A 57,500-nucleotide genomic window follows, 5' to 3' on the forward strand; every position below is an offset into this window, starting at 1 on the left:
GACGACTCCGGGCCGCGTCGGCCGGCATGGCGACCGGTCTCCTCGTCACCGGTCTGCTCGTGGCGCCCGCTCAGGCGCGCTCCCGCACCGACACCAGTACGGGCCCCGAAGCGCCGATCGGCACGGCCGCCCGGACGGTGGGCGACGCCCGCTTCGAACCTGGCCCCTGCCCGAAGACGCCGGAACCGATCGAGGCGCTCGAAGGGGCCCGCTGCGGAACGCTCACCGTGCCCGAGAACCGCGCCGAGCCGGGCGGCCGGACGATCAGACTCGGTGTCGCGATCGTGCCCGCCAAGGCCGACAAGCCCAAGCCCGACCCCATCGTGTGGCTCGCGGGCGGACCCGGCGACGACGCCGTGGGCGAGGCGAAGATGGCGATCGACGGCGGCCTGAACCGCGACCGTGACGTCGTCTTCATGTCCCAGCGCGGTACGTACTCGGCCGACCCGACGCTCCTGTGTCCCAACATCGACGAGTTCAACGCACGCGCCGTGGGCCTCGTCCACGACGCCCCGTCCACCGAACGCCTGCACGTCGCCGCCACGAAGGCCTGCCGCGACCGACTGGCGGCCCGCGGGCTCGACCTCGGCGCCTACAACGACACCGAGAGCGCCGCCGACTACGAGGACCTGCGCGCCGCGCTGGGCGTCAAGCAGTGGAACCTGTACGGGATCTCCTACGGCACCCACCTCGCGCTGGTCTACATGCGCCTGCACCCCGAGGGGCTCCGCTCGGTGGGCATCGACGGCATCCTGCCGCCCTCCAGGGCCGGCTCGGCGGCGACGTGGAGCAGCGCCCGGCAGGGATTCGACGGCCTGTTCAAGGCCTGCGCGGACCAGCCGGCGTGCAACAAGCGCTATCCGAACCTGTCGGCCACCTTCGACCGGCTCGTCCGCCAACTCGAAGCCAAGCCGGTCACCACCACCGTCACGCTCCCCGGCAACGACAAGCCGGTGAAGGTCGTACTCGACGGCGGAGCCCTCGTGAACTGGATGACCTCCGCCACCCACGTCGCGCCCCAGGTACCCCGCGCCCTCGACGAACTGGCGCACGGCAAGCCGCAGCGGATCGCCCAGCAGTGGGCGGGCGGCAAGCTCAGCCCCCAGGCCGTCGGAAGGATCGCGCACGGGCTCGTCTACGGCGTCTTCTGCAGCGAGTGGACGCCGTACGAGAGCCAGGCCGAAGCACTCAAGGGCGGGCAGGACGCCTTCCCGTCGTTCCCCCGCTCGGTACAGGCCCAGGCTCCGCAGCTGACCTCCCTCCGTCCGGACTGCGCCGTCTGGAACGTCCCCGCGGCCCCGCCCTCCATCCGGGACGCCACGCGCGGCGACATCCCGACCCTCGCCCTGTCGGGCGGCTTCGACTCCCAGACCGGGGCGGACAACGGGCCGTACGTCGCCCGTACGCTGGGCAAGGCCAAGGTCGTCACGGTCCCGTACGAGCCGCACGTGGTGTTCGCCACCTCGAAGTGCGCCCAGGAGATCACCGTCTCGTTCTTCGACGACCCGGCCGCGCCGAAGACCGCATGCCTGAGCAGCCTCAAGCCACCGCAGTTCGAGATCGGGCCCTGACCGCGGCGAAACCCGCCCGGCCGGTTGACCGGGTTGACCGGGTTGACCGGGGGCCCACTGGGCCGGGGCGGCGCGGGGAGCGATGATGCGGGGGACTGCCGCGCCGCACCCCGGAGGTCCCATGAACCAGCCGACGCCGATACGCCCCGCCGGGCTCCCCGCCGAGTTCCCCGGCGGCAGGGCCCTGTTCCGGCTCGATCCCGCCGTCTCCCACCTGAACCACGGGTCGTTCGGCGCCGTGCCGGTCCCCGTACAGGAGGCCCAGGCCGCCTTGCGCGAGGAGGCGCACGCCGATCCCGACGCCTTCTTCATCGACGCCCCCGACCGGATCGCCGGAGCGCGGGCCCGCGTCGCCCGGCACCTCGGCGCCGACCCCGACGGCATCGCCTTCATCGCCAACGCCACCGAGGGCGCCAACCTCGCGCTCGACGCCGTCCCCTTCGCCGACGGCGACGAGATCCTGGTCACCGACCACGGATACGGCACCGTCGTCGCGGCCGCCGCCCGCCGCGCCCCGATCACCACCGTCGCCCTGGATCCGTACCTGCCCGACGAGGACGCCGTACGCGAGACCGTGCTGGCCGCGCTGACGCCCCGTACCAGGGCGGTGGTGCTCGACCACATCAGCTCGCCCACCGCCCGGCTCATCGCCTCGCCCCGGCTGCTCGCCGACCTCGCCACCCGCGGGATCGCCACCCTCGTGGACGGGGCGCACGCCCCCGGCATGGTCGCGGACCCGCTCGTCGGAGGCGCCGACTTCTGGTTCGGCAACCTGCACAAATGGGGGTACGCCCCCTCCGGCAGCGCAGTCCTCGCCGTCGCCCCCGCCCACCGCGGCCGGGTCCGGGCACTGGTCCCCTCCTGGGAGGACGCGCACGGGTTCCCCCGCTCCGTCGAGAACCGGGCCACCGCCGACTACACCGGCTGGCTCGCCGCCCCCGAGGGCCTGGACCTCCTCGACCGGCTCGACGCCGCGAAGGTACGGGCCCACAACGCCGCCCTCGCCGCCCACGGCGCGGCCCTGCTCGCCGAGATCCCCGGGCTCACCCCGCTCCCGTACACCGAGGGGCTCGCCATGCGCGCCCTGCGGCTGCCGGCCGGCACCGCCGAGACCCAGGAGGGCGCGAGGGCCCTGCGCGAGCGGATCGCGGCGGATCTGGGCATCCGGGTGCTGGTCTGGGCGTGGCCGGGCGGCGGCGGCATCCGCGTCTGCGGGCAGGTCTACAACCGTCCCGAGGAGTACGAACGCCTCGCTGCCGGGCTCCCGGCCCTGCTGGGCCGAGCGGGCTCGGGCCGTGTCTAGCGGCGCCGGAGCAGGTACGTGTCCATGATCCAGCCCTTGCGGGCGCGGGCCTCGGTCCGGAGCTCCTCGATCCGGCCGGCGACCTCCGCCAGCTTCCCCGAGACCAGGATCTCGTCCGGGGTGCCGACGTAGGCCCCCCAGTAGATGAAGAGGTCCTGGTCGAGGTGGGCCGTGAAGGCGTGCCGCGCGTCCAGCATCACCACCACGTCGTCCACGTCCTGCGGCCAGCCCTCGGCCAGCCGCCGCCCGGTGGTGATCTGGACCGGCCGGCCCACCCGGTTCAGGTTGGTCCGGTGCCGGGCCAGCAGCGCGGAGATGCTGCTGATGCCCGGCACGACCTCGTGCTCGAACGCCACCCGGCCCCGCTCCAGCACCTCGTCGAGGATGGCGAGGGTGGAGTCGTACAGCGAGGGGTCGCCCCAGACCAGGAACGCGCCGGTCTCGCCGTCCGCCAGATCCTCGGCGACGAACCGCTCGAAGATCTCGGCCCGCGCGCTGCGCCAGCCGTCCACGGTCGGGGCGTACGCGGCCGGGGTCCGGTCCCGGTCCGGGTCGCGGCCCTCCACCAGCCGGTGGCCGGGGCGGGCGTGCGCGTCGAGCATCGCGCGCCGCAGCCCGGTCAGATCCGCCTTCTCCTCGCCCTTCTCCAGGATGAGGAATGCGTCCGCCGCGCCGATCGCCTTGACCGCCTGGAGGGTCAGGTGGTCCGGGTCGCCCGCGCCTATGCCGATCACTGAGAACTTCTTCACGCCGCTATTCTGCCCGTCATGCGTGCCGCCCTGTTCGTCACCTGCGTCAACGACGCGCTGTACCCGCGCACCGGCATCGCCGTCGTGCGCCTGCTGGAGCGGCTCGGCGTCGGCGTGGACTTCCCGGCGGCCCAGAGCTGCTGCGGGCAGCCGCAGTACAACACCGGCTACCGGCGCGAGAGCGAACCGCTGCTGCGGCGCACCGCCGAGGCCTTCGCGGGACACCCGTACGTGGTCACGCCGTCGGGTTCCTGCGCGGCGATGGTCCGTACCCACTACCCGCGCATCGGCCGGCAGGCGGAGCAGGAGGGGCGGGGCTCCGAGCTGGCGGCGCTGGCCGAGGACCTCGTACCGCGCGTCCACGAGCTGACCGAGTTCCTGGTGGACGTCCTGGGGGTGACCGACGTGGGCGCGTACTTCCCGCACACCGTCACCTACCACCCCTCGTGCCACGGCCTGCGGGGGCTCGGGCTGGGGGACCGCCCGCGGCGGCTGCTCGCCGCGGTGAAGGGCCTGGACCTGGTCGAGCTGCCCGGCGCCGAGGAGTGCTGCGGCTTCGGCGGCACCTTCGCGCTGAAGAACCCGGACGTGTCGGCGGCCATGGGCACCGACAAGATCGGCAACGCGGCCGGGACGGGCGCGGACGTGCTCTGCGGGGCGGACAACTCCTGCCTGGCCCACCTCGACGGGATCCTGCGCCGCCGGGGAGACGCGATGCGGGCCCTGCACCTCGCCGAGATCCTGGCCTCGACGGAGGAGGAACCGCTGAGATGACGGGCACGTTCATGGGGATGCCGGCCTTCCCGGACGCGGCGCGCGAGGCCGTCGGAGACCGGGTGCTGCGCGCCAACCTCCGCCGCGCCACCCACACGATCCGCGACAGACGGGCCCGGGCCGTCGCCGAGCTGGCCGACTGGGACCGGCTGCGCGCGGCGGGCAAGGCCGTCAAGGACCACACCCTGGGCCACCTCGACCGCTACCTGCTCCAACTGGAGGAGTCGGTGACGGCGGCGGGCGGTACCGTCCACTGGGCCGTCGACGCGGACGAGGCCAACCGGATCGTCACCGGGCTGGTGCTGGCCACCGGCGAGCGCGAGGTGGTCAAGGTCAAGTCCATGGCCACCCAGGAGATCGGCCTCAACGAGGCCCTCGAAGCCGCCGGGATCGCCGCGTACGAGACGGACCTGGCCGAGCTCATCGTCCAGCTCGGCCACGACCGGCCCTCCCACATCCTGGTCCCGGCCATCCACCGCAACCGGGCCGAGATCCGGGACGTCTTCGCGGCGGAGATGGGCCACTGGGGCCGCCCCGCCCCGGACGGGCTCGGCGACGACCCGCGCGAGCTCGCCGAGGCCGCCCGCCTCCACCTGCGCGAGAAGTTCCTGCGCGCCAAGGTCGGGGTCTCCGGAGCCAACTTCATGGTCGCCGAGACGGGCACGATGGTCGTCTTCGAGTCCGAGGGCAACGGCCGCATGTGCCTGACGCTGCCCGAAACCCTGATCTCGGTGGTGGGCATCGAGAAGGTGGTCCCCACCTTCCGGGACCTGGAGATCTTCCTCCAGACGCTGCCGCGCTCCTCCACGGCCGAGCGCATGAACCCGTACACGACGATGTGGACCGGCACCACCGACGGCGACGGCCCCTCCGCCTTCCACCTCGTCCTGCTCGACAACGGCCGCACCGACACCCTCGCCGACCCGGTCGGCCGCCAGGCCCTGCGCTGCATCCGCTGCTCCGCCTGCCTCAACGTCTGCCCGGTCTACGAACGCGCCGGCGGCCACGCGTACGGCTCCGTCTACCCTGGTCCGATCGGCGCCATCCTCAGCCCCCAACTGCGGGGCACCGGCAGCGAGATCGACGCGTCGCTGCCGTACGCGTCCACCCTGTGCGGGGCCTGCTACGAGGTCTGCCCGGTCGCCATCGACATCCCGGAGGTCCTGGTCCACCTGCGCGAGAGGGTGGCCCAGGGCGGCCCGGTGACCCGCGAGGGCATCCGCGTACGGATCCTGCCGGCCCGGGGGCACGCGGCCGAGCGGGCCGCGATGCGGGCCGCCCGGCTGCTCCTGGACCGCCCGGGCGCGCTGCGCGCGGGGGAGCGGCTGCTGGCCCGGGCCCGGCGGCTGCGGCCGCGCCGGCTGCCGGGGCCCGGGCGGGCGTGGACGGACAGCCGGGAGCTGCCGGAGCTCCCGGCGGAGTCGTTCCGGGACTGGTGGGCGCGGGAGCGGGGAGCAGGGGGAGGGACGGCATGAGCAGCAGGGACCGCATCCTGGGCCGGATCCGCCGCGCGACGGCGGACGGCGCCCCCGACCCGGCCGTCCCCAGGGACTACCTCCGGGTCCACGGCGCCCGTACCCCGGCCGCGAAGGCCGACCTCCTCGCCGCGAACCTCGCGGAGTACCGCGCGAAGGTGCACCGCACGGACGGCGCGGGGATCGCCCCGCTCCTCGCGCGGCTGCTGGCCGAGCGCGGCGCCCGGACGGTCCTCGTCCCGCCCGGCCTGCCTGCGTACTGGCTGTCGGCGGCGGACCCGGTCCGCGTCCACGACCGCGCGGAGTCGACCCCGTACGAACTGGACGCGGTGGACGGCGTGGTGACCGGCTGCGCCCTGGCGATCGCCGAGACCGGCACGATCGTCCTCGACGGCGGCCCCGGGCAGGGCCGGCGCCGCATCACCCTGATCCCGGACCACCACATCTGCGTGGTCCGGGTCCCGGACCAGGTGGTGGACTCGGTCCCGCAGGCCCTGCCCCTGCTGGACCCGACGCGGCCGCTGACCTGGATCTCCGGCCCCTCCGCCACCAGCGACATCGAACTCGACCGGGTGGAGGGTGTGCACGGCCCGCGCACCCTGGAGGTGGTCCTGCTGACCGGACCAGCAGAATGAGTGCCATGCCCGCATACATCGCGCTCACCGCCCTCGTCGTCCACGACTACGACGAGGCAATCGACTTCTACACCCGCGCCCTCGGCTTCAACCTCGTCGAGGACACCGCGCGCCCGGACGGCTCCCGCTGGGTCGTGGTCCGCCCGGAGGGCGCCACGGAGGCGGCGCTGCTGCTGGCCCGCGCCAAGGACGAGGCCCAGAGCTCCCGCGTCGGCGACCAGACGGGCGGCCGGGTCGGCTTCTTCCTGTACACCGACGACTTCGCCCGGGACCACACCCGGATGACGGCGGAGGGCGTCCGCTTCCTGGAGGAGCCGCGCCACGAGGCGTACGGCTCGGTGGCGGTCTTCGAGGACCTCTACGGCAACCGCTGGGACCTCCTCGAGCCCGCGTAGGCCCTGTCCGGACCGGTTGCCCCCTGCCTCAGGCGGGGTCCTGCCGGTCCGGCCGATACGCGAGTTGCGGAGCCTGGGCCGCCGCGTCGACCGCCGGCCCCTCGTCCACCCGCAGGGCCAACTCCCGGGCCCAGCGGACCAGCCCGGGTACGTCGATCCCGTACGGACCCCCGCCCCGGGCGGAGGCCGTCTCCGGCCCGGCCAGAGCCAGTGCTTCGGCGCCCCGGCGCAGCAGGCGGGCCCCGCCGACGGCGTTCCCGCGCGCGGCGTGCGTGAGCCCGACCGCCAGCTGCGCGAGGGCCCGCCACAGCGGGGCCTCGGCCTCGGGACCGGACTTCCAGGCGTCCTCGAACACCTCGTGCGCATGGAACGGCATCCCGGCGTCCAGCAGCCGCTGCGCCTCGGCCACCGTCTCGGCAGGCGTCCGTACGACCCCCTCGGGCTGCCGCTGCACGCCCGGCTCCCCGTACGCCAGCGGCCGCCCCAGCCCGTCCCGGGGCCGCGCGCTGCGCGCCCGCCCCTCACCGTCCCGATCCCGTGCGTTCACCCCGCCATCCTCCATGCCACCGGAAACCCGTGCATGCGCACCCCTCTACGTGGGGTAATGTTCTGCATGTGCCGCCGGGACGGGGGAAACCCCAGCTCAACGGCACAACGGGACGTGGCGCAGCTTGGTAGCGCACTTGACTGGGGGTCAAGGGGTCGCAGGTTCAAATCCTGTCGTCCCGACCATGCGATATGCAGGTCGGAGGTCGTTCTCTCACTGATGAGAGGACGGCCTTTCGTGCGTCCGGAGCCATGGTGGTCGCCATGTGGTCGCACGTCCGGCAGGTGGGGCTCCGTCCAGGACCGGACGCGGGCCCCGGCCGCCGCCGAGGCGGCCCCGCAGCCCGTATGGCGGCTGCTGTCCGCCCGCGCGGTGCTCCGGCCGGGCGTATCGGATGTCGCAACGCTGTTTGGCCGTTGTTCCGGCGGACGGTAACCCGGTTCCAGGGTGGCGACGGCTGTGGGGCGACGTGCGCGTGACGCTCCTCTTCCCGGGCCGAGGCGGATACCGGCGGGCGGTTCGGGGGCGCGGTTCACTGCCGTCCCGGGGAGGGGTGCGGCACGCGGTCTCGTACGAGTCCGCCCCCGAACAGGCCTCGGGCGGCTGGAAATGGCCTACACGGAAGCGGCATTCCACCTAAATCGCCCGGCAAAATCGATCCATCTAGCACCTTTCAGGCCTAGAAGTCCTGTTTCCGCCCCAATGGCCTGTCGCGTCCGCTGTTGTCACTCTGCGCCACCGTAATGTCACCGGCACAAGCCGGTATGGACGTGTTCACCTGCGGGGGTTGTTCCCATGGCACTGACGGTTGACGAACTGCGCGCGCACTTCCCCACCGAGGCGTCAGGCCTCTTCGAACTCGACACCAGCAGGCTGGGCTGGCACGAGGAGTCGACCACCTTCGAGCATCTACCCGAAGGCCAGCTGGTCCTGACCGGGGCCACCGCCGACCCGTCCGCGCTGACCGTTACCGGCAGCGTCACCCTGTCCGGCGAGAAGATGCCGGCCACCGCCCGGTTCACCGCCGCCGGCGGTACGGTCACCGGCCTCGTCTTCGAGGCCACCCCCGCCACATGGCTGATCCAGACGTCCGTGGCGCGGGTCGACCTCACCGAACTCGCCCCGCGCGGACGCGGGCTGCGCGTCCTCCTCGCCGCCGGCCCTGACGGTGCGCAGGCCGGGCAGTGCCCGTCGCCCGGCCCCTGGGCGGCCTTCCACCTCGGCAGCGCCGTCGAGAAGTCCGTCGAGTTCCGCGCGGAGCTCCGCAAGGACTCCATCGGCGCGGCCCAGGCCGTGGAGGGCCAGCGGCCCTTGGTGGCCCCGCTCCTGGAAGCACTCGGCGAGCACGGCGTCGAGCTGCCCGGCCCGCTCGTCGACTGGCTGGAGGAAGTCCGGCTGCACCAGCACCCCATGGGCAAGACCGACAACATGATGGTCACCGCCGTCGCCCCCATCGACCAGGGCACCGGCCCGGAACCCGTCGAGGTGCTGCTGCTGCGCACCACCGTGCTCGGGCATCTGAACGCCGAGGGGAAACCCAAGGCCACCACGGTTGCCCTGGTCCGGGTCCGCACCGACTGGGACGCGTCCGGGCTGCCGCTGGTCGGACCCATGATCGGCTCCGGCCTGCTGTCCCTGCCGGCCTTCCAGATCATCTACGTCTCCGTCGCCCTGTCCGGCGAGGACGCGCGGAAGATCAACCAGGTCATCACCGAGTACAACCTCGGTCCGCTCCAGCAGCTTCCGGCGGCCAACGAGGCGGCAGGGGTACCCCTGACCAAGGGCCCCAACGCAGCCGTGTACCTCTCGGTCCTGGGCACCCCCGCCCCCGCGGCGGTGATCACCATCCCGCCCAAGGACGATTCGGCGGACGAGAGCGAGAAGCGCAAGCGGAAGCTCCAGTACACCTTCGACATCGACAAGACCCTCGGGCCGGTCCACCTCGAGCGGATCGTCCTCACCTACGACCTCAAGAAGGGCCTGCTGGTCTCGTTCGAAGGCAGCGCCACCGTCGGCTCGCTGGTCTGGGACGTCGCCGGGCTCGGCTTCTACGTCGGCATGAGCGGCGGCTTCCCGCTCCTGCCCTTCCTGCACGGCATGACCATCGAGGCCACTGCCGCGAGCGGCCTGATCGCCATCAGCGGCGGCCTGCTCAACCGTGAACCCGAGGACCCCGCCCTCGACTTCGAACTCGCCGGACTGCTCCTGGTCCGGGCGATGGCGGTGGAGATCGGCGCCCAGGCCGTCTGGGCGCGCAGCACCGAGGGCTGGCACTCGGTCTTCCTCTACGGCGAGGCGTCCCTGGCCGGCGGAGCCGCCCTGTTCGGCCCGCCGCCGTTCACCGTCACCGGATTCTCCGTCGGATTCGGCGTCAACAGCTCCTTCAAGAAGGTCCCCACCGGCACCGAGATCGCCGAATTCCCCTTGGTGGCACGGCTGGACGCGGCGCAGGCGCTGCCTGGAATGCCGGCCCCCGAGCCTTACACGCCCGAGGACGCCCTGAAGGCCCTGACCGGCCCCACGGGCTGGATCCGCCCCGACCTTGGCAGCCACTGGATCGCCGCCGGAGTGAAGTTCACCAGTTTCGGCTTCATCGACACCAAGGCCCTGGCGGTGATCGAGCTCGGCGACTCGGTGAAGGTGATGCTGCTGGGCCGCACCTCGGTGACCCTGCCCCGCACCGCCAATCCCGCCGCCCGCGTCATCGCCAAGGTCAACATCGGGCTGAGCCTGGCCTACGTCTCCGACGAGCACCGGCTCTCGATGGACGTCGCCCTGCTCCCCGGCAGCTACGTGCTCGACCCGTCCATCGTGCTGACCGGCGGCCTCGCCGTGTACGCGTGGACCGGCGGCGCCAGGGCCGGGGACTTCGTCGTCAGCCTCGGCGGCTACCACCCCGACTACAACGTCCCCGAGCACTACCCGCGCCCGCAGCGCCTCGGGTTCGTCTGGTCCCCGGCCTCCGACATCACCGTGCGCGCCGAGGCGTATGCGGCGGTCACCCCGAGGGCCCTCATGTTCGGTGGCCGGCTGGCCGCCGTCTACGACAAGGGAATCCTGTCGGCCTGGTTCACGGCCCACCTCGACGTGCTGGTCCAGTGGAAGCCCTTCTACATGGACGTCTCCCTCGGGATCAGCATCGGCGTGGCCGCCACCGTCAAGGTGGCGTTCATCAAGGTGCGCATCTCCGTCGAGGTCGGTGTGGGCCTGCACCTGTGGCTGCCGCCCTTCGGCGGCCGGGCCACGGTCAAACTCTGGTTCATCTCCTTCAGCTTCGGCTTCGGCTCGGCCCGGGACCACACCCCGAGCGTGGACTGGCCCGAGTTCCGCACCCAGATCCCCGCGCCCGTCAGGGTCATCCCCAACGAGGGGCTGCTCGCCGACGTCGACGAGGCGGAGGCCGCCGTCCGGGCCGCCGCCAAGGACCCGGTGCTCGTCTCCTGCGCCGGTTTCAGCTTCACCACCGAGGCCGGGATCCCCGCCTCCCACATCTACGTCAACGACGTCCTGTGGAAGGAGTCGCAGCACGGCCCGATCGACATCCGCCCGATGCGCCGCACCGGTGTCCGTTCCGAACACCGTGTCGCCATCACCAAGGACGGCACGCCCTTCGACCCCGGCGCCCACTTCTGGACGCTCACCGAGGTCACCGCTGCCGTCGCCCCCGGCCTGTGGGGCGAACCGCTGGCCAAGCCCTGCGACGCCCTCAAGGGCGAGCACCTGCTCGAAGGACGGTTCACCGGCCTCAAGGTCACCCTGCCCGCCCCCGACTACGACACCGACACCGGAACGGTCACCTCCGACGCCCTGGCGTACGAAGGCCTCCCGGACGGGGACATGCCGCTGCGGGCCGCGGCACCCGACGGGCCGCAGCCGGCGCTGGACCCGGACAGCATCGCCCTCATCGAACGCACCGTCGCGGACCCGGACGTGGCCGAGCGGCGCGGCAGCGTGCTCGACGCCCTGGCCCGGTTCGGCGCGGGCGTCGGCGCGGACGTCGACAGCCCCCTCACCGGCTACGCCGGGCTGGCCGGACGCAGCCTCACCACCCCGCCCCTGACCACCACCGCGACGAGGTGACCGCCACCGTGCCCACCCTGCCCAGCGAGCCCGCGCTCCGCGTCAACTTCCTCGACCACCTGATCCCCCGGGCCACCCCGGGCACGTACCGCGTCCAGGTGCACCACACGCTCACCGACGCCGACGGGGAGCTCGACGCCTCGGACCGCCTGCCCACCACCGAGGAGACCTTCGAGATCCGGGCCGCCCGGTTCGTCCTCGCCCGGACGACCGTGCACGCGCTCTACCCGGCCCCCGCCAGCCGGTCCTCGTACGGCCGGACCCTGCCGCACATCACGTTCAACCGGCCCACTCTGCCCTGGGAACGCAACCAGGCGGGCACCCGGAGCGGCCCCGAGGCCCGGCCGCCGTGGCTGGCCCTGCTGCTCTTCGGTGCCGGCGAGCTGCCCGACGACCCCGGTGCGACCGGCGCGACCGTTCTGCGCACCGTGGATGAGCTCCGTCACCCGGCCGAACCCGGCGTCGTCGGGCCGGTCCTGCCCGACGGCAGCGTCTCCGACTCCGAGGCGGCCGGAAAGTGCGCCACCATCGACGTGCCGGCCGAGCTCTTCACCGCCGTCGCCCCGCACGACGACGAGATGTACTACCTGGCGCACGTCCGCAAGGTCGCAGCGGCGGGGGCGGCCCGCGCGGACGGCGAAGTGCTCGCCCCCGGCGAGTACGGGGTCATCACCGCCAACCGGTTCCCCCGCACACCCGGGGAGTACGTCGTCCACCTCGTCTCCTTCGAAGGCTTCGAGGGCCGGCTGTCGGGCACCCTGCCGCCCGGCACCACCGCGGTCCGGCTGGCCTCCCTGCACCACTGGACCTTCACCAGCAGCGACGGCCCCGCCTCCGACCCCGGCGCCCTGCTCCAGAACCTCGTCGGGCCGGACGACCCGGACGATCCGGACCCGGAGCGCCTGGCCATGCGGCTCCCCGCCGACCCCCCGCACGGCGCGGACCCCGTCGAGCGCGCCGTGTACGAGCGTCTGCGGCTCGGGTACGTCGCGGTCCCGCACCGCCTGCTGTCCGGGGAACTGACCTGCGCGTGGTACCGCGGCCCGGGCACCCCCGTCACCGCCCCCGACCTGCCCGACGGCCGACCGGACGGTCCGCACACCACCGCCGACCACGCCCTCGTCTACGACCCGGAGCACGGGCTCTTCGACGTGAGCTACGCCGCCGCCTGGACCCTGGGCAGGACCATCGGCCTGGCCGACCCCGACTACACCACCGCGGTCACCCGGGCCCGCCGCGAACTCGCCAACCAGGCCGCCGCCCTGATGTCCGGCGCGCGGGCGGTACAGGACGGCCCGGCCGCCCTGGGTCCGCTGCGCGAGCTGGCCTCCGCCGATTTCCGCCGCACCCTCGCCGACGGCCTGAAGGGCGCGCAGCTCCCGGACGGCGAGGGCCGCCGGGCCCCCGCCCCGGCGCGTACCAGGAGCGGGATGCGGGCGCTGCTGGGCGAGGAACGCAATGCGGCGGTGCTGCGTGCCACCGCCGACCGCAACGCGGACGCCATCGCCGCCTGGCAGGCCCGCCTCGGCCTGCTCCACGGACTCCCGTTCCACCACCTCGTACCCGACCCGCGCATGCTCCCGCCCGAATCCCTGCGCATGTTCCGCATCGACGCGGCCTGGATCGAAGCCCTCGTCGCCGGGGCCGCCGACGTGGCGGTCCACACCTCCATCGACGCGCAGCTCGCCCCGGAACTGAACCGGGCCGCCCGCCGGAAGTCCACCGCTCCCGCGGCCGGGGCCGGGATGCTCCTCCGCTCCGCGCTGGTCACCGCCTGGCCGGACATCGTCATCACGGCCTGCCTGGGCGGGCGCGAACTGACCGAACTGCGCAGGGCCATGCCCGGCCCCGGGACCATGATGGTGCTCTGGGACGGCGTCCCCGACACGGTCGTCCTGCGCGAACCCGGCCAGGGCATCCACTACGGGATCGACGCGGGAGACCGCATCAGCCTGCGCGACCTCACGCCGGGCCCCGGCCTCGGCGAACCCCTGGAGACCTTCTACCCGGCCGACGGGGAGGGAACGGTCACCGAACTCCACCTCCGTCCGGGCCCCGAGGACGGACCGGCCGTGCTGCGGCTGTTCGGCGACGGCGGACTGGTCCCGCCGCTGGCCCGGGAGTTCGGGCTGGCCGACCTCGACCCGGGGCAACTCGCCATCGAGCTCGTCAACGCACCCCTGGAGCAGGAAATCACCAGCCCCGCCGCCGACCCCGCCAGGACGGAGACCCTCCGATGAGCACCACCGACCTTGTCGTCCCCGTCCAGGTGCACGCCCTCGTCGTCAACCGGCTCACCCGCACCGCGGAGACCTTCAACCGCTGGACCCCGAACTTCACCGCCATGACCGACGAAGGGGCGGGCGCCGAACCGCCCCCCGGCGTCGGCCTCGAAACGCTGGGCCCGGACAGTGAAGGCGTCTACGTCCACTGGCAGTTGCCCGAACCGCTGACCGACGGCCACGTCGACCAGGCCACCGGCGACACCACGTTCCCCTACGCCCCCGACCGCTGGCTGGTGGTCCGCTACGCCACCGCTCCAGGAGCCGCGGCGCCCTCCGTCGCCGGCTGGATCGTCCACAGCGACTACCTGGAGAGCCGTCCTGTCGAGGACGCCGACGGCAACCCGGTGGAGGGCACCAACCCCTACCCACCCCGGGTCGCGGCCCGGCGAACCGCTGGGCATGACCTTCCTGGGCCGCCGCCACACCCTGTCCGAGGGGCCGTGGACCGAACCGCCAGCCCAGCCGCCGCACCTGACCGCGGCCGGACCGGGACTGCCCGGGTTCGCGGCCTACCAGCCGTACAACAAGGACGTCTTCTCCCTCCACGACACCCTCCAGGACCTGAAGGGCGAACTCGACAACTACCCGCCCGACGCCGCCCTCAGCTACCTCGTCGTCGGCTGGTACGGGAACAACCCCGAGTTCCTCGGTGCCGCCGCGGACATCCCCGGCCTGCTGCCCCCGGAGGCCGACGGGGTCGCGGACCTGCTGGCCGCCCTCGGCTGGGCCGCCCCCGAGGGCACCGAGGCCGGCCTGCACACCACCCTCTACCACGGCACCGCGCTCGGCATCCCCTGGCAGCGCGAGGGCGCCACCCCGCCCTCGTGCAAGCCCAGCAACATCGAACTGAGCGAGATGCTCACCCTCGGCAGCAGCACCGCCGAGGCCATGGGCCGGCTGGCGGCCCGCCAGACCCGCTCCGCGCGCACCGGGGACCTCGTCCGCTCCCTCTTCCACGGCACCCTGGAGACGCTCGACACCGGGGACGGGGAGCTGGACCTCGACACCATCACCCACCACTCCTGGTTCTCCGGTTCGAGCGGCGGACACCTCTGGCGGATCTCCCCGCGGCCCGTCGACGGCGACGTACCGGCACCGCCGCGGCCCGCCGAACCGGACTGGCTGGCCGCGCTCAACCGCACCCAGCGGCAGTACGACGGCCTCACCCCGACCCTGCTGCGGCAGCGCGAGCGCCTGTGGAACATCTGGTGGCTGCGCAACAAGCCCGTCCCGCCCTTCACCCCCGGGCGCCCCGACGGCTTCGATGCCCGGGCCGACGCGGAACTCGATCCCGACCGGGCCGGCAGTCTCGCCGCCCGCGTCCGCGCACTCCTGGCCGAACAGGACGCCCTCGCCGCCGAACTGCCCACCGGCGGCACGCCCGAGGAGCTCCAGGCGGCCATCGACGCCTACGCCTGCGCGCACGGCCTCGCCCCCGAGTACGTGCTCGAACGCACGGCGCGCGAGTCCTACTACCGCCCGGCCGACCCGGTGGTGCTGATCAGGAACACCGGCGCCACCCAGCCGCTGACCCGCGACACTCCGCTGCCCTGCCGCGTCCCCGACGCACTGCTCACCCGGATCAAGGCCGACGGGCAGTGGATCGACCGGCCCACCGCGCCGCCGGAGCCCGACCTCACCGGCCTCCCCCCGGCCTGCGCCACGCTGCTGGCAGAGTTCGCCCTGCTCGACCAGGTCGCCCGGTCCGGGCACCTCCCCTCCGCCCTGGCCGATCCGGACGGCACCGCCGGCCCCGTCCCCGAGTACACCGCACCGTGGCGCCAGCCCTGGCTGCCGATGCACATGGAGTTCGAGCTCCGCTACTGCCCCACCCCCTACCAGACCGGTGACGACACCCACTGGTCCTTCAACGGGCACCGCTACGAATGGTCCGGCGACGGCGCCCAGCCCGGGGGCGGCGAGGGCGACCTGCGCTGGCTCACCTTCAAGAACCGGGCCTTCCTCACCCCGACCGCCCCGTACGTACTGGCCCACCAGATCGACCGCTATCTGGAGACCTACTCCGACGCCCCCGCCGAGGGCCTCCTCGCGCTGAAGGACGAACTCGGCGACCCCGCTCTGCTCTCCCAGCGGCTCGACGGCTTCCACGACTGGCTGCTCCAGCAGGACGGCGCCGCCCGCACGACCGTGCACGTCCCCGCCGACACCGCCGGACTCGTCGGCGACGTCCAACGGGTGCCCGACCCGGGCCCGGTCGAACCCCCGCCCGGGGACCCCGGCAGCCCCTACCAGCCCGTGCGGGCCGGCCAGTTCTTCTTCCACGACCTGCGGATCGTCGACCGCTTCGGCCGGAGCTTCGACATCGTCAACCATCAGAACCAGGAGGGGGTCGAGCTCACGCTCGGCGACAGCGTCACACCCGACGCCATGCTCGACGACGACCTGATCGGCAGCCCCAGGTTCGTCCAGCTCGGCCCCCGGCTGCTCCAAGGAGCCCGGCTGCGCCTGGAGACGGTGCGCGCGACCGACTGGCGCCGGCCTTCGCCCATGGCCCAGGCCGACACGGCGGCGAACCCCCTGGCCGGCTGGGTCCTGCTCAACCACCTCGACCAGACGCTCATCGTGCACGCCCCCGACGGACAGGCCCTGGGGGAGGTCCGCATCGTCAGGAACACGGCCGGCCAGGACGACACCGTCTGGCTCCCGCTGCCCGGCTCCCCGCACCCCGACCCGCAGACGGACTCCTTCGCCGCCGTCCTGCCCCACCTGGCCGGCTTCCTGCGGCCCCTGCTGGACAAGCCCGCGACCGCGTTCGCCGGGCTGCTCGACACCATCGACGCCGCACTGGACACCATCTCCGATTCGGCCGCCCAGGACGACGGCTCGCCCCTGCGGCTGCTGGGGCGCCCGCTCGCCCTGGTCCGCGCCGACCTGGGCATCGAACTCGAAGGCCCGCTGGTCGGCAGTCCGGGCTGGGACGCCGTACTGGAGGAGCCCGCGGAGGAGTACGACACGTACCGCTGGGCCGTCCGGCTGGGCAGCGAACGCCTGCTCGGCGACGGGCTCGTCGGCTACTTCAGCGGAGCCTCCGGACCCGGCCAGGACACCTCGTACGAGGTCTTCCACACGATCCTGGGAGTGGGGGGCGGGGACGGCTACGTCGAGCCCATCGCCGAAGGCCGGGGCCTGGCCCTCCCCGCCCGCACCCCCGACCAGCCGGTGAAACACCACTTGACGCTGCTGATGGACCCGTACGCACCGGTGCACGCGACCACGGACATCCTTCCGGTGACCCGGGTCGCACTCCCCGACGACCTCGTCTCCGACGCGCTGCGGCGCATCCGCGCCACCTTTCGCCTGGGCCCGCTGCTCGCCCCCGAGCGACCCGCCGGCCCCGACGGGAATCCGGTCGGCGGAGTGGTCCTGCCCCAGCCCGCCTCGTGGCACGGCGCGTGGTCCTGGGCCGAACCCCGGGGCGCGGAAACGCAGTGGGCCGAGCTGGCGATCGTGCCGGCCGACGCGTCGGCGCACCCGGGTGATCCAGCGCCCCACGCCCGGTACGGCTACCTCGTACTCGACGCGACCGAAACCTCCTGAAACGCCCTGCCGGGAAGGGAAGACCCATGAGCATCCAGATGGTCAACTCCACCAACCTGCTCCCGTACGAGCCGTCCACCGACCCGAACCCCCTCCGGGTGAGCTCGCCGGAGGAGACGGAGTACGGCTCCATCAACATCAACGTCGGCGGCGGCATCACCACCCCCGCCTGGTGCAACAAGATCACCGTGCGGGTTCCGCTGGGTTCCGGCGCGGGACACCTCACCGACAACGGCGCGGCCATCAGGACCGGGGCCAGCACCGGCTGGACCCCGTCCGCCCCCAACGTGGTCGGCGGCTTCGCCGTGATCACCTTCAGCCCGGCCCGCGCGGTCCAGTTCACCGGACAGATCGTGTCCTTGACGCTGTCCAACATCGAGATCAACCGGGCACCCGGCCAGGTCTCGATCGAGATCGTGGAGAACTCCTCCCCGACGAACGGGAACTTCACCGACAAGAACGCCGCCGTCGAAGTGGACAAGTTCCCCGCCGGGTTCGTGTTCCGGAACTTCGCACCGGAGAAGATCATGGTGGAGAACGGTGAGGCGGCCGTCCTGCGCTGGGAGGGCTCGGATGCGAAGTACACGATGTACTGGGGGGACGCACCCGCCGGAGTACCGCTCGACAAGGAGCGCACCTGGACGACGCCCGTCGGGCTCACCACCGTCACCGGCTTCATGCTCCGCGCCGAGGTGTCGGAGGGGGGCACCACGCTGACGCACACCCTGACCACCGCGGTGACCGTACGCGTGCCCGACCTGGTGGTGCGGAACCTGACCGTCCAGGGGCCCGCGGTCTTCTCCGAGGCGGTCAGCCTCAACAATGCGGCCAAGGACCTCACCGTCGCCGGCAGCATCCGGGGCGCGGGCAGCAACCCGCTGCGGGTGAGTCAGCCCGCCGGGCTCAAGGTCGACGCGAAGGCCGAGGTGGCCGGTACCTTCTCGGTCGGCGGCGCGAGTACGTTCAACGACAATGTCACCGTAGCCGGGTCGCAGAACACCACCCTCACCGTGCTGGGCTCGGTGCGGGGCTCGGGGTCGAACCCGCTGCGGGTGAGCCAGCCCGCCGGGCTCAAGGTCGACGCCGCACTGTCGGTGGCCGGGACCGCCACACTCGCCGGCGCGACCACGCTGAGCGGGGCGACCACCTTGTCCGGCACCACCGTCTTCACCGGGGTGACCGAACTCTTCAAGCGCGCGCAGATCCGGTTCTGGAACCGGGGGCAGGCCCCGGGCTCCGGCAACAAGTTCACCTCCACCGCGCAGACCGACGGCATCCTGACCTGCTCGGTCAAGCAGTTCGACGCCACCAGCATGGAGAAGAACATCGGATACAAGGCCAACCTCACCCTGATCGTCGCGGGCCGCTACCACTACTGCGCGGCCCCGATGCTCCGTCAGGCCGGGGGCGGATCCGAGTACAACCTCACGGTTCCGGTCCGCAAGGGCGAACAGATCCAGGCCTGGCTGACGGTGGACGGAAGCTGCTGGTGGGAGAACGTGGCCCTGGCGCTCGCCTGGTCGGCGGCGGGCAAGCAGGCCGACCTCATGACCGTCTCCGGCGAAGCGCCCTACCTGCTGGACGACTCGGAGGAGGGCATGGCCGAATACCTGAGGCTGCTCGCCGAGGACGCCGCGCTCCCGATCGACGCCAAGCCGGAGGAGAGCGCCGAGGCACCGGTGTTGTGAGGGGGTGAGCCAGTGAGACCTGGCCCGGCGGACCGTGCTTGAGCGTTGGGTGCGGCCTCGTTCGACCGCTCATGCCGGGTGGGTTCGGCGGTGCGTGCGCCGTGGGCCGACGGCGTTTCCGGGTGATGTCGACGGCGGCCGTGGGGCTGCCCGGCACGAAGAAGGGCTGAGACCAGGGAGCCTGCGGGGCGTGCACGGTCCTGGTGGACGACCGCCGGGTGAACTCCTGCCTCACGTCCGTCGTCATGCACGACGGCGCGCGCGTCACCACGATCGAGGGACTCGCGCGCGGCGGCCGACTGCACCCCCTCCAGCAGGCGTTCACCGACACCGAGGACCCCTTGGCGGATCCCATCGGGGTCAAGGGGCTGGGGGAGATCACCATCGTGGGAGTCCCGGCCGCCATCGGGAACTCGGTGTTCAACGCCACCGGCAAGCGTCTGACGGACCTGCCCGTCAGACTGGAGGCGCTGCTCTTGCGGCGTCCCCGGGGGATGAGGACGAGCGGCTGCCGCAGGTAGCTCAGGCCATGCTCCGACTGGGGCGGGATCCGGCCGTTTCGCTGAGGGCGGCTCGCGGTCTCGGGCGGGGCTCAGAGGCGGGTTCGGGCTGTGGTGGCGCGGGGCTCGGGGTGGGTGCGGGCGGGGTGGTGCACCTGCGGGTTTCGGCCATATTTCGGGGCGTCAACCTCCCAGCCCCGTCCGGATCATGACCTGCTGTCAAGAGCGGTGCACATAGACGCTAAGATTCCGGGCCGTTGTCATATGATCATTCGCTTTCGATCGTTTGAGGGTTCTGATGGTTCGCGTGGGATCGTCGCCCGGAAGTCCAGGGCCCACCTCACCCGTCGTTTGGGCGCTGCCCGCCCTGCTGACCGCCGCCGTCGCGGCGTTCGCCGTGGTGCAGGTGTCCGCACCTGCCCGCACCCCCGTCGCCTGGGTGGGAGCCGTGGCCTTCGTGGCCGTTGCCCTCTCCTGCGGTGAGGCCGTCCGGCGCGGCAAGGCGGTCGCCGCGCTGCGGGCGACGGTCGCCGCGCAGGAGGCGGCCCTGCGGCGGCAGCAGGCCGAGACCGTACGACTCGCACAGGAGCTGCTCCCCGATGTCGTGGAACGGCTGCGCAAGGGCGAGTTCCCCGAGGAAGTGCTCGCCTCCCTGGAGGAGCTCGACACCTACGGGCCCGGCCTGACACAGGAGTTCAGGGCGGCGCACCAGGCCGTCCTGCGCTCGGTGCTCGACGCCGTCGTCGCCGAGGAGGACCTGCGCGACTCCGCGCAGCGCGCCTTCGTCAACATCGCCCGCCGCGTTCAGGCCATCGTGCACCAACAGGCCCAGGAACTGCGGGAGATGGAGGACCGGCACGGCCGCAGCCCCAAGGTCTTCGGTGACCTGCTGCGGCTCGACCACGGCACGGCCCTCATCGGCCGCCTCGCCGACTCCATCGCCGTGCTCGGCGGGGCCCGGCCCGGCCGCCAGTGGAGCAAGGCCGTCCCGCTGTACAGCGTGCTGCGCGGCGCCATGTCGCGGATCATCGACTACCAGCGCGTGGAACTGCACTCCGTCTCGCAGGTCGCCGTCGTCGGCCCCGCCGTCGAACCGCTCATCCACGCGCTCGCCGAGCTGCTGGACAACGCGACCCGCTACTCCCCGCCGCAGACCAGGGTCCACCTGACCGCCGTCGACGTGAACTCGGGCATCGCCGTCGAGATCGAGGACGGCGGCGTGAGCATGAGCGAGGAGGCCCGCAAGCGGGCCGAGCGCATGCTCCGCCAGGCCCAGCAGGGCATCGACCTCACCGACCTCGGGGAGACCCCGCGCCTGGGCCTCGCCGTGGTCGGCCGGCTCGCGCAGGCGTACGACTTCCAGGTCTCGCTGCGCGCGTCGGCGTACGGCGGCGTACGCGCCGTGCTGATCATCCCGCAGGCGCTCATCACCACGGCCGCCGCCGCGACCGGAGTCGCCCACGGCATCGGCACCGCCTCGGGCCCCCGTGCCGCCCTGCCGCCCGCCGCCGGCGCGACCACCGCCGAGCCCGGGACCACCGCTGCGTACGGGGCCCCGGACGTACGGCCGGAGCCGCCGCGCCCGGTCACCGGACCCCGGACGCCGGCCGCACCCGACGAGGTACCCGCCGTGACCGAGCGGACCCCGGGCGGCCTGCCGCAGCGCCGCCGCAAGACCCGCGCCGTGGCACCCGAGGCGCCCGCGGCAGCGGGCGGTGCCGGCACGGGCACCGGAGACCGGATCGTGGCGGCGGCCGAGGCGGCCGCCGACCGCGCCGGGCACGGGTACGCGCAGGAGACCGGCTACGCGCAGGAGACCGACTACGCGTACGGATCCGGACGCGCGCCCGATCCCGCGCCGGACCCGCAGCCCGAGGTACAGCCCGGGATGTGGCTGGCCGCCTTCCAGGGCGGCCTGTCGGGGGACAGCCAGACCGCCGCGGCCCGGAGCGGCGCAGCAAGCCAGAACACGGATGCCTCGCCGGCCTCGGCGAGCAAGGGGGAACAGCCATGAGCCAGCAGCAGACCAACATGGACTGGATGCTCAAGGATCTGGCCGAGGGCGTCCCGCAGACCCGCCACGTCATCGTCCTGTCCGCGGACGGCCTGCGCATGGCGCAGTACGGGGCGGAGACGGACACCGCGGACCGGCTCGCCGCCGCCTGCGCCGGACTGCAGAGCCTCGCCGGCGCCGTCGCCACCGAACTCCCGGGCAGCAGAGGGCGGATGCGGCTCGTCGTCATCGAGATGGACGGCGGCTTCTTCTACCTCATGGCGGCCGGGGCCGGCGCCTTCCTCGCGGTACTGGCCGACGAAGGCGTCGACGCCGGTCTGATGGGCCAGCGGATGCGCGACCTCGTCGCCCGGATCGGAGAACACCTGAGCAGCCCGCCGCGCCGCGACGGGCAGCCGGCGTGAGCAACCCGGGCGGGGACTGGGAGGACGGCACTCCCGAGCGGCTGTACGTGATCACCGGCGGCCGGAGCGGCGATTTAGACCCCGGCCACCTCGACCTCGTCACGCTGATCATCGCCAGGTCGGGGCCCAGGCCCGGGATGCAGCCGGAGCACGCGGCGATCATGCGGCTGTGCCAGTCGCCGCTCTCGCTGGCCGAGATCTCCGCGTATCTCGGCCTGCCGGTGAGCGTGGTCACCGTACTCCTCGGTGACCTGCTCGCCGCCAACCTCGTGCTCTCCCGCCCACCCGTCGCCCCCGCCAAACTCCCGGACCTGGCACTGATTGAGGCAGTCATCGATGGACTTCGAAAGCTCTGACCGGGCCACCGCGCCCCGGCGCGAGGACGCGCTGCCGGCCACGGCCGCCGCCGCAGTCAAGGTGGTGATCGTGGGCGGCTTCGGGGTCGGTAAGACGACCCTGGTCGGCTCGGTCAGCGAGATCCGGCCGCTCACCACCGAGGAGACGATGACCCAGGCCGGGGTCGGCGTCGACGACACGGCGGGCGTGGAGCGCAAGACCTCCACCACCGTGGCCATGGACTTCGGCCGCATCAGCATCAACGAGGAGCTGGTGCTGTACCTGTTCGGCACCCCCGGCCAGGAGCGCTTCTGGTTCCTGTGGCGCGGCCTGTTCGAGGGCGCGCTCGGCGCGGTGGTCCTGGTCGACACCCGCAGGCTGGAGGTCAGCTTCGACGTGATCGGCCGGCTGGAGGAGCGCGGGGTGCCGTTCGTGGTCGCCGTCAACTCCTTCCCCGACGCGCCCGAGCACCCCCTGGAGGAGCTGCGCACCGCCCTCGACCTGCCCGCGTCGGTACCGCTCGTCTTCTGTGACGCCCGCCGGCGCGAGTCCAGCCGCGACGTCCTGATGACGCTGATGCGCTACCTGCACTCCCTCGCCGCGACCCCGGAGGCATCGTGAGCACCACCCCCACCCACCAGCCGGGTCCGGCCGCCCCGCCCCCCGGCTGCCCCGCCCACCGGCGCGGTTCGCCCGCGACCCCCGCCACTGGCGGGACACGCGGGAGGGGAACGCGCCGCCGGACCATCCGCTGACGCCGATGACCGAGTGGCGGCCGGCGCGCCACCTGGTCGAGGCGTCGAGCACGAGCGGCTGCGCGCGGGCGATCACCGAGTCGCCGGAGCGCTTCGACCGCCGCGGTGTGCGCCGGTACGTGAAGCGCTTCGCCGACCGGCTGATCGACGCCTTCGCCCAGTCCGGGAAGGCCGGGGTCGATCCAGGTGATGGACCGCTCTTTCGGGCTCGGCCGCCTTGGGGTGGATCGGCCCCGCCCGGAAGGAACATCAGCAGCCGTGACTCCAGGGCGTGGTCGTGCCAGATGTGGAACAACTCCCCGTTCCAGGCCATGGACTGCACCCAGAACTCGGCGACCCGGTCGGTGAGGTACTCGGTGAGGGTGCCCAGGCGCGTCTTGTAGCAGCCGTCGATGAACTCGGTCCACTCGGGCCGGCAGAGCCGGATCTCTCGTTGGCGTACGCGGCGTCGTACTTCCGGCCGGCCGTGCAGACGTGCACGTCGGCCGGGGGGTCACGCGGTCGCCGACGCCGGCCTGGCGGGGGGTGTACGCGCCCCGACTGCGGGCCGCGTGCTCGACGATGGCTTCCTGGGACTCCACGATGCGGCGCTTGAGCACGCGCCGGGAGACGGTGGTGTTCGGCGTCGCGCCCGGGCCGAGAGGCCCATGTGGAAGTGGACCCTGGGCGATGATCGGCAAAAGTCGGCAGGCACTCGGGTGATGAGCAGGTTGCGCGGAATACATGCCGCAGCGTCAGGCGGAATGCGGGTCAGGCGTCGCCGAGGGCGGCGACGATCTCGGCGGTCGAGCTGACCTTGCCGATGCGCGGGAAGATCTTGCCGAACGAGTGGGCGTGGGACGCGGAGTCGGTGTCGGCGGTGGCGTCCTCGGCGAAGACCAGCGAGTAGCTGTGCTCCCAGGCCGTGCGGGCGGTGGACTCGACGCCGACGCTGGTGGAGATTCCGGCCAGGACGATCCGGTGGATGCCGCGGCGGCGCAGCTGGAGGTCGAGTTCGGTCCCGGTGAAGGCGCCCCAGTGGCGCTTGGTCACCACGACGTCGCCGAGGGCGGCGAGCCCGGCCGGGATCTGCGAGAACGCGGCGGGCGGGGCGGCGGCCGGGCCCGGGCGGTCCACGTCGGCGGTGGGCAGGTCGCCACCGTCGGGGGACCAGGCGACCCTGACCAGCACCACGGGCAGCCTGCGGGCGCGGAACGCCTCGGCGAGCAGGATGCCGTTCGCGAGGACCTCGGCGGCGGGCCGGGTGGTCGGCAGGGCCAGGATGCCCTGCTGGAGGTCGATCAGGACCAGGGCGGTGCCCTCGTCGAGGGTCAGGGGCGAGCGGTCGGTGCGGTCGGCTGCGGCGGTCATCCAGGCTCCTGCGGTCGTTCCGGGCGTTCCGGGCGTTCCGGGTCACGCACATGTAACCCGGCGGCGCCCCACCGGCCCGGCCTCCCCGACCCGGCGGGCGTGGCGGCGACAGGGCCGCCCGGACGCCCGACCGCGTCCGCTCAGGCGCCCGGTGCGGGCTCCGGCAGGCGCCGGGCCAGGGCCCAGGCCAGCAGGGGGAGGGCGGCGAGGGGGAGCAGGGCCGTCCGTACGGAGGTGGCGTCCGCGAGGGCGCCGATGACGGGGCTCGCCAGCCCGCCGACGCTGACCGTCAGGCCGAGGGTGACCCCGCCGGCCGTCCCCATGCGGGTCGGCAGGTAGTCCTGGCCCAGCGTGACCTGGAGCGAGAACGGCACGTACAGGGCGGCGGCCGCCAGCGCCGCGCAGACGTACACCAGGGGGAGGGGCAGGCACAGCACGCCCGCGACGGCGGGAGCGGCCGCCGCGTACGCCCGGCTGACGGTGGCGGTCCGGCCCCATCGGGCGGCCAGCCGGCCGCCCAGCAGGGTGCCGCCCGCGCTGCCCGCGAACAGGGCGAACAGCGCCACCGCCCCGGCGGTCTCACCGCCGCCGCGCTCACGCACGTACAGGGCGATGAACGTGCTCAGCCCGATGAACGCGACGGACCGGACGACCACCACGAGCGAGAGCCGCAGGAACGCCCGCCGGTCCTCGGGCCCGGGCGTCCTGGCGGACGGCGCCGCCGCCGGTCCGCCCGCCCCGTCCCGCGCCGGCCGGGGGAGGTTCAGTACGACGCCCAGCGCGGCCGGGAGGGCCAGCAGCCACCAGCCCGCCGGTCCGGGCACCGACAGGGCCAGGGCGACGAGCAACGGCGCACACGCGAAGCCGATGTTGCCGCCGAGCGCGAACCAGCTCATCGCCGTGTGCCCGGGGCCGCCCGCGGCGGTGCGGACCAGCCGCGCGGCCGCCGGGTGGTAGGCGGCCACACCCAGCCCGGACAGGGCCACGGCGGCGACGGTGGCCGGATAGCCGGCGTCCGCGCCGACGAGGGCGATGCCCAGCCCGGCGGCGGCCGTGCTCAGCGGGATCAGCCACGGCATCGCCCGGCGGTCGGCCAGCGCCCCGAACAGGGGCTGGACCACGGAGGACAGCAGGGAGGCGGCCAGCACGATGCCGGAGGCGGCGGCGTAGCCGTAGGCGCGCTCGGAGACCAGGAAGGGGACGAGCGCGGCGACGGCGCCCTGGTAGACGTCCACGCAGGAATGGCCGGCCGCGTAGGCGGCCGTGCGGCGGCGCCGCACGGGACGCGCCCCCGTTGCGGCGGGCGGCTCGGAAGTGGTCTTCGATGAGTTCACCGTTCGACGATCGCCGGTGCCGCGGGCGGCCCGCTTCCGATAAATTGCCGGGTGATGCAGAAGATCCGCCATACCCCCCGCGCCGCGACGAGCATCCGCGCGCTCGACACCCACGTCGGGATCGACCCGCACCGGCACGACGACCATCAGATCGCCTACGCCGGTTCCGGAGTGCTGTCCATCACCACCGACGCCGGCACCTGGGTGGCCCCCACCACCCGAGCCCTGTGGATCCCGGCCGGGACGGTGCACGAGCACCGCGCGTACGGGCGTACCGACCTGCACTCCGTCGGGCTGGCGACCCACCTCAACCCGCTGTCCCTGGACACCCCCGCCGTGATCGCCGTGGGACCGCTGCTGCGGGAGCTGATCCTGGCCTATACGCGGGCCCCCGAGGACGAAGGGCCCGAGCGGCGCCGGATGCTCGGGGTCCTGCTCGACCAGCTGCGCGCCGCGCCCCTGCAGCCCCTGCACCTGCCCGCGCCCTCCGACCCCCGGCTGGCGGCCGTGTGCGCCCTGCTGCACGCCGATCCGGCGGACTCCCGCGGGCTGGCGGCGCTGGGCGCGGCCGCCGGCGCCGGGGCGGGCGAGCGGACCCTGAGCCGCCTCTTCCGCTCCGAACTCGGCATGACCTTCCCGCAGTGGCGCACCCAGCTGCGCCTGCACCGGGCGCTGCGGCTGCTGGCCGTCGGCACCCCGGTCACCGCCGTCGCGCACCGCTGCGGCTGGTCCTCCGCGAGCGCCTTCATCGACGTCTTCCGCCGCGCCTTCGGCCACACCCCCGGGACCCACCCCGGCCGGCTTCCCTGAACCTACGGGCGTCCGTACCGGAGCTGGACGACGCCGTTGCCGAAGGTGCGGGTGCCCTCCAGCCGCAGCGGCACCAGCCCGCCGTCGGCGGGCGGGAACAGTGCTCTGCCGCGGCCGATGCGCACCGGGTGCACGAAGATCCGGTACGCGTCCACCAGATCGTGGCGCAGGAAGGCGGCGGCGAGATCTGCCCCGCCCACGACCAGGTCGCCTCCCGGGGCGGCCTTGAGCGCGGCGACCTCCGCCGGTACGACGTCCCGCACGAGGGTGGAGTTCCAGCCGAGGTCGGCGTCCGGCAGCGTGCGCGAGTACACGTACTTCGGCATGTCCCGCCAGATGCCGGCGAACTCGGCCTCCGGCGCGGAGGCGGCCGGGTCGGCATCGGCGGTCGGCCAGTACGCGGCCATCAGCTCGTGCGTGACCCGGCCGGACAGGAAACCGCCCAGCGGGCGGATCTCGTCGTTCATGTACTGGTGCAGTTCCTTGTCGACCCGGTGCCAGGAGATGTCCCCGTCCGGGCCCTCGAAGTAGCCGTCCAGGGACACCTGCATCATCAAGATGATGTTCCGCATGCCGATGCACGCTACATACTGGCCGGTGTGAAGACCGAAGACGGCGCAGACGACACGGCCCTGTTCACCACGGAGGGCCACACCGGGGTGATCACCCTCAACCGCCCCAGGGCCCTCAATGCCCTCACCCACTCCATGGTGTTGCGGATCGCCGAGGCGCTGACCGCCTGGGAGCAGGACCCCGCCGTCGTCCAGGTCCTCATCCGCGGCGCCGGCGAGCGCGGGCTGTGCGCCGGCGGGGACATCCGGGCCATCCACGACGACGCGAAGGCCGGCGGCGACGCCTCCGAGGGCTTCTGGCGCGACGAGTACCGGCTGAACGCGCGGATCGCCCGCTACCCGAAGCCCTACGTGGCCCTCATGGACGGCATCGTCATGGGCGGCGGCGTCGGCGTCTCCGCCCACGGCAGCGTGCGCGTCGTCACCGAACGCTCCCGCGTCGCCATGCCCGAGACCGGCATCGGCTTCGTCCCCGACGTGGGCGGCACCCACCTCCTGGCCCGCGCCCCGGGGGAGCTCGGCACCCACCTGGCCCTGACCGGGACGGCCGTGGGCGCGGCCGACGCGCTGCTGTGCGGGCTCGCCGACCACTTCGTACCCGCCGCCCGGCTGCCGGAGCTGACCGCCGCGCTCGCCGACGCTCCGGCGCACGAGGTGCCGGCGCGCTTCGCGCAGCAGCCCGCGCCGGGCGAACTGGCCGGGTGGCGCGCCTGGATCGACCGCTGCTACGCCGCCGATACCGTCGAGGAGATCGTCGAGCGGCTGCTGGCCGAGGGGGATCCGGCCGCCAAGGAGGCCGCCGAGACGATCCTGGCGAAGTCCCCGACCTCGCTCAAGGTCACCCTGGCCGCCCTCCGCCGGGCCCGGCGGCTCGGCTCCCTGGAGCGGGTGCTGGAGCAGGAGTTCCGCGTCTCCTGCCACGCCCTGCGCGCGCCCGACCTGGTGGAGGGCATACGGGCGCAGGTCGTCGACAAGGACCGCAACCCCCGCTGGTCCCCGCCCGCGCCGGCCGAAGTCACCGGCGCGGACGTGGAGCGGTTCTTCGCCCCGCTCGGGGAGGCCCGCGAACTCCGGCTGCCCTGAGGGCCGTCGGAGAGCAGGGGGCAGCCGGCCCGGTCAGCGGTAGCCGGTCACGTCGGCCGGGAGGCCCCTGTCCTGGACCTCGACCAGGTACCGCCAGGCGTCCGGCCGGCTGCCGTCGAGGTCCGTGAACCCGTACGCGCGGGCCAGCTGCGCGCTGGAGAGCGACTGCCCGTTCCAGCGCGCCACCTCCGGGTCCGCGGCGAGCGCGGCGACGCCCCGCCCGACGTACGAGGGGGTCTCGGAGATGGCGAAGTGCGGCATCTGCTCCAGCGCGTCCCGCCAGTTCGCCTCGGTCACCCCGAAGTTGTCGAGCATCATCTCCGAGCGCAGCCAGCCCGGCGTCAGCGCCACCGCCGTCGCCCCGCGCGGCCCCAGCTCGTGCCCGAGCGCGAACGCCATGCGCAGGACCGCGGACTTGGCGAGGTCGTAGAAGAACGAGACGCGGTAGTTGGCCGCGTTGTATTCGGCCGTACCGTCCGTCATCTCCACCACCAGCCCGCCCGGCTCGCGCAGCAGCAGCGGCAGCGCGAAATGGCTCGTGATGGCGTGGGTGTCCACCGCGAGCCGCAGGATCCGCAGCCCGTTGTCCAGGTCGTGCTCCCACACCGTGCTGTCCCACTCGAACAGCCGCTCGCCGCCCCAGATGTCGTTCACCAGCACGTCCAGGCGCCCCTGCTCGGCGCCGATCCGCCCGACCAGCGCCTCCACCTGCGCCGGCACCAGATGGTCCGCGACCACCGCGATGCCCCGCCCGCCCGCCGCCGTGACCAGTTCCGCCGTCTCCTCGACGGTCTCCGGCCGGTCGTACTCCGAACGGCTGCCGCGTGTACTGCGGCCCGTCACGTACACCGTCGCGCCCTGCGCGCCGAGCTCGACCGCGGTGCCCCGGCCCGCGCCCCGCGTCGCCCCGGCCACCAGGGCGACCTTGCCTTCGAGGGTCCGCCGCTCTTCCGCCATGCCCCGACCCTACGCCGCCACCTCCCGCCGGGCACGCCGGCGCGGGCGCGCGGACGACCCGCGCCGGTGGCCGGATCGGCGCCCTTACGAGGCCGGCGCACGGGTGGGTACGACTGGTCCCGAGATCCGCCCGAGAACCGCCCGTGCCCCTCGGAGGTGTACGCCCGATGACCACTGCCGGCATGACGAGCTTCGACGAGATCTACGGACTCCCCGACCCGCGGGGATACTTCGGCCGACTGGGCCCGTACGCCTACCAGACCCCGGGGCACGCCCAGCCGGTGTTCCGCGCCCTGGCCGGCGAACTCGCCCCGGAGCGGCGGACGGTGCTCGACGTGTGCTGCTCGTACGGGATCAACACCGCGCTCCTCAACCACGACGTCACCCTCGACGAGCTGTACGCGCGCTACACCTCGCCGAAGGCGGCCGGGCTGACCACCTCCGAACTCGCCGACCAGGACCGGAAGTTCTACGCGGCCCGGCGCCGCCCCGACGCCGTGCGGGCCGTCGGCATCGACGTGTCGGGCCCCGCCCTGGAGTACGCGGTGGCCGTCGGACTGCTCGACGAGGGGCACTGCGTGGACCTGGAGGCCGAAGAGCCGGGGGAGGGGCTGCGGCGCTCCGCCGCCGGCACGGGCCTGATCACCATCACCGGCGGCACCAGCTTCCTCACCGGACGCACCTTCGCCCGCCTGCTCACCGCCGCCGGCCGGTCCGCGCCGGTGGCCGCCTTCGTCCTGCGCACCCACGACTACCGGCCGATCTCCCGCTGCCTGGAGTCGTACGGACTCACCGTCGAGCGGTCCGCCGCCACCCAGCCGCAGCGGCGCTTCACCGACCCCGCCGAGCAGCAGCGCGCGGTGGCCGCCGTCACCGCGCTCGGCGAGGACCCGGCCGGCAAGGAGTCGGCGGGGTACTTCCACACCCGGCTGCACCTGGCCCGTTGACCCCTCCCGGTACCCGCCGCCCGAGGGACCGCGGAACGGACTTGTCCAACCAGCACTCCAGGCCGCACTGTTGCCCGAGATTCGTCCACTCGCCCAGACGGTCAGGAGACCCGGCTTGTCACCCGACAGCGCACCCGCGCCCGCGTACGCCATCGACCCCGCCGGCGGCTGCCCGCACGCCCTCAATGCCCGGCTGCGCGCCCGGGGCGCCGTGGCGGACGTCGTCCTGCCCGGCGGGGTGCCCGGGGCCGTCGTCCTCGGACACGAGGCGCTGAAGGAGTTCCTCGCCCACCCCGACGCGGCCAAGGACGCCCGGCACTTCCCCGCCCTGCACGACGGCACCATCCCGCCCGACTGGCCGCTGCGGGTGTTCGCCAACGCCCAGGGCATGCACACCGCCGACGGCGCCGACCACCGCAGGCTGCGCTCCCTGGTCGGCAATGCCTTCACCGCCCGCCAGGTGGAGCGGCTGCGGCCGCGCATCGAGGAGCTGACCGCCGGGCTGCTCGACGACCTCGCCCAGGCGGCCGCCGAAGCCCCCGACGGTGTCGTGGACCTGCGTTCCCGCTTCGCGCTTCCGCTGCCGATGAGCGTCATCTGCGAGCTGCTCGGCGTGGATCCCGAGCACCGGGACCGGCTGCACCACCTGTCCCACACGGTGATCATCGCCACCGACACCACCCCCGCCGAGGTGATGGCCGCCGTACGGGAGCTCGTCGAGCTGATGGGCACGATCGCCGGCGCCCGCCGGGAAACCCCCGGCGAGGACCTGACCAGCGCGCTGATCGCCGCCCGCGAGGACGACGGCGACCGGCTCAGCGAGGCCGAACTCATCGGCACCATGCGCCTGATGCTGGTCGCAGGACACGAGACCACCCTCAACCTGATCGGCAACGCCGTCCGCGCCCTGTGCACCCACCGCGACCAGCTCGCCCTGGTCCAGGAGTCCAAGGCCACCTGGTCCGACGTGGTGGACGAGACCCTGCGCTGGGACGCACCGGTCAGCTGGTTCCCGTTCCGGTACGCCGCCCGCGACCTCACCGTCGACGGGACCGTGATCCCGCAGGGCACCCCGGTCCTCGCCGCCTACACCTCGGCCGGCCGCGACGAGGCCTTCCACGGCCCGGACGCCGACCGCTTCGACCTCACCCGCCCCGGCGCCGCCCGCCACCTCTCGTTCGGGCACGGCGCGCACTACTGCGTGGGCGCCCCGCTCGCCCGCCTGGAGGCCACCATCGCCCTGGAGCGGCTCTTCACCCGCTTCCCCGATCTCGACCTCGCCGTCCCCGAGGCCGAACTCCCGTACCTGCACAGCTTCATCGGCAACAGCGTCGAATCCCTGCCGGTCCGGCTGAACTAGCCGACCAGCCGACCAGCCGACTAGCCGCGGCCGTCGCCGGGCGGCGAGAGCTCCGTGCTCAGCCAGCCCAGCGCGTCCGCGTACATCGCCGTCCAGGTCTGGAAGTTGTGGCCGCCGGACGGGCGGACCAGGGTCTTCACCCGGACCCCGCTGCCCGCCGCGGCCCGGCTGAAGGCCTCCAGCTGCGCCGGCGGGCTGTCCTTGTCCTGCGCAGAGGTGGCCAGGAACAGCCCGACGTCTGCCCCCTTGGCCTGCCGGACCAGCCACAGCGGGCTGTTGCGCTCTCGCAGCACCGGATCGGCCAGCACCCCCGGATCCCCGCCCAGCGGATCCGGGTCCAGGGCCGCCCCCGCCCGGAACACCCTCGGGTACTGCAACGGCAGTTTGACCGCGCAGAACGCACCCGTCGAGACTCCCATCAGCCCCCAGCCCTTCGGCTCGCGCAGGGTACGGAAGTTCTTCGCGACCAGGTCCGTCACGTCCTGCGCGAGCCAGCTGGCCACCTTCCGCGTCGGCGTGTTGCTGCAGTCGGTGTTCATCCCGCCCGGGTAGACATCCGGGATCACCACGATGAACGGGAGCGCCGCGCCCAGCCGGACCAGCTGGTCCAGCGACTCCGGCATGCCGCCCAGGTCGATCCAGGTCCGCGGCGAGCCCGGATATCCGTGCAGCAGCATCAGCACCGGGAACCGGGTCCTCTCCGCACCCGGCGCCCTGTACTCGGGCGGCGTCCACACGATCACCTGCCCGGCGAGTTTCGAATGCGAGCCGCGGAAATAGGTGCTCTGCGTACCGTCCCCGCCCTGGGTGAACTTGGCCCGGCCCAGCGGCGGCCCCGTCATCGCCGAGGAGTTCTGCGCGTTCTCCGTGCCCAGCAGGTCGTTCCACGAGGAGTAGAGCCCGTAGCTGCCGTTGATCCACGCCGCGATCACCGCGATGGACGTCAGCTGGCACAATGCGATCATCAGCACCCGCACGGGCCAGCGCACCCACCCCGGCCCGGGGATCCGGTTCCACAGCAGCAGCGCGGCGAGCATCGCGAGCACGGTGACGGCAATGAGGGTGACGAGGAACGACGTACTGGTCAGCTCCACGAGGGCCGGCTCCTGACGTGCGGGTCGGTTTCCCAGGATGTCCGCATCATGCCTTCCTCCCGGGTCCCGGCCGGACACGCACCGACACCGAGTGCCACCCGGTCGCCCCGTCGGGGACGGTGCCCCTGCGCTCACCCGTCTGCACGGCGCCCGTACCGTCCGTGGCACGGACCTCCAGCGTGTGCCGCCCGGGGCTCGCCTCCCACACCCACACCCACTCCCGCCAGGTGTCATTGCCGTCCGCCGCCCCGAGCCGGGCCTCCTGCCACGGGCCCGCGTCCACCCGTACCTCCACCCGGGCGATCCCCCGGTGCTGCGCCCACGCCACCCCCGCCACCGCCACCCGCCCTTCCTGCGGCTCGGCGGACGGGCGCGGGGTGTCGATCCGGGACTGCGTCTTGACCGGCCCCTGCTGCGCCCAGGACCGGCGCACCCAGTACGCGTCGTACGCCGCGAAGGTCGTCAGCCGCAGCTCGGTCAGCCACTTGCACGCCGAGACGTACCCGTACAGGCCCGGTACGACCATCCGTACGGGGAAGCCGTGCGCGAAGGGCAGCGGATCGCCGTTCATCCCGACGGCCAGCAGCGCCTCCCGGCCGTCCATCACCGTCTCGACGGGCGTGCCGATCGTCATTCCGTCCACCGAGCGCGCCACGAGCTGGTCCGCCGGCCCGCCCTGCGAGGGCGGCCGGACCCCCGCCTCGCGCAGCAGGTCGGCCAGGCGCACGCCGAGCCAGCGGGCATTGCCCGCGTACGGGCCCCCGACCTCGTTCGACACGCAGCAGAGGGTGATGTCGTGCTCGACGAGCGGGCGGGCCAGCAGCTCGGGCAGCCCGAATTCGAGCGGGGTGGAGACGCCCTCGCCGTGGATGCGCAGCCGCCAGGTGTCCGCGTCCACCCGGGGGACGACCAGCGCGGTGTCCACGCGGTAGAAATCCCGGTTGGGCGTCAGGAAGCGGGAGATCCCGGGCACCGGCAGCTGCGCGCCGGGCGGTACGGGCGGCGCGGGCACGGCCGGCTTCGGCAGAACCAGGTCCGCCCGCGAGGCCGTGGCCCCGGCCGAGCCGTACGCGCCGAGCCGCCGCCCCGCGTACCCGATCCCCGCCGAGGCCACGAGGGCCGCGCCGACCAGCCGCCCGAAGCCGCGCCGGTCCATCGACCAGGCCCCGCCCGGCGGCGCGCCCACCGGACGGGGCGTGGTCAACGCGCGGACCAGCAGGTACAGCACCCCGGCCGCGCCCAGCCCGCCGACCAGCGACGGGAGCGCGTCGTGCCAGGTCGCCTCGGGCCGGCTGAGCGCGGCCACCGCCCCGACCAGCCCGAAACAGCCGGCGAGCGCGATCCCGGCGGGCAGGTGCCGTACGGCGAGCACCCCGGCCAGGGCGGCCACCGCGCCCAGGACGAGGACGATCCCGAGCGCCAGCAGCAGTTTGTCGGCGGTGCCGAACTCGCGGATCGCCCATTCCTTGACGCCAACCGGCGTACGGTCGACCACGGCTCCGCCGACCGCGGTGACCGGGGAGGCCTCCGGCCGGACGGCCGCCGCGGCCAGCTCCGCCAGGGCCAGTCCGGCGCAGGCGGCGACCAGCCCGCAGACGGCGCCGCCCAGGAGGCGGCGCCGCCGCCCGGGGTCCGCCTTCACACGGGTCGTCATGAGCAAGTCACCGTCCGCGTCACCGTTCGAGTCACCGTCCGCGAGGTCGTCCGCCGGGAAGCCGGCAGTTTCCAGTGTGACTCCGACCAGGGCGGACCCGCGTCCGCCCGCGCCCGTTCGGGTCAGTGCACGGGCGTCGGCGCCGGCGGCACCCGGCGGGCGGTGCGCGCTGAGCCGTCATGCACGGGGCTGGCCCTCGGAGGCGACCCGCTCGGCGGCCCGCCGGGCCATGGTCTCCAGGTGGTCCTCCGCTCCCGCGCCCGGCCTGCGGGTGGCCAGCTCGCCGCGCTTGCGCAGTTCCACGACCCCGTCGGTGAGCAGTTCCCGCAGATCGGAGCGGCGCAGTACGTCCTGGGCCCGCTCGGCGGACTGCCGTAACCGGTCGAGCGTGGGCTGTTCGAGCTGCGCGTGCTGTGCGTGCTGTTCGTGTTGTGCGGACTGCCCGGGCTGTCCGGGGCGCTCGTGTCCGGTCTGGGACATGCTCGGTGCACTCCTGCTGGCGTCGGGCCGTGTGACGGCGTGGGAAGGGGCGACCGCCGGATGTTCCGACGGCCGCCCCTGATGGTCGTTGCGAGCCAGTCAACCGAGTGCGCCTCCCGAGCGTCGAACCACCTGAGAGGTTCTCCCTCGCACGGGTAGTGGGATTCCCACGGGCGGGTGATGGTCGGCGCATCATCCGATCGCCGCCGTCCCGGGTGGTGTAGGAGGTCAGCGGGCGGGCCCCTCCGAGGACTTCAGGGCCGTCGCGATGTCCGTCGCCAGGGTGTACGGATCCCCGCTCGGTCCGTTCGTCCCGCTCGGGTGCCGCGTGGTGCGCCGGGCCCACTCCTCCTCGAAGGCGTGCCAGTCGATCTCCCGGGGCGCCGCCCGCCGGACCAGGGACTCCTCCAGCGTCTCGAAGTAGGCCGCCCAGCGGGGCGCGTACAACTCCCCGATCAGGCCGCTCCATTCGCGGTTGGCGTAGTCGTGCAGGAAGCCGACCTCGCTGGTGCTGCGCCGGCCCCACACGCTCAGGATCGAGCGGGCGTCGTACTCGTACCGGTCCTGCTCGGCCTCGTCCGCACCCCAGGAGCGGGCCGCCGACAGCCAGTTGCCGAGCAGGAAGTTCGGGTCGGAACCTGTGACGGCGTCCAACTGCCGCTCCCCATCTGCCCATTCGGCGGTCAGGGCGCGGAACCGGGTCAGGTCCTTGGCCTCGTACGCCGCCTTGATCTTCGGCAGCAGCACCCGCGAGTGGTTGGCCAGGGCCTGCCGGGCGGTGTCCACCAGGTCGAAGCGGTAGGCGCTGGAGCCGCGGAGCTTCGGATCCACCTTGAGCAGGTGGTCCAGGGCCCGGCGTACCCCGTCGGCCGGGTAGCGCATCGACTTGGGGCTCCAGTACGCCGCCCCCACCGCGGTCAGGCTCGGACGGGCGGTGAACAGGCTGTCCTGGGACTCCGACCACAGGCCCGAGGAGGTGCTGTACGGGCCCGTGCGCAGCTCCTCCCAGGCGGCCGCCGCCTCCTTGTCGGGCCGCCCGTAGCGGCGGCCCGCGAAATCGGCGAACCACTTGCGCTGGTCGATCGGCCCGGGCTCCCAGGCGAGATCGGTGAACAGGTCGAAGGCGGCCGGGTTGGTCCCGGTGGCCTCCGGCAGGTACGCGATGCCCTTCAGAGCGCTGTTGGACTTGGCCCGCCAGGAGCCGAACCGGTCGATCCACACGGAGGTGTTCGCGCCGATCGTGGTGTGCCCGCCGAAGTTGTAGATCGTGCCCATCGCGTACGGGGCCCCGCCCCAGCGCGTCTCACGGTCCAGGCGGTTGTACCGGTCGGACAGCCCGTCCAGGATCAGCAGCTTCGAGGTGTCCACCCCGGCGAGCAGCTCCGCCTTCGGACTGTCCTGCCACCCCAGCACCGCCCACATCGCCCCCGGGTGCGCGGCGATCAGCGCCGACTGGACCGCTCGGGCGGCCGCCTTCACGTCGACGGTGCCCACCGTCCCGCCCTCGTGCAGCGGGCTCATCCGGTACATCGTGCTGTCCCCGAACACGGCGCGCTGCTCCGCGTAGTACGCGGCGGCCAGCTTCCCGAACACCGGCGTGGACGGGTCCAGCCAGTCGGGCCGGCCGAAGCCCGCCCAGTCGCCCTGCGCCACCGTCTTCGCGCCCGCGTTGCGGGCGGCGAAGCCCGGCGGCACCGTCCCGAAGCAGCCGGGCAGCACCGGGGTCATGCCGAGCCCGCGCAACTGCTCGGCGATCCGTCCGCCGAGCTCGGCGCGCTCCTGCATCAGGCGCTCGGAGACCGGCCCGCCGAAGCCGCTCAGGTTCTGCAGCAGCCACCAGCTCTGGTGTCCGGGGCCGGGGATCCACTCGCGCAGTTCGGCGGCGGAATAGCCGAAGCCCTGGAGCGCCCGGTAGTACGGGTACTCGGCGCCGGCCTGGACGAACACCTCGTTGATGCCGTGCAGGGCGAGCAGGTCGATCTGCCGCTGGTGCTGCTCGAAGGTGCGGTACGCGCCCGAGTAGCCGTCGTCGGTGTCGTTGAGGGCGTACCGGTGCGGGACGAGCGCACTGCGGGTGACCGGCGCGGGCACGGCGGGCAGCCGGGCGGGCAGCATCCCGATGCTCTCGCCGGGCCAGCCGATGTCGGCCCCGGCGACGTGCTGGAGGTACCAGCCGACGCCGGTGAGCAGGGTGGCCCCCGTGGATCCGCGCACGGTGATCGCGCCGGCCGACCCGGACACGGTGAACCGGTCGGCCCCGGCGGCCGGGTCGGGCACGAGGGTGAACTGGCCGGCGTGGCGCGGCAGCAGCCGCTCCAGGGCGTCCCGCGCCGGCCCGACGTCGAAGGCGCGGGGCCTGGGCGCGCCGGGGGAGCCGGGGAAGCCGGGCAGGCCTTCCGGTACCGGTGCGGGCGCATGGCCTCGTACGAGGCTTCCGTCGACCGGGCCGGCCAGTGCGGGGGAGCCGGCGCCGAGCAGGGCCACGAGGGTGGCGAGGGCAATCCGTCGGCGCAGCTGTGCGCGCCGCCGGCGCCGGGAAGTGGAGTTCGTCATCCGATGAGTCACCGATCCGTGGTCTGGTCCGGGGTCAGACGGGCAGGGACCAGGCCTGGTCGACGCGGTGGTCGCCGCAGTCGGTCAGGCGCAGCCGCTCGGCCGGGGCGTCCGGGGTCGCGGCCGCGGCGGGGGCCGTCAGGCACAGTCCGCTCACGTCCTCGACCAGCGCGCCGTCCCGCCGCTGCGTCCACCGCAGGCCCGGCTCACCGGGCGCGCAGCCGGCCAGTTCGACGACGTCGTTCTCGCCCGCCGACAGGCACTTGCCGGTGAGGCGTACGCTCGCCTCCGGCCCGAGCACCCAGCGCTGGTCGGCGGCCGCGGTGCACGGTGCCAGGACCACCGCGCCCACCCCGGTGGTGTTGACCCCGTCCAGGCACTGGGCGCCGTTCCCGGTGATCTGCCCGGTCGGCACGGCGGCGCCGCACCCCTCGTGCGGGGTGAGCCGGAAGACCGCCGTGTCGTGCGCGGCCACCTTCCCGGTCAGGGAGGTCGAGACCTCGCTGCTCCTGCCGCTCCACAGGTCCTTGGCGTCGACCGTGCAGGAGTACAGCCCGATGTCGGTGAGCGGTACGGAGATGTCCCGCGCGCTGCCGGACCGGTTGAGCACGGCGACGGCGCGGTCACCGCCCGCCAGCGGCCGGGCCAGCACCTCGAAGGTGGCGTTGGCCGAGAGCACCGCGCCCTGGCGGCCCATCGGGTCCTGGTCCAGCGCGATCAGGTCGGTGTTGCCCAGGGCGGCCAGCCCGGCCGGGGTGAGCTTGGAGACGTCGGAGGACAGGATGAACGGGGCCGCCATCATCGCCCACAGCCCCACCTGGCTGCGGCTCTCGGCCTCGGTGAGACCGGGGGCGCCCGCGATCAGGAAGTCGGGGTCGTTCCAGTTGCCGGGGCCCGCGTACCGGCCGAGCCAGCGGTTGTAGCCGTAGTTGCCGAGCACCGAGCTCCACCGGGAGGTCGCGGGCGCGGCGGCGTTGTAGACCTTGATGTCCTTGCCCTCGCGCCACAGCTGGCCGGTCTCCCCGACCCAGCCGAGGACCTTGTGCCAGTCGGAGCCGCCCCACTCGCCCTGCTGGAAGTAGGCGGGGGCCGAGGCGGAGAGCACCATGTCGCGGCCGCTCGTGCGCAGGGCCTCGGCGACGGCGTTGTACGCGTCGCGGTACGCCTGCTCCTTCGTCCGCTCGGGCGGCACCCACAGGTTGCAGCCGTCCATCTTGACGTAGTCGACCTTCCACGACGCGAACTGCCGGGCGTCCTGGGCGTAGTGGTCCGGGCCGCCGCCGTCGGGCGAGCCGCTGCCGGGGTAGCGCTCGCAGGTGAGGGAGCCGGCGTCCTCGTAGATGCCGAACTTCAGGCCCTTGGCGTGCAGATGCTCGCCGAGCCAGGCCATGCCGTGCGGGAACTTCTGCTTGTCCACGACCAGGCTGCCGTCCGCGTCCCGGCTCCTGGTCATCCAGCAGTCGTCGACCGTCACGGTGTCGTAGCCCTTGGCCGCGAGGCCGCTGGAGACGAGTGCGTCGGCATTGGCGACCACCTTGGCCTCGTCGATGCCGCACATGTAGTGCGCCCAGTTGTTCCAGCCCATGGGCGGGGTGAGCGCGAGCGGGGCGTCCGAGGTCGCGTGGGGCTCGGCCGCCGCGGGGGCGGGGGCGAGGCAGAGGGTGAGCAGGGCGGCCGCGGTCAGGCAGGGGAGCGACGCACGCAGGCGAGGCGGCACGGAGACTCCTTGAGGTGGGGCTGCAGTGCGCTCAGTGCAGCGGTGCGACTACCCACTGTCAACATAAGTCGATGGTTATGGCTCAATGACCAGCAATATGGCCGTAGTCGACGTCACACGATCGGGGAGGGACGGAAGCGATACATCGACTGTTACGGCGTCTGTTACGCCGTCTGTTACGGTGTATCTCATGCCGAGGAGATCAGTAGCCCTGGACCGTGCGACGCCCGAGGCGATCGCCGTCGCCGCCCTGCGCCTCGTCGACGAGGAGGGGCCGAACGCGCTGAGCTTCCGGGCCCTCGCCGACCGGCTGGAGGTCTCCCACGCCACCGTGCAGCGCCGCTGCACCGACCTCGCCGGGCTCCTCGACCTCTGTACCGAGCACCTCGCCGGCCGCCTCCCCGAGATCCCGGCCGGGACCGGCTGGGCGGAGGCCACCGAGCTGCGGTTCACCGCGCTGTACCGGCTGCTCGTCGCGCACCCCGGGCTGCTGATGCTCCGCGGCGGCCGCCCCTGGCTCGGCCGCCAGCTGCTGGCCCGGCTGGTCGAGCCCGCGCTCGCCGACAGCGTGGCCGCCGGGATGACCGCCGCCGAGGCGATGACCGCGTACCGCCGCATGTACCTGCTCACCCTCGGCAGCGCCGCCTTCGTGGACCACCGGGATCCGGCCGGAGCCACCGCCGCCTCGCGGGCGGCCCTGGCCGCGCTGGATCCGGAGGCGTTCCCCGTGCTCGCGGGCGGGCTGGCCGACGTACTGCCCGCCCTGACCGACCACGAGGTGTACTACGGCGCCCTGCGCCAGCTGATCGAGGCCAACCGGCCCGCCGCCTGAAGCCGCCTGAAGCCGCCTGAAGCCGTCCGAAGCCGTCCGAAGTCGCCAGAAGCCGCCTGAAGGAGACCCCGTCATGGAACAGCAGCTCGACTACGCCGCCGTACGCGCCGCCGCCGACCGGATAGCCGGATCGGTCCGCCCCGTCGCCGTCGTACCCGCGGCCGAGGGCCTCTGGTACGCGCTGGAGTACCTCCAGCACACCGGGTCCTTCAAGGCCCGCGGCGCCCGTAACTTCCTGGCCGCCCACCGTGATGCCGGCACCCTCCCGGACGCGGGCGTCACCATCGCCTCCGGCGGCAACGCGGGCCTCGCCTGCGCCTGGGCGGCCCGAGCGCAGTCCGTCCGCGCCACCGTGTTCCTGCCGGCCAACGCGCCGCGGGTGAAGGTGGAGCGGCTGCGCGGGTACGGGGCCGAGGTACGGCTCGTCGGCGACCGGTACGCCGAAGCGCTGGCCGCGTGCGAGGAGTTCGCCGCACGGAGCGGCGCGCTGAGCAGCCATGCGTACGACCACCCGCTGATCGCGGCGGGCGCGGGTACGCTGCTGGACGAGATCCGGGGCGGGCTGCCGGGGCTGGACACCGTGGTCGTCGCGGTGGGCGGCGGCGGGCTGTTCGCGGGGGTCGCGGCCGCGGCGCGCGAGCACGGCGTACGGGTGATCGCGGCCGAGCCGGAGAACTGCCGGGCCCTGAACGCGGCCTTGGAGGCGGGCCGGATCGTCGACGTGGCCGTGGACTCGGTCGCCGCCGACTCGCTGGGCGCCACCCGGGTCTCGGCGGCCGCGCTGGCCGCCGCGCAGGAGAAGAACGTACGGTCCGTCCTGGTCCCGGACCCGGCGATCACGGCGGCCCGGCGCGCGCTGTGGGAGGAGCACCGGATCGTGGTGGAGACGGGGGCGGCCACGGCCCTGGCGGCCGTACGGACCGCTCCGCGGCCGCTGGGCGAGCGCGTAGCCGTCATCCTGTGCGGAGCGAACACCGACCCCGGGGACCTGACGGCCGGCCTGGCCGCCCCCGACGGGGCGTCGTCCTAGTCCTCGTCCTAGTCCTCGTCCTCGCCCTCGCGGACCACGACCACCGTGCTCGCCGCGTACTGCACCACCTGCTGGCTCACCGAGCCGAGCAGGGCGCCCTTGAAGCCGCCGTATCCCCGGGTGCCGACCACCGTCAGGTCCGCCTCCTTGGAGGCGTCCACCAGCACCTGGGCCGGCGAGCCTTGTTCGACCCGGCGGAAGACGGGGACGCCGGGCGAGGTGCCGACGGCCGCGGCCACGGTGTCCGCGAGGCGATTGCGGGCCGTCTCCTCTGCGCCGACCAGCTCGTCCGGGGTGCCGGTGCCCACGGCGAACGGGTTGGTGTTCCACTCCCAGCTCATGACGGCGTGCACCCGGCCGTCGATGGCCTTGGCCTGGGCGACGGCCCAGCGCAGGGCTTCCTTGGAGTGGTTCGAACCGTCCACGCCGACGACGATCAGAGGCTCGATGGTCTCACTCACGTTGGGTTCCTCCCGTTTCATCCGAATCGTCCGTTCTTAGCCTCTTGTATACACGGATGAGGGGGTCCGACCTCGAACGGCGACGATCGTTGCGGGCGCCGAAGACTTTGGAGGACAGCGCGCGGTGCCGGTGGCTTGCGAAGGTCTGGTTGTCAGGAGATCGGCAAGGTTCGGCAAGGTACGGAGGAACGGACGTGGCACAGCGCAAGGGCTGTCTGATCGGCTGCGGGGTGGCGCTGGTGCTCGGCATCGCAGCCGTCGGAGCTCTCCTCTTCGGCGTCGGGAAGGTCGTGGACGCCGCGGGCAAGACGATGCTCGAACCCGGCGTCTACCAGTCCGTGAACGTCGGCGACCCGGAGGACGCGGTCCGCGCCAAGATGCCGTCCGGGGAGAGCTTCGTCAAGGGCGCCCTGAAGTCGAGCGGCCCGGCCGAACCCGAGGGCAGCGTCTGCTCCTGGTACATGTCCGCCGCGGACACCGAGGGGGAGACGGTGTACCGCTTCTGCTTCAAGGACGGAAAACTCGCCGAAAAAGTCGAGTACCGGATGAAGTAGGGGGAGTGACGGCGTCCCGGAGCCGCGCGAGGGCGGGGGAGAGGCGGGCCGTCACGGGCCGGGGGAGGCGGGCGCATTCCGCGTCGATCCGGGCGAGCACGGCCGCCTGCCGGCCCGCGTCGCACGGCGAGAGGTGGAACACCGGCTGCCGCCACGCGCAGGCGGCCCTCTTCGGCGTCGCCGACCGGCGCCGGGCGGCGGTGAACGCCCCACGCGTCAGCCCGTCCCACCCGGACGGCGGTGAACGCCCCACGCGTCAGCCCGTCCCACCCGGACGGCGGGTCGATGCCGACCACGCGGACCAGGGTGGCCATGTTGAACGTGGCGAGGAGGCGCGCCTGTTCGTCGACGGCCGCCTCACGGGCGAGCGCGACGATCTGAGGTCCGTCCGGCCCGGTGCACCGGCGCCGGGGCAGCCCGGCCCGCCGGGCACCCAGCTCGGCGAACTCGGCTCGGCCGCCCCTCTCCGCCAGGTCCCGCAGAGCGCCGCAGTCGATGCCGTAGCAGCGCTCGTACGGTGTGCCCTTGAGGAGGTCGGCGGCCGTCCACGCGCCGGGGAAGGCCTCCACGGCGAGTTCGCCGATGACCCGCAGCTCCGACCGGGCCTGCGCCGCGGTGCTTCCACGGCCGGCGTGGCAGGTTCTGCCCCTGCGCCCTCCGACTGAGCGAGTCGGTGCTCTGGCTGCTGAGCTACACGCCGTGTGGTCGGACCCGGCCATCCGAAGCCACGTGCGCAACGGGGTTTTGGGCGGGTACCAGGTAAAGCGCATTAGTGCGCGGCCTCCTGGGCCGCTGATAAGGAGTCAACATCCGGCGCCGGCAGGGGCGTTGTTATGGAATCGATATCACCTTGCGGCGGCTCGGAACTAAAGCGCATTAGTGCTGGTCGTCGCGGTGTTGACTGCGCCCCTTTCATCTGCCTGCACGCCTGCCGTCGCGATTCGGGACCCACCGGTACCCGCCCATCGGGACTTCGGCCGCATTGACGCGATCTGGATTTGGGGTCAGCGTGGGCTGCGCGCTCCGGCAGTGAGGCCGGAACTCCCCCCGAAGGTGGCGACGATGACCCGTTCGAACGCGACCCGTACAGCCATCGCCACGCTCGTGGCCGGCACGTTCCTCTCGGTCTCCGCCTGCGGAGTCAGCGGCGGCGCCGCGGACGTGCCGGAGGGTAGGAAGACCGGCAAGGTCGCCGGCGAGATCACCTTCCGCACCCTCCAGCTCAAGCCCAAGTTCACGGCGTACGTACAGGGCGTCATCGACGCGTTCGAGAAGAAGTACCCCGAGGCGAAGGTCAGATGGGAGGACGTCCCCGGCGACGGCTACAACGAGAAGCTCGTCGCCGACGCCCAGGCCGGCGCCCTCCCCGACGTGGTCAACCTCTCCACCGACTCCTTCCAGCTCCTCGGTGACCGCGGCCTGCTCGCCGACGTGGCCACGCTCGATCCCGAGGTCGCCAAGGAGTACGTCCCCGGGTCCTGGGAGCAGTTCAAGCTCCCGGGGAAGGGCGACGGCGTGTACGCGTATCCCTGGTACGTGACCCCGGAGATCCTCACGTACAACAAGGAGCTCTTCGAGAAGTCCGGTCTGGACCCGGCGCAGCCGCCGACCAGCGTCGAGCAGTTCTTCGACTACGCCGACAAGATCGCCGCCACGTCCGGCGGCCGGTACTCGGCCTTCATGGCCGACCCCAAGGGCCGCCTGCCCGGGGACTGGCAGAAGATGGGCGTACCGATCCTGAACGAGCAGCAGGATCGTTTCGTCTTCGACACCCCCAAGGCCGTCGAGTGGGTCTGGCGGATGAAGGACCTGTACGCCAAGGGCGCCATGCCCAAGGAGTCCCTCCTCAAGTCGGACGACATCAACCAGCTGTACGGCGGCGGCAAGCTCGTCTTCGGTCCCGGCTCCCCGGGCTTCGTCAAGGACATCAAGCAGAACGCCCCGCAGATCTACGCCGGCACCCAGGTCGCGGGGGCCGTCACCGGCAAGCTCGGTCACATCGGCATCTACGCCCAGTCGCTCGGCATCAAGAAGGACACCAAGCACCTCGACGCGGCGACCGAGTTCGCCAAGTGGGTCACCAACGGCCCCAACCAGGTGGAGTTCTCGAAGAACGCCACCATCTACCCGTCCAACGCCCAGGGCCTGGCCGATCCGCGCTTCGCCGACCGGGGCGACGGCAAGGACGCCGAGACGGTCGCCCGCGCGGTCGGTGCCGAGGAGCTCAAGAGCGCGGCGCTCGACGCCAACACCCCGGTCCGGTGGACCAACCAGGTCGGTGACGCGGTCGTCCGCGAGATGCAGAAGGCGATCCAGGGCGAGCAGGACCCGCAGACGGCCGTACGCAAGGCCCAGGAGGAGGCGAACCAGCTGCTCGCCAAGTCGGCGCAGAAATGACGCCACGCCCGGCCCGTTCCGCCGGACGGCGCCGCAAGGCCGCCCTCGCGGCCATGGAGGCCGAGACCGGGCTGGTCCACCGCAGGTGGTGGACCCCCTACCTCTTCCTCGCCCCCGGCCTGGTGATGGTGGCCCTGTTCAGCCTCTGGCCGTTCGTCAACACCGTCATCCTGTCGCTCACCGACGCCCAGATCCTGCGCGGCGGCACCTTCGTCGGCTTCGACAACTACACCCGGGCCTTCGCCGACCCCGACTTCTGGACCGCCACCGGCAACAGCGTGCTGTACCTGGTCGTCGTCGTACCGTGCCTGGTCTTCCTCCCGCTCGGCCTCGCCGTGCTCGTCCAGGCGAAGATCCCCGGCATCGGGTTCTTCCGCTCCGCCTTCTACACCCCGGTGATCGCCTCCGCCGTGGTCGTCGGCCTGATCTGGCAGTGGGTGCTGCGCAGCGACGGGCTCGTCAACACCGTCTTCCGCAAGCTGAGCATCGTCTCGGAGCCGGTCCCGTTCCTGACCGACAGCACCATGCTGCTGGTCTCCGCCATGATCGTGACCGTGTGGAAGGGCCTCGGCTACTACATGGTGTTCTACCTCGCCGCGCTCGGGAACGTGTCGCCGTCGCTCCACGAAGCGGCCGCGCTCGACGGCGCCGGCGCCGTGCGCCGCTTCTTCAGCATCACCGTCCCCCAGGTGAAGCCGATGATGCTGCTGGTCGGCACGCTCTCCGCCATCTCCGCGCTGCGGGTCTTCACCGAGATCTACATCCTGGGCGGTGAGAGCGGCGGCCCCGGTGGCGGCGCCCGTACCCTGCCCTTCCTCATCCGGCAGGTCGGCCTCGGCTTCTCCGGCGAGACCGGCTACGCCTCCGCCATCTCGATCCTGCTGTTCCTGCTGACCCTGGTCTTCAGCCTGCTGGGCCGCCGCCTGTCGAAGGGGGACGAGAGTTGAGCACCACGGCACGCACCACGGCACGCACGGCGCCGCGCACGGCGCCGCGCACCGGAGCCGACCGCAGGCGCCGGCGGATCGGGCTCGCCGCCCGGTACGCCACGCTGGTCCTGATGCTCGTGGTGATGCTCGGGCCGATCGTCTGGCAGTTCCTGACCTCGATCCGCGGGCGCACCGAGAACGTGTACGACGGCGTGCTGCCCGCGCGGCCCACCTTCGACAACTACGTCCTCGTCGCCGACTCCTTCCCGCTGCTCCAGTACGTCGGCAACACGCTGGTGGTGGCCGTCCTCGCGATCACCTCGAACATGCTGTTCGCGGCGATGGGCGGGTACGCCCTCTCCCGGGCCGGGTGGAAGGGCCGCAAGTCCGTCTTCACGGTGCTGGTGGCCACGCTCATGTTCCCCTTCGAGTCCGTGATGATCTCGATGTTCCTGACCGTGCGCGAGATGGGCCTGGTCGACACCCTCGTGGGCGTGTGGCTCCCCGGAGCGGTCTCCGTCCTCAACATCATGGTCATGCGCTCGGCCTTCCTCGCCGTGCCCAAGGAGGTGGAGGAGTCCGCCGTCCTGGACGGCGCCAACGAGTGGACCCGGTTCACCCGGCTCTTCCTCCCCGCCGCCAAGGGAGCCCTGGCCGTCGTCTGCATCACCAGCTTCATGGGCGCCTGGGACGATTTCCTCTGGCCCCTGCTGGTCCTCACCAACAGCGACCACTACACCCTCCAGCTCGGCCTGAAGACCCTGGCCGGCGCCACCACCACCAACGACCAGAGGATCATCGCCGCCGGCGCGATGGCGGCGCTCCTGCCGATGATGCTGCTCTTCTTCGCCCTCCAGCGTTTCTTCTTCAAGGGAGTGGGCGAGGGAGCCGTCAAGACCTGAGTCCCGCCGCACACGTCCTGCCGTGACACGACCCGCCGTGACACGAGCCGCCGTCACACGTCCTGCCGTCATACGACCCCTCCCTCCCTTGGAGCAGCCGTCATGCACGACGACCGCAGCATCACCGAACACCGCCTGCGCAGGGTCCTCAAGGAGCGCATCAAGCCCGCCGTCCACTCCCGCCCGGTCCCGCTGACGATCGGGCGCTGGGAGGCACCGGGCGAGCCCGTGCCGGTCGCCGACGGCCTGGCGGCCCCGTACGAACCCTGCGCGATCGGCGAGACGTGGGGCCCGGCCTGGGGCACCACCTGGTTCAAGGTGACCGGCACGGTCCCGGCCGACTGGGCGGGCCGTACGGTCGAGGCCGTCCTCGACCTCGGCTTCGACCGGATGATGCCCGGCTTCCAGTGCGAGGGACTCGTCCACCGCGCCGACGGCAGCGAGGTCAAGGCGCTGAACCCGTACAACGACTGGGTGCGCGTCGCCGACTCGGCGGCCGGCGGCGAGCAGGTCGAGTGGTACGTGGAGGCCGCCTCGAACCCCGTCCTGGTCGACCACTCGGCCACGTACGAGGGGGACCGGCAGACCAGCGGCGACCAGCCCCTCTACCGGCTCGCCCGGATGGACCTCGCCGTCTTCGAGGCCGAGGTCTGGGAGCTCGTACAGGACCTGGAGGTCCTCTACGACCTGATGACGCAGCTCGGCGAGGCCGACGCCCGGCGGTACGAGATCCTGCGCGCGATCGACGCCGCCCTCGACGCGGTGGACCTCGGCGACATCCCCGGAACGGCGGCCGCCGCCCGCTCCCGCCTGACCGCGGTGCTCGCCGCCCCCGCCCACGCCTCCGCGCACCGGATCAGCGCCGTCGGGCACGCCCACATCGACTCCGCCTGGCTGTGGCCGCTGCGCGAGACGGTCCGCAAGGTCTCCCGGACCACGTCCAACATGGTCAACCTGATGGACACGCATCCCGAGTTCGTCTTCGCCATGTCGCAGGCGCAGCAGCTGGACTGGATCAAGACGCACCGGCCCGAGCTCTTCGAGCGGATCAAGAAGAAGATCGCGGACGGACAGTTCGTGCCGGTCGGCGGCATGTGGGTGGAGTCCGACACCAACATGGTCGGCGGCGAGGCGATGGCCCGTCAGTTCCTGTACGGGAAGAAGTTCTTCCTGGAAGAGTTCGGCATCGAGACCCGCAACGTCTGGCTGCCCGACTCCTTCGGGTACACCGCCGCGATGCCGCAGATCGTGAAGCTGTCCGGCTCGAAATGGTTCCTGACGCAGAAGATCTGCTGGTCGCAGGTGAACGCGTTCCCGCACCACACCTTCTGGTGGGAGGGCATCGACGGCACCCGCGTCTTCACCCACTTCCCGCCCGTCGACACGTACAACAGCGATCTCGGCGGTGCCCAGTTGGCGCACGCGGCGGGCAACTACCGCGAGAAGGGCCGGGGTTCGCGCTCGCTGGTCCCCTTCGGCTGGGGCGACGGCGGCGGCGGCCCCACCCGGGAGCACCTGGCCCGGGCCGGGCGGCAGCGGGACCTCGAAGGCTCCCCGCGCGTGGAGATCGAGCGGCCCGACGCGTTCTTCGAGAAGGCGCACGCCGAGTACGCGGACGCGCCCGTCTGGGCCGGCGAGCTGTACCTGGAGCTGCACCGCGGCACGTACACCTCGCAGGCCAAGACCAAGCAGGGCAACCGGCACAGCGAATCGCTGCTGCGCGAGGCCGAGTTGTGGGCGGCGACCGCCGCGGTCCGGGTGCCGGGGTACGGGTATCCGTACGAGGACCTGGAGCGGATCTGGAAGACCGTGCTGCTCCACCAGTTCCACGACATCCTCCCCGGATCGTCCATCGCCTGGGTGCACCGCGAGGCGCGCGCGACGTACGCCCGGGTACGGGAGGAACTGCGCGGGATCACGCTGGCCGCGCAGCTGGCCCTGGCCGGGGAGGGCACCGCGGAGCTGGTCTTCAACTGCGCCCCGCACGCCCGGCGCGGCATCCCGGCGGGGGGCGCGGGGCTTCCGCAGGCGGCGGCCGGGCACCAGCCGGTCACCGTGGAGGAGCGGCACGGCGGCGGGCACGTCGTGGCCAACGGGCGGCTGCTGGTGGAGATCGACGGCCGCGGGCTGATCGTGTCGGCGTACGACCTGGAGACGCGCCGGGAGGCGGTGGCCCCGGGGCGGGCCGCGAACCTGCTCCAGATCCACCCCGACTTCCCGAACATGTGGGACGCGTGGGACATCGACGCGTTCTACCGCAACAGCGTGACCGACCTGGTGGAGCTGGACGCGCTGGAGGTGGTGGAGGCCGGCCCGGACGCGGTGACGGTCCGGGTCTCCCGCTCCTTCGGCCGCTCGGCGGCGGTCCAGTCGATCACGCTGCGGGCGGGGGCGAAGACGGTGGACATGGTCACGGAGGTGGACTGGCACGAGACGGAGAAGTTCCTGAAGGCCGCGTTCCCCCTCGACGTGAAGGCCGAACGGTCCGCCTCGGAGACCCAGTTCGGGCACGTGTACCGCGCGACCCACACCAACACCTCCTGGGAGGCCGCCAAGTTCGAGATCTGCGCGCACCGGTGGATCCACGTGGAGGAGCCGGGGTGGGGTACGGCGATCCTCAACGACTCCACGTACGGCCACGACGTGACGCGCGACGTGCGCCCGGACGGGGGCCAGACGACGACGGTCCGCCTCTCCCTCCTCCGGGCCCCGCGCTATCCGGACCCGGAGACCGACCAGGGCGCACACACCCTGCGGTTCTCGCTGGCGCCGGGCGCGGAGATCGCGGACGCGGTGCGCGAGGGCCACGCGCTGAACCTGCCGGAGCGGGTGGTCCACGGGGCGGCCCCGGTCGCCCCGCTGCTCGCACTGGACAACGACGCGGTCGTGGTCGAGGCGGTCAAACTGGCCGAGGACCGCGGCGGTGACGTGGTCGTCCGCCTCTACGAATCCCGCGGAGGCCGCGCGACGGCGTCCCTGAAGGCGGATTTCCGCATCGCGGAGGCGACGGAGACCGACCTCCTGGAACGCCCCCTGCCGGGCCCGGCTGTCGCCGCCCCGACGGCGGACGGCACGGTGGCCCTCACCCTGCGCCCGTTCCAGATCGTCACGATCCGCCTGCGCCGGCCCTGACCCCCGACGGCCCCTGACCCCCGGCGGCCCCGCCCCGGCCGCCCCGCCGAGCCCCGCCCCGGCCGCCCGCTCCCGGGCGCCGGGGCTCCGGCGGTGGCGGGCGGCTCACTCCGCTTCGCGCGTCACGGGGCGAGGAAGGCCGACACGGTTGCCGTGAACTCCTCGGGTGCCGCCGCGTGGATCAGGTGGCCGTGCGGGAGGGTGATCAGGCGGGCCTTCGGGATGCGGGCGGCGATCTCGTCGAAGGAGGCCGCCGCGAGATGGCTCGTGGGGCCCCCGTAGATGACGAGGGTGTCGGCGGTGATCCGCTCCAGTGCGGCCGACCACGCCGGATCCGGCCGGTCGAGCTCCGGCCTGACGGCGAGCACCATCGCCCAGTCGAAGGCGAGCTCCCCTTCGGGCCGTACGGGGGCGGCGGACGTGCGGGGCAGCGGCGCGGGGGCGTCCTCCAGGACGAGCCGGCCGACCCGGTGCGGCTGCTCCGCCGCGACCAGGTACGCGACCACGCCGCCCAGCGAATGCCCGACCAGGTCGATCCGGTCCAGCCCCAGGGCGTCGAGGAAGCCCAGGACGTCGTCCCGCATCAGCTCCACCGAGTACCGCGCCGGCCGGTCGCTCAGGCCGTGCCCGCGCAGGTCGAGGGCGTAGACCCGGCGCTCCCGCGCGAGTGCGCCCCGCACGAGGGCCCAGTCCTCGGCGCGCTCGCCCAGTGCGTGCAGCAGCAGCACGGGCGGGGCGTCGCCCCCGGCGCCGGCCTCCTGGTACGCCAGGCGGACTCCGTTCACGGTCACGGTGAGGTGTTCTGCCACGCGGCCGAGCGTACGGGCCGGCGCACGCAGCGGCGTGGACGGGGTCGCCGCGGGCGTGAACTCCGCCACTTGGTTATGCACCTAGTTGCACAATCGGGCCCTCCTCGCTAGAACAGGTTCATCACCCCCGCGCGAGGAGGCGCCCCACATGAGTTCCCAGAGCCGGTACCCGAACCTGCTGAACCCCCTGGACCTCGGCTTCACCACGCTGCCGAACCGCGTGATCATGGGGTCGATGCACACCGGCCTCGAAGAGCACCAGGGCGGCTTCGAGCGGCTCGCCGCCTTCTACGCCGAGCGCGCCCGCGGCGGCGCCGGCCTGATCGTCACCGGCGGCATCGCCCCGAACGACGCCGGCCGTCCCTTCGAGGGGGGATCCCGCCTCACCACCGAGGACGAGGCCGCCGAGCACCGGGTGATCACCGAGGCCGTGCACGCCGAGGGCGGGAAGATCGCGATGCAGATCCTCCACTTCGGCCGCTACGCCTACCACAAGGACCTGGTCGCCCCCACCGCCCTCCAGGCCCCCATCAGCCCCTTCGTCCCGAACGAGCTCAGTGACATCGAGGTCGAGCGCACCGTCGAGGACTTCGTCCGCGCCGCCCGCCTCGCCAAGCTCGCCGGCTACGACGGCGTCGAGATCATGGGCTCAGAGGGCTACCTGATCAACGAGTTCATCGCCGCCGCGACCAACAAGCGCACCGACCGCTGGGGCGGCGCGTACGAGAACCGCATGCGCTTCCCGCTGGAGATCGTCCGGCGCACCCGTGCGGCCGTCGGCGAGGACTTCATCCTCATCTACCGCCTCTCCATGCTCGACCTGATCCCCGGCGGCTCCACCCTCGACGAGGTCGTCCGCCTCGCCAAGGAGATCGAGGCGGCCGGCGCCACCATCATCAACACCGGCATCGGCTGGCACGAGGCCCGCATCCCCACCATCGCCACCTCCGTCCCGCGCGGCGCCTACACCTGGGTCACCAAGCGGCTGATGGGCGCGGTCTCCGTCCCGCTCGTCACCAGCAACCGCATCAACACCCCGGAGATCGCCGAGGAGCTGCTCGCCGACGGCCGCGCCGACCTCGTCTCGCTGGCCCGCCCCTTCCTCGCCGACGCCGACTTCGTCGCCAAGGCCGCGGCCGGCCGCTCCGAGACCATCAACACCTGCATCGGCTGCAACCAGGCCTGCCTCGACCACACCTTCAGCGGCAAGATCACCAGCTGCCTCGTCAACCCGCGCGCCTGCCACGAGACCGAACTCGTCCTCTCGCCCACGCAGTTGAAGAAGCGCGTCGCCGTCGTCGGCGCCGGCCCGGCCGGCCTCGCCTGCGCCGTCTCCGCCGCCGAACGCGGCCACGCCGTCACCCTCTTCGAGGCCTCCGGCCACATCGGCGGACAGCTCGACATCGCCCGCCGCATCCCGGGCAAGGAGGAGTTCGGGGAGACCATCCGCTACTTCGGCACCCAGCTCGCCGCCCGCGCCGTCGACGTCCGGCTGAACACCCGCGCCGACGTCGAGACCCTCCAGGACTACGACGAGGTCGTCGTCGCCACCGGCGTCACCCCCCGCACCCCCGACATCGAGGGCGTGGAGCGCGCCAACGTCGTCAGCTACCTCGACGTGCTGCGCGACGGCGCCCCCGTCGGCGAGCGCGTGGCCGTCGTCGGCGCCGGCGGCATCGGCTTCGACGTCGCCGAGTTCCTCACCGACAGCGGCGAGGGCGCCTCCCAGGACCCCGAGACGTACTTCCGCCACTGGGGCGTCGACACCGCGTACGCCGGCCCCGGCGGGCTCACCGCCCCCGAGCGGCCCGCGCCCCCGCGCCAGGTCCACCTCCTCCAGCGCAAGACCACCAAGGTCGGCGCGGGCCTCGGTACCACCACCGGCTGGATCCACCGCGCGGAGCTCAAGCACCGCGGCGTGGTCTCCGTCGCGGGCGCCACGTACGACCGGATCGACGACGAGGGCCTGCACATCACCGTCGGCGCAGAGCAGCGGCTCGTCCCCGCCGACACGGTGGTGCTCTGCACCGGCCAGGAGCCGCGCCGAGACCTGTACGAGGCCCTGCTCGCGGCCGGCGGCCGGCCGCACCTCATCGGTGGCGCGGATGTGGCCGCCGAGCTGGACGCCAAGCGGGCGATCCGCCAGGGTACGGAACTGGCAGCGACCCTCTGACCCGGTTCGGGAGTCACGATGTTCACGTTCGACAGCAGCGACGGCACCGCCGTGACCGTGCACACGTGGCTCCCCGGACCGGCCGCCCCCGATCCGCGGGCAATCGTACTGATCGCCCACGGCATGGGTGAACACGCCCTGCGGTACGCCCCGTTGGCCGGTGAGCTGGCCGAGCGCGGCCACGCCGTCTACGCGCCCGACCACCGGGGCCACGGCCTGACGATGAACGCCGGGCCCGGTGTGCTCGGTGAGAACGGCTGGCAGCTGCTGGTCGACGATCTCGCCGCGCTCTCGGAGACGGTGCGCGGACTGCACCCCGGCCTACCGCTGGTGCTGCTCGGCCACAGCCTCGGCTCCTTCGCCGCGCAGCACTACCTGCTCGACTGGCCGGAGCACGCCGACGCCGTCGCGCTGTACGGCACCACCGCCGTGGACCGGATGTTCCTGCGGGTCGCGGAGGCAGGCGCGGACCCGCTCGTCGCCTTCAACGCGCCGTTCGAGCCCGCCCGTACGCCCGCGGACTGGCTCAGCCGGGACGAGGCCCAGGTCGACGCCTACCTCGCCGATCCGCTCTGCGGCTTCGCGCTCGACGACCGGGCGATGGGGGAGCTGTACGAGGCCGCCTCGACCCGGTTCCACGACCCGGCGGGCGCGCCGCTCGCCGTTCCGCTCTACGTCGCCGTCGGCTCGGCGGACCCGCTCAACTACGGGCTGGAACTCAGCGATCTGGTGGTCGAGCGCTACCGCGCGGCAGGCCACCGGGACGTCGAGTACCGCACGTACGAGGACGCCCGCCACGAGCTGTTCAACGAGACGGACCGGGGCGAGGTCGTCGCCGACCTGCTGGTGTGGCTGGAACGCGTACTGCGCTGAAAGGTGTTGTGGCGGCCGGGGCGGGCCGCCACAATCTGCGGGTGACCTTGACGCCCGCAGACGCAGACAAGATCCTCGCCGACAACTTCGCCCCCTGGGTGCTCGCCCTCGGGCTGACCGTCCAGGAGACGGGCGAGCGGCACGCCGTACTGCGGCTGCCCTGGTCCGATGCGCTGGCGCGGGACGGCGGCGGCCTGTCCGGGCAGGCCCTGATGGCGGCCGCCGACACCGCCACCGTCATCGCGATCTCCGCGGCGCGCGGGGCGTACGGGCCGATGACCACGGTCCAGCAGTCGACCAGCTTCCAGCGGCCGGTGATCGGCGCGGACGTGCTGATCGGGGTCCGGGTGACCAAGCTCGGCAAGCGGATGGCCTTCGCCGACATCACGATGACCCCCGAGGGCGCCGAGGAGCCGTCCGCGACGGCGTCGACGGTCTACGCCCTGCTGGGCTGAGCCGAGGTGCCCGCCCCGGTCCACCACCCCTCGCTCTGGCGCAACCGCGACTTCAACGTCTTCTGGCTCGGCCAGGCGCTGTCCGTCCTCGGCGGGTCGATCTCGCTGCTCGCGCTGCCCCTGCTGGTCTACGACGCCACCGGGTCCTTGGTCCAGATGGGCCTGATCACGGTCATCTCGGGGGTCGGCGCCATCACGACCGGTCTGTTCGCCGGGTACGTGGTGGACCGGACGGACCGGCGCCGCCTGATGATCACCTGCGATCTCGTACGGGCGCTGCTGCTGGGCGCGGTCCCGTTCATCTGGCTGGCCGGGCCGCGGATCTGGGTGCTGTACGTACTGACGGCGCTGGTCACCGCCTTGAAGACACTGTTCGACGTGGCGTACGTGACGGCGGTGCCGAACCTGGTCCGCGCCGAGGACCTGATCACCGCCAACGGGCGGCTGACGGCGGCCTTCGCCTTCGGGACCCTGTGCGGACCGGCCGCGGCCGGGTTCATCGCCGCCGGGGTCGGCCCGGACTGGGCCCTGGGGGTGGACGGGGCGACCTTCCTGGTCTCGGCCGTGAGCCTGCGGTGGGTGACCTTCGGGCGGCAGGGGGCCGTCGAGTCGCCTACCGCGGAGCCGGGCCCCTCCGGGGCCGGGAGGCTGCGCGAGATGTTCGCCGAGGGATTCCGCTTCCTGTGGGCCCATTCCCTGCTGCGGCCGCTGACCGTGCTGCTCACGCTGCTGACCTTCGTCACCATGGGCGCCACCGACCTGCTGGTCTTCCGGATCCAGAACGATCTGGGGCTGGGCGCGGCCACCGTCGGCTACGTCATCGCCGTGAGCGGGCTGGGTGTCGTCGGCGCGGCCTTCGCAGCCGCGCCGCTGCGCCGGACCTTCGGGTTCGGCGCCTGCTGGCTGGGCTCGACCGCTCTGATCGGCGTGTCGGTGGCGGGGACCGGTGTCAGCCGCAGCCTGCCGGTGATCGCCGTACTGGCCGTCGTGTTCATGTTCGGGCTGACCCTCGGCGCGGTCTGCTCCCTGACCCTGCGCCAGGAGGTGACCCCGGATCCGCTGCTCGGGCGGGTCACCTCCGCCTTCTGGACCGTGCACAACGCCTCGGGTCCGGTGGGCGCGGCCGCCCTGACCGTGCTGGCCGCCCGGCACGGGGTCCCGGTGGTCAGCGTGGCCGCCGGGGTGTTCTGCCTGGCCATCGTCGGGGCGGGGCTGCTGACGCCGCTGCGGGGGAGCCGGGTCGGCGGCGCCCCGGCGCGGGACGCGGCGCGCGGTGCGCTCAGCGGGCCGCGGCGCTCGTCACGCCGGTGAGGCGCTCCGCCTCGGACCAGAGTCGGGCGTTCGCCGTACGGTCCAGGGCGCGGCGGGTGATGCGGGCCTGCGCCGTCGGGCCGACCAGCCCGAACCGGCCGCCCGGGCCGTAGTAGCCGCCCGCGGCCGCGTCCGGGCTGGTCGCGGCGTACAGCAGCGGTTCGGCGCCCTGGCCGACCTCCTGCTTGGGGAGGAGGTCGAGCTTGCTCATCGCACCGCGCAGCCGGGAGGGCTTGTTGCCGCCGAGGCCGGCCCCGGCCGTCTGGAGGTTGGTCTTGGTGTATCCGGGGTGCGCGGCGGTGCTGCGCAGCGGCCAGTCGCGCTCGGCCGCGAGATCGGCCAGGTGCCCGGCCATCATCAGGTCGGCCAGCTTGGACTGTGCGTACGAGAGCATCGGGCTGTAGCGCCGCCGTTCCCACTGGAGGTCGGCGAAGTCGATCCGGGCGAAGTTGGCGGCGGCGCTGCTCATGGTCGCCACGCGCGGCGCGGGCGCGGCGAGCAGCGCCGGGAGCAGCCGTACGGTCAGGGCCAGCGGGCCGAGGAAGTTGCTGCCCAGCTGGAGTTCGAACCCGTCGGCGGTGGTCATCCGGGTCGGCGGGGCCATCACCCCGGCGTTGTTGACCAGCAGGTCGAGCGGGACGCCGTCGGTGAGCAGCCCGTCCGCGAAGGCGGCGACCGAGGCGAGGTCGGCCAGGTCGATCCGGCGTACCTCCAGCTGGGCGTGCGGGTGGCGGGCCAGGATCTCGGCGCGGGCCTGCTCGCCCTTGGCGGGCGTACGGACGGCCAGTACGACCCGGGCACCCGCCTCGGCGAGCCGGCGCGCGGCTTCCTTGCCGGTGCCGCTGTTGGCGCCGGTGACGACGGCGAGCTTTCCGGACTGGTCGGGGACGGCGTACATGGGGTGCTCCTCGAAGGGAAGGCGATCGCCAACAGACCGGCGGTCTGTTGTTGCCCTCGAAAGTAGCAAACCGCCGGTCTGATAACAACAGACCGCAGGTCTGTAAGCTGGCCGGGTGACTCTGCCCAAGAACTTCCAACGAGCCCGCAGTGAGGAGCAGCGCGCCGCGCGCCGCCAGGCGATCCTCGACACGGCCGCTTCGATGCTCACGGAGATGCCCGTGGCGCAGGTGAGCCTGAACGAGCTCGCCCGCCGGGTGGGACTGGCCAAGTCCAATGTGCTGCGCTATTTCGAGTCCCGCGAGGACGTCCTGCTGGAACTCCTCGACGTCCGCTCCCGCGAGCTCGTCGCGCACCTCGACGGCGCCCTCGCCGAGGCCGTCGACGGAGCCCCGCCGGCCGAGCGGGCGGACCGGCTCGCGGGCTGTGTCGCCCGGGCCCTGGCCGAGCGCCCCGTCCTGTGCGATCTGATCAGCGCCCAGGCCGCCGTCCTGGAACGGAACGTCTCGCCGCAGGTCGCCACACAGTACAAGCGGGCCACCATCGCCAATGTGCAGGCGCTGGCCGGCCGTATCGCCGCGCACCTGCCGGAACTGCCGGCGGAAGATGCCTTCCGCTTCACCGCAAGCACGATCATGTTCACCGGCGCCGTATGGCCGCATGCCCACCCGTCCGCCGCCATGCTCGCCGCGTACGAGGCGGACCCGGCGCTGGCCGCGGTGCGGATGGATTTCGGCGCCACGCTGCGCGAGACGCTGGAAGTCCTGCTGTCCGGGCTGCTGGCGCGCGCGTCGGGCGCGGCGCGCGCATAGGGTGCGGGTCTGGGATCGTGGACCGCGGGGAAGCGTACGGAGGAGCAGTCATGTCCGGACAGTTCGAGTCGACCGTCGAGATCGACCGGCCCGTCGGGGAGGTCTTCGCCTATCTCGCCGACGGCCGCAACGACCCGCAATTCAGCCCGAGGGTCCAGGAGATCAGCAGGACCCCCGACGGTCCGCCCGGTGTGGGCACGGTCTTCCGCAGCACGGTGAAGGACGCCGGGATGAAGACCGGCCGCGAATTCCGCATCACCGGGTTCGAGCCGCAGCGGATGATCCGCTGGACGGAGCAGAGCAAGAACCTGGTCACGGCCGAGGGCGGGTACGACTTCGAAGCCCTCCCGGGCGACCGCACCCGGGTCCGCATCTTCAACACCCTCGAAGGGCACGGACTCGGCAAGCTGCTGGTGGGCTTCGCACTGGGCGCGGCCCGCAAGGACGCGCCCGACTTCGGCCGCCGGATCAAGGCCGCCGTGGAGGCGTCCTGATCGGCGGCCGAAGCCTACGGGGTCAGAACCTCCGGTCGGTGAGGACCGGGAAGCGCTGAGGCGACTGCGGGGCGATCTCGGAGCGGCGCTCCTGCGCGGCCGGGGTCGCCCGGCAGGTCACGTCCTGGGCGGGCAGCTTGCCCGTCGCCAGGTAGGAGTTGACCGTGGCGTTGGCGCAGGAGTTCGGGTCGGCGAGGTACACGCCGTGGCCCTCACCACCCATCGCGAGCACCATCCGCGAGCCCTTCAGCGCCTTGTGCAGGCCCTGGCCGCTGACCAGCGGGGTCTGGGAGTCCCACTCGTTCTGCACGGTCAGCACGTTGGTCTTCGTCTTCATCGCCGTCGCCGGCTCGATCGGCCGCTGCCAGTACGCGCACGGCTTGATGTTGGAGGCGTAGTCCCCGTAGAGCGGGTACTCGGCCTTGTCCTTCACGGCCTCCCGCTCGTACTGCTCCGGGT

The 57,500-nt window shown here is 72.9% G+C and carries 47 protein-coding genes, 1 tRNA gene and 1 pseudogene (2 of these 49 cut by a window edge); 34 read left to right on the plus strand and 15 right to left on the minus strand.

Annotation, left to right across the window (positions count from 1 at the left end):
• Together ACIQU4_RS11155 and ACIQU4_RS11160 are read left to right on the plus strand one after the other, a co-directional pair.
• Window positions 1-1,571, plus strand: the 3' portion of a protein-coding gene (locus ACIQU4_RS11155) for an alpha/beta fold hydrolase (RefSeq protein ID WP_403728221.1). Its footprint begins 40 nt before the window's first position; the window shows 1,571 of its 1,611 coding nt (coding positions 41-1,611); its start codon lies beyond the left edge, outside the window; its stop codon occupies window positions 1,569-1,571.
• Between the two features lie 121 nt (window positions 1,572-1,692).
• On the plus strand, window positions 1,693-2,874 hold the full coding sequence (locus ACIQU4_RS11160; protein ID WP_403728222.1) for an aminotransferase class V-fold PLP-dependent enzyme: 1,182 nt from the start codon (window positions 1,693-1,695) through the stop codon (window positions 2,872-2,874).
• On the opposite strand, the gene cobF is transcribed toward ACIQU4_RS11160, so the two are convergent.
• Window positions 2,871-3,623 carry a precorrin-6A synthase (deacetylating) gene (cobF, locus tag ACIQU4_RS11165; RefSeq protein WP_403728224.1) on the minus strand — a complete coding sequence of 251 codons (753 nt, stop codon included), beginning with the start codon at window positions 3,621-3,623 and terminating at the stop codon, window positions 2,871-2,873. The two genes, ACIQU4_RS11160 and cobF, sit on opposite strands and share 4 nt — an antisense overlap.
• Before the next feature lie 18 nt (window positions 3,624-3,641).
• Between cobF and ACIQU4_RS11170 the strand changes: the two genes are divergently transcribed.
• From ACIQU4_RS11170 to ACIQU4_RS11185, 4 genes are read left to right on the plus strand one after another with little or no spacing between them, the layout of a single operon-like run.
• Entirely contained in the window at window positions 3,642-4,397 is a 756-nt protein-coding gene (locus ACIQU4_RS11170) for a (Fe-S)-binding protein (protein ID WP_403728226.1), read from the plus strand.
• Window positions 4,394-5,872, plus strand: coding sequence for a lactate utilization protein B (locus ACIQU4_RS11175; protein WP_403728227.1), 1,479 nt, complete (start codon window positions 4,394-4,396; stop codon window positions 5,870-5,872). Before ACIQU4_RS11170 ends, ACIQU4_RS11175 begins: the two co-directional genes overlap by 4 nt.
• On the plus strand, window positions 5,869-6,507 hold the full coding sequence (locus tag ACIQU4_RS11180; protein ID WP_403728229.1) for a lactate utilization protein C: 639 nt from the start codon (window positions 5,869-5,871) through the stop codon (window positions 6,505-6,507). Before ACIQU4_RS11175 ends, ACIQU4_RS11180 begins: the two co-directional genes overlap by 4 nt.
• A 5-nt stretch (window positions 6,508-6,512) precedes the next feature.
• Window positions 6,513-6,902, plus strand: a complete 390-nt coding sequence (locus tag ACIQU4_RS11185; protein WP_403728230.1) for a VOC family protein — start codon at window positions 6,513-6,515, stop codon at window positions 6,900-6,902.
• Window positions 6,903-6,930: 28 nt separating this feature from the next.
• Here the strand turns inward: ACIQU4_RS11185 and ACIQU4_RS11190 are convergent, their stop codons facing one another.
• The gene (locus ACIQU4_RS11190) at window positions 6,931-7,464 is read right to left on the minus strand and encodes a DUF309 domain-containing protein (RefSeq protein WP_403728232.1); all 534 of its coding nucleotides are present in this window, start codon (window positions 7,462-7,464) and stop codon (window positions 6,931-6,933) included.
• Window positions 7,465-7,557: 93 nt separating this feature from the next.
• Between ACIQU4_RS11190 and ACIQU4_RS11195 the strand changes: the two genes are divergently transcribed.
• The 11 genes and pseudogenes from ACIQU4_RS11195 (at window position 7,558) to ACIQU4_RS11245 (ending at window position 23,452) form a co-directional block, all read left to right on the plus strand.
• Window positions 7,558-7,634 (plus strand) — tRNA-Pro (locus ACIQU4_RS11195).
• Window positions 7,635-8,244: 610 nt separating this feature from the next.
• Window positions 8,245-11,529, plus strand: coding sequence for a DUF6603 domain-containing protein (locus ACIQU4_RS11200; protein ID WP_403728233.1), 3,285 nt, complete (start codon window positions 8,245-8,247; stop codon window positions 11,527-11,529).
• Window positions 11,526-13,769 carry a hypothetical protein gene (locus ACIQU4_RS11205; protein ID WP_403728234.1) on the plus strand — a complete coding sequence of 748 codons (2,244 nt, stop codon included), beginning with the start codon at window positions 11,526-11,528 and terminating at the stop codon, window positions 13,767-13,769. Before ACIQU4_RS11200 ends, ACIQU4_RS11205 begins: the two co-directional genes overlap by 4 nt.
• Before the next feature lie 444 nt (window positions 13,770-14,213).
• Window positions 14,214-17,372, plus strand: a complete 3,159-nt coding sequence (locus tag ACIQU4_RS11210) for a hypothetical protein (protein WP_403728236.1) — start codon at window positions 14,214-14,216, stop codon at window positions 17,370-17,372.
• Between the two features lie 26 nt (window positions 17,373-17,398).
• Window positions 17,399-19,060: a hypothetical protein gene (locus ACIQU4_RS11215; protein ID WP_403728238.1), complete on the plus strand. Its 1,662-nt coding sequence runs from the start codon at window positions 17,399-17,401 to the stop codon at window positions 19,058-19,060.
• A gap of 146 nt (window positions 19,061-19,206) precedes the next feature.
• Window positions 19,207-19,395: pseudogene (locus tag ACIQU4_RS11220) on the plus strand ((2Fe-2S)-binding protein); the annotation flags it as partial.
• A 463-nt stretch (window positions 19,396-19,858) separates the two neighbouring features.
• Window positions 19,859-21,574, plus strand: coding sequence for a sensor histidine kinase (locus tag ACIQU4_RS11225; protein ID WP_403728239.1), 1,716 nt, complete (start codon window positions 19,859-19,861; stop codon window positions 21,572-21,574).
• Window positions 21,571-21,978 (plus strand): roadblock/LC7 domain-containing protein, encoded by a 408-nt coding sequence (locus tag ACIQU4_RS11230; protein WP_366102036.1) that lies wholly within the window; start codon window positions 21,571-21,573, stop codon window positions 21,976-21,978. The genes ACIQU4_RS11225 and ACIQU4_RS11230 overlap by 4 nt, the downstream gene beginning before the upstream one ends.
• Window positions 21,975-22,334 (plus strand): DUF742 domain-containing protein, encoded by a 360-nt coding sequence (locus tag ACIQU4_RS11235; protein WP_403728241.1) that lies wholly within the window; start codon window positions 21,975-21,977, stop codon window positions 22,332-22,334. The genes ACIQU4_RS11230 and ACIQU4_RS11235 overlap by 4 nt, the downstream gene beginning before the upstream one ends.
• Window positions 22,315-22,935, plus strand: a complete 621-nt coding sequence (locus ACIQU4_RS11240; RefSeq protein ID WP_403728243.1) for a GTP-binding protein — start codon at window positions 22,315-22,317, stop codon at window positions 22,933-22,935. Before ACIQU4_RS11235 ends, ACIQU4_RS11240 begins: the two co-directional genes overlap by 20 nt.
• Before the next feature lie 139 nt (window positions 22,936-23,074).
• Complete coding sequence (locus tag ACIQU4_RS11245) at window positions 23,075-23,452, plus strand: hypothetical protein (protein ID WP_403728245.1); 378 nt, start codon at window positions 23,075-23,077, stop codon at window positions 23,450-23,452.
• A gap of 367 nt (window positions 23,453-23,819) precedes the next feature.
• Here the strand turns inward: ACIQU4_RS11245 and ACIQU4_RS11250 are convergent, their stop codons facing one another.
• Both ACIQU4_RS11250 and ACIQU4_RS11255 read right to left on the minus strand, forming a co-directional pair.
• Window positions 23,820-24,419: a hydrolase gene (locus ACIQU4_RS11250; protein WP_403728247.1), complete on the minus strand. Its 600-nt coding sequence runs from the start codon at window positions 24,417-24,419 to the stop codon at window positions 23,820-23,822.
• Window positions 24,420-24,559: 140 nt separating this feature from the next.
• Window positions 24,560-25,699 carry an MFS transporter gene (locus ACIQU4_RS11255; protein WP_403728534.1) on the minus strand — a complete coding sequence of 380 codons (1,140 nt, stop codon included), beginning with the start codon at window positions 25,697-25,699 and terminating at the stop codon, window positions 24,560-24,562.
• A 108-nt stretch (window positions 25,700-25,807) separates the two neighbouring features.
• Between ACIQU4_RS11255 and ACIQU4_RS11260 the strand changes: the two genes are divergently transcribed.
• Complete coding sequence (locus ACIQU4_RS11260; protein ID WP_403728249.1) at window positions 25,808-26,563, plus strand: helix-turn-helix domain-containing protein; 756 nt, start codon at window positions 25,808-25,810, stop codon at window positions 26,561-26,563.
• A gap of 2 nt (window positions 26,564-26,565) precedes the next feature.
• On the opposite strand, the gene ACIQU4_RS11265 is transcribed toward ACIQU4_RS11260, so the two are convergent.
• Window positions 26,566-27,135: a dihydrofolate reductase family protein gene (locus ACIQU4_RS11265; RefSeq protein WP_403728250.1), complete on the minus strand. Its 570-nt coding sequence runs from the start codon at window positions 27,133-27,135 to the stop codon at window positions 26,566-26,568.
• A gap of 27 nt (window positions 27,136-27,162) precedes the next feature.
• On the opposite strand from ACIQU4_RS11265, the gene ACIQU4_RS11270 reads away from it, so the two are divergent.
• Window positions 27,163-28,218, plus strand: a complete 1,056-nt coding sequence (locus tag ACIQU4_RS11270) for an enoyl-CoA hydratase/isomerase family protein (RefSeq protein ID WP_403728252.1) — start codon at window positions 27,163-27,165, stop codon at window positions 28,216-28,218.
• A gap of 33 nt (window positions 28,219-28,251) precedes the next feature.
• Here the strand turns inward: ACIQU4_RS11270 and ACIQU4_RS11275 are convergent, their stop codons facing one another.
• On the minus strand, window positions 28,252-29,175 hold the full coding sequence (locus ACIQU4_RS11275) for an SDR family oxidoreductase (RefSeq protein ID WP_403728253.1): 924 nt from the start codon (window positions 29,173-29,175) through the stop codon (window positions 28,252-28,254).
• Between the two features lie 167 nt (window positions 29,176-29,342).
• On the opposite strand from ACIQU4_RS11275, the gene ACIQU4_RS11280 reads away from it, so the two are divergent.
• Both ACIQU4_RS11280 and ACIQU4_RS11285 read left to right on the plus strand, forming a co-directional pair.
• Window positions 29,343-30,122, plus strand: coding sequence for a hypothetical protein (locus ACIQU4_RS11280; RefSeq protein WP_403728255.1), 780 nt, complete (start codon window positions 29,343-29,345; stop codon window positions 30,120-30,122).
• 115 nt (window positions 30,123-30,237) lie between these two features.
• A complete protein-coding gene (locus ACIQU4_RS11285; protein WP_403728257.1) occupies window positions 30,238-31,482 on the plus strand; it encodes a cytochrome P450 in 1,245 nt (414 codons plus the stop codon).
• A gap of 20 nt (window positions 31,483-31,502) precedes the next feature.
• Here ACIQU4_RS11285 and ACIQU4_RS11290 read toward each other — a convergent pair whose 3' ends face one another.
• The 5 genes from ACIQU4_RS11290 to ACIQU4_RS11310 form a co-directional block, all read right to left on the minus strand.
• Complete coding sequence (locus tag ACIQU4_RS11290) at window positions 31,503-32,576, minus strand: alpha/beta hydrolase (RefSeq protein WP_403728259.1); 1,074 nt, start codon at window positions 32,574-32,576, stop codon at window positions 31,503-31,505.
• A gap of 46 nt (window positions 32,577-32,622) precedes the next feature.
• Window positions 32,623-34,230, minus strand: a complete 1,608-nt coding sequence (locus ACIQU4_RS11295) for a molybdopterin-dependent oxidoreductase (RefSeq protein WP_403728261.1) — start codon at window positions 34,228-34,230, stop codon at window positions 32,623-32,625.
• A 177-nt stretch (window positions 34,231-34,407) separates the two neighbouring features.
• Entirely contained in the window at window positions 34,408-34,710 is a 303-nt protein-coding gene (locus ACIQU4_RS11300; RefSeq protein ID WP_403728263.1) for a hypothetical protein, read from the minus strand.
• Between the two features lie 228 nt (window positions 34,711-34,938).
• A complete protein-coding gene (locus tag ACIQU4_RS11305) occupies window positions 34,939-37,263 on the minus strand; it encodes an alpha-N-acetylglucosaminidase (RefSeq protein WP_403728265.1) in 2,325 nt (774 codons plus the stop codon).
• A 34-nt stretch (window positions 37,264-37,297) separates the two neighbouring features.
• Window positions 37,298-38,980 (minus strand): ricin-type beta-trefoil lectin domain protein, encoded by a 1,683-nt coding sequence (locus tag ACIQU4_RS11310; protein ID WP_403728266.1) that lies wholly within the window; start codon window positions 38,978-38,980, stop codon window positions 37,298-37,300.
• Between the two features lie 190 nt (window positions 38,981-39,170).
• On the opposite strand from ACIQU4_RS11310, the gene ACIQU4_RS11315 reads away from it, so the two are divergent.
• Both ACIQU4_RS11315 and ACIQU4_RS11320 read left to right on the plus strand, forming a co-directional pair.
• Entirely contained in the window at window positions 39,171-39,812 is a 642-nt protein-coding gene (locus ACIQU4_RS11315) for a TetR/AcrR family transcriptional regulator (RefSeq protein WP_403728268.1), read from the plus strand.
• Between the two features lie 73 nt (window positions 39,813-39,885).
• Window positions 39,886-40,842: a serine/threonine dehydratase gene (locus ACIQU4_RS11320; protein WP_403728270.1), complete on the plus strand. Its 957-nt coding sequence runs from the start codon at window positions 39,886-39,888 to the stop codon at window positions 40,840-40,842.
• A gap of 8 nt (window positions 40,843-40,850) precedes the next feature.
• Here the strand turns inward: ACIQU4_RS11320 and ACIQU4_RS11325 are convergent, their stop codons facing one another.
• Complete coding sequence (locus ACIQU4_RS11325) at window positions 40,851-41,303, minus strand: universal stress protein (protein ID WP_403728272.1); 453 nt, start codon at window positions 41,301-41,303, stop codon at window positions 40,851-40,853.
• 194 nt (window positions 41,304-41,497) lie between these two features.
• Between ACIQU4_RS11325 and ACIQU4_RS11330 the strand changes: the two genes are divergently transcribed.
• From ACIQU4_RS11330 to ACIQU4_RS11350, 5 genes are all read left to right on the plus strand, one after another.
• Entirely contained in the window at window positions 41,498-41,857 is a 360-nt protein-coding gene (locus tag ACIQU4_RS11330) for a hypothetical protein (protein ID WP_403728274.1), read from the plus strand.
• Between the two features lie 1,062 nt (window positions 41,858-42,919).
• Entirely contained in the window at window positions 42,920-44,254 is a 1,335-nt protein-coding gene (locus tag ACIQU4_RS11335; protein WP_403728276.1) for an ABC transporter substrate-binding protein, read from the plus strand.
• Window positions 44,251-45,201 (plus strand): carbohydrate ABC transporter permease, encoded by a 951-nt coding sequence (locus tag ACIQU4_RS11340; RefSeq protein WP_403728277.1) that lies wholly within the window; start codon window positions 44,251-44,253, stop codon window positions 45,199-45,201. The genes ACIQU4_RS11335 and ACIQU4_RS11340 overlap by 4 nt, the downstream gene beginning before the upstream one ends.
• The gene (locus tag ACIQU4_RS11345) at window positions 45,198-46,085 is read left to right on the plus strand and encodes a carbohydrate ABC transporter permease (protein WP_403728279.1); all 888 of its coding nucleotides are present in this window, start codon (window positions 45,198-45,200) and stop codon (window positions 46,083-46,085) included. Before ACIQU4_RS11340 ends, ACIQU4_RS11345 begins: the two co-directional genes overlap by 4 nt.
• A 102-nt stretch (window positions 46,086-46,187) precedes the next feature.
• The gene (locus ACIQU4_RS11350) at window positions 46,188-49,217 is read left to right on the plus strand and encodes an alpha-mannosidase (protein WP_403728281.1); all 3,030 of its coding nucleotides are present in this window, start codon (window positions 46,188-46,190) and stop codon (window positions 49,215-49,217) included.
• Window positions 49,218-49,339: 122 nt separating this feature from the next.
• Here ACIQU4_RS11350 and ACIQU4_RS11355 read toward each other — a convergent pair whose 3' ends face one another.
• Complete coding sequence (locus ACIQU4_RS11355) at window positions 49,340-50,026, minus strand: alpha/beta fold hydrolase (protein WP_403728283.1); 687 nt, start codon at window positions 50,024-50,026, stop codon at window positions 49,340-49,342.
• Between the two features lie 148 nt (window positions 50,027-50,174).
• Here ACIQU4_RS11355 and ACIQU4_RS11360 point away from each other — a divergent pair, with 148 nt between their 5' ends.
• From ACIQU4_RS11360 to ACIQU4_RS11375, 4 genes are read left to right on the plus strand one after another with little or no spacing between them, the layout of a single operon-like run.
• Window positions 50,175-52,199, plus strand: a complete 2,025-nt coding sequence (locus tag ACIQU4_RS11360) for an FAD-dependent oxidoreductase (protein WP_403728284.1) — start codon at window positions 50,175-50,177, stop codon at window positions 52,197-52,199.
• An 18-nt stretch (window positions 52,200-52,217) separates the two neighbouring features.
• Complete coding sequence (locus ACIQU4_RS11365; RefSeq protein ID WP_403728286.1) at window positions 52,218-53,072, plus strand: alpha/beta fold hydrolase; 855 nt, start codon at window positions 52,218-52,220, stop codon at window positions 53,070-53,072.
• Between the two features lie 41 nt (window positions 53,073-53,113).
• The gene (locus ACIQU4_RS11370; RefSeq protein ID WP_403728288.1) at window positions 53,114-53,527 is read left to right on the plus strand and encodes a PaaI family thioesterase; all 414 of its coding nucleotides are present in this window, start codon (window positions 53,114-53,116) and stop codon (window positions 53,525-53,527) included.
• A 6-nt stretch (window positions 53,528-53,533) separates the two neighbouring features.
• On the plus strand, window positions 53,534-54,838 hold the full coding sequence (locus ACIQU4_RS11375; protein WP_403728289.1) for an MFS transporter: 1,305 nt from the start codon (window positions 53,534-53,536) through the stop codon (window positions 54,836-54,838).
• Here the strand turns inward: ACIQU4_RS11375 and ACIQU4_RS11380 are convergent.
• Window positions 54,807-55,736, minus strand: coding sequence for an SDR family oxidoreductase (locus tag ACIQU4_RS11380; RefSeq protein WP_403728291.1), 930 nt, complete (start codon window positions 55,734-55,736; stop codon window positions 54,807-54,809). The two genes, ACIQU4_RS11375 and ACIQU4_RS11380, sit on opposite strands and share 32 nt — an antisense overlap.
• 121 nt (window positions 55,737-55,857) lie before the next feature.
• Between ACIQU4_RS11380 and ACIQU4_RS11385 the strand changes: the two genes are divergently transcribed.
• Complete coding sequence (locus ACIQU4_RS11385) at window positions 55,858-56,547, plus strand: TetR family transcriptional regulator (RefSeq protein ID WP_403728536.1); 690 nt, start codon at window positions 55,858-55,860, stop codon at window positions 56,545-56,547.
• Window positions 56,548-56,597: 50 nt separating this feature from the next.
• Window positions 56,598-57,041 carry an SRPBCC family protein gene (locus ACIQU4_RS11390; protein ID WP_403728293.1) on the plus strand — a complete coding sequence of 148 codons (444 nt, stop codon included), beginning with the start codon at window positions 56,598-56,600 and terminating at the stop codon, window positions 57,039-57,041.
• Window positions 57,042-57,063: 22 nt separating this feature from the next.
• Here ACIQU4_RS11390 and ACIQU4_RS11395 read toward each other — a convergent pair whose 3' ends face one another.
• Window positions 57,064-57,500 carry the end of an alpha/beta hydrolase gene (locus ACIQU4_RS11395; RefSeq protein WP_403728538.1) on the minus strand. It continues 1,117 nt past the right edge of the window, so the window shows 437 of its 1,554 coding nt (coding positions 1,118-1,554); the start codon falls outside the window, past its right edge; the stop codon is at window positions 57,064-57,066.

This window comes from Streptomyces sp. NPDC090741 (assembly GCF_044769045.1).
Lineage (GTDB): Bacteria > Actinomycetota > Actinomycetes > Streptomycetales > Streptomycetaceae > Streptomyces.

What these genes read in the sequence shown, in the direction of transcription:
- ACIQU4_RS11160 (WP_403728222.1), top strand. Translation starts at nt 1,693, where the DNA reads ATGAACCAGCCGACGCCGATACGCCCCGCCGGGCTCCCCGCCGAGTTC.
- ACIQU4_RS11170 (WP_403728226.1), top strand. Translation starts at nt 3,642, where the DNA reads ATGCGTGCCGCCCTGTTCGTCACCTGCGTCAACGACGCGCTGTACCCG.
- ACIQU4_RS11175 (WP_403728227.1), top strand. Translation starts at nt 4,394, where the DNA reads ATGACGGGCACGTTCATGGGGATGCCGGCCTTCCCGGACGCGGCGCGC.
- ACIQU4_RS11180 (WP_403728229.1), top strand. Translation starts at nt 5,869, where the DNA reads ATGAGCAGCAGGGACCGCATCCTGGGCCGGATCCGCCGCGCGACGGCG.
- ACIQU4_RS11185 (WP_403728230.1), top strand. Translation starts at nt 6,513, where the DNA reads ATGCCCGCATACATCGCGCTCACCGCCCTCGTCGTCCACGACTACGAC.
- ACIQU4_RS11190 (WP_403728232.1), bottom strand. Translation starts at nt 7,464, where the DNA reads ATGGAGGATGGCGGGGTGAACGCACGGGATCGGGACGGTGAGGGGCGG.
- ACIQU4_RS11200 (WP_403728233.1), top strand. Translation starts at nt 8,245, where the DNA reads ATGGCACTGACGGTTGACGAACTGCGCGCGCACTTCCCCACCGAGGCG.
- ACIQU4_RS11210 (WP_403728236.1), top strand. Translation starts at nt 14,214, where the DNA reads ATGACCTTCCTGGGCCGCCGCCACACCCTGTCCGAGGGGCCGTGGACC.
- ACIQU4_RS11215 (WP_403728238.1), top strand. Translation starts at nt 17,399, where the DNA reads ATGAGCATCCAGATGGTCAACTCCACCAACCTGCTCCCGTACGAGCCG.
- ACIQU4_RS11225 (WP_403728239.1), top strand. Translation starts at nt 19,859, where the DNA reads ATGGTTCGCGTGGGATCGTCGCCCGGAAGTCCAGGGCCCACCTCACCC.
- ACIQU4_RS11230 (WP_366102036.1), top strand. Translation starts at nt 21,571, where the DNA reads ATGAGCCAGCAGCAGACCAACATGGACTGGATGCTCAAGGATCTGGCC.
- ACIQU4_RS11240 (WP_403728243.1), top strand. Translation starts at nt 22,315, where the DNA reads ATGGACTTCGAAAGCTCTGACCGGGCCACCGCGCCCCGGCGCGAGGAC.
- ACIQU4_RS11245 (WP_403728245.1), top strand. Translation starts at nt 23,075, where the DNA reads ATGACCGAGTGGCGGCCGGCGCGCCACCTGGTCGAGGCGTCGAGCACG.
- ACIQU4_RS11250 (WP_403728247.1), bottom strand. Translation starts at nt 24,419, where the DNA reads ATGACCGCCGCAGCCGACCGCACCGACCGCTCGCCCCTGACCCTCGAC.
- ACIQU4_RS11260 (WP_403728249.1), top strand. Translation starts at nt 25,808, where the DNA reads ATGCAGAAGATCCGCCATACCCCCCGCGCCGCGACGAGCATCCGCGCG.
- ACIQU4_RS11265 (WP_403728250.1), bottom strand. Translation starts at nt 27,135, where the DNA reads ATGCGGAACATCATCTTGATGATGCAGGTGTCCCTGGACGGCTACTTC.
- ACIQU4_RS11275 (WP_403728253.1), bottom strand. Translation starts at nt 29,175, where the DNA reads ATGGCGGAAGAGCGGCGGACCCTCGAAGGCAAGGTCGCCCTGGTGGCC.
- ACIQU4_RS11280 (WP_403728255.1), top strand. Translation starts at nt 29,343, where the DNA reads ATGACCACTGCCGGCATGACGAGCTTCGACGAGATCTACGGACTCCCC.
- ACIQU4_RS11295 (WP_403728261.1), bottom strand. Translation starts at nt 34,230, where the DNA reads ATGACGACCCGTGTGAAGGCGGACCCCGGGCGGCGGCGCCGCCTCCTG.
- ACIQU4_RS11300 (WP_403728263.1), bottom strand. Translation starts at nt 34,710, where the DNA reads ATGTCCCAGACCGGACACGAGCGCCCCGGACAGCCCGGGCAGTCCGCA.
- ACIQU4_RS11305 (WP_403728265.1), bottom strand. Translation starts at nt 37,263, where the DNA reads ATGACGAACTCCACTTCCCGGCGCCGGCGGCGCGCACAGCTGCGCCGA.
- ACIQU4_RS11315 (WP_403728268.1), top strand. Translation starts at nt 39,171, where the DNA reads ATGCCGAGGAGATCAGTAGCCCTGGACCGTGCGACGCCCGAGGCGATC.
- ACIQU4_RS11320 (WP_403728270.1), top strand. Translation starts at nt 39,886, where the DNA reads ATGGAACAGCAGCTCGACTACGCCGCCGTACGCGCCGCCGCCGACCGG.
- ACIQU4_RS11335 (WP_403728276.1), top strand. Translation starts at nt 42,920, where the DNA reads ATGACCCGTTCGAACGCGACCCGTACAGCCATCGCCACGCTCGTGGCC.
- ACIQU4_RS11340 (WP_403728277.1), top strand. Translation starts at nt 44,251, where the DNA reads ATGACGCCACGCCCGGCCCGTTCCGCCGGACGGCGCCGCAAGGCCGCC.
- ACIQU4_RS11350 (WP_403728281.1), top strand. Translation starts at nt 46,188, where the DNA reads ATGCACGACGACCGCAGCATCACCGAACACCGCCTGCGCAGGGTCCTC.
- ACIQU4_RS11360 (WP_403728284.1), top strand. Translation starts at nt 50,175, where the DNA reads ATGAGTTCCCAGAGCCGGTACCCGAACCTGCTGAACCCCCTGGACCTC.
- ACIQU4_RS11365 (WP_403728286.1), top strand. Translation starts at nt 52,218, where the DNA reads ATGTTCACGTTCGACAGCAGCGACGGCACCGCCGTGACCGTGCACACG.
- ACIQU4_RS11380 (WP_403728291.1), bottom strand. Translation starts at nt 55,736, where the DNA reads ATGTACGCCGTCCCCGACCAGTCCGGAAAGCTCGCCGTCGTCACCGGC.
- ACIQU4_RS11390 (WP_403728293.1), top strand. Translation starts at nt 56,598, where the DNA reads ATGTCCGGACAGTTCGAGTCGACCGTCGAGATCGACCGGCCCGTCGGG.